Here is a 57,671-nt window from a genome sequence, read left to right on the forward strand (position 1 = left end):
CACCTCACAGATTTTTATTAAGGAAAGGCTTGCCAAGCTTGTTCTACCAAATTACTAAGCCAACGACGTTGAACTCGATCTAAAATAGGATCATCTTCAAGAACTTCGGCCGTTAAATCATCAAGAGACTGTCCCTGAGAACGAGCAAGTTTGACCACTCCTGCAATGGCCACAGCAATCATTTCTTCGTCTACAGGGCGACTACGCAAAGCAAAAATTTCTTCGGGACTAACTGGTATAGGATAATGCATAAACGACCTAAGAATCTGGCGAAATCATCTGAACGAAAAAAATGTAATGTTTTGTAAACTGCCTTTTAAAATACAGTAACGGAAAGTCTAACGTACTTTCAAGCAAAAGGATTCTGTATTTATGCTTAAATTTCTTTTTGTTAACTAATGGAAATGAAAGAACTTCTGTATTTAGAAATACCAACTCCTGAAACAACCGCCGTTTGTAAGTGGTTACAACAAAAGTGGAATCCGACTCTTGGAAACAAGATTATGACACCCGATGGGATTCGTGTGCAAGGGATTGATGAAACCTCATCATCAGTCCCTTGTATTCCCGAAAATGACTTATCTATTTTTCTGTGGTCAGTACAACGTACTACCTATTTAAAAGTCTTTCGTTGGGGAAAAAGTCCCTTTCCCTCAGAAAAAAGAGTCATTGAACAGTTAATTCAAGAGATTAGAACAGAGTTTCCCCCTCAATATCCTCAACTCCCGGAACTTGATTTATCCAATCAGTCAATTTTTGCTGCCTTAGCTCCTTATTACCCTCAAACTGTTCATTTTTTCCAAAAAATGCCCCAAGGTGAGACAGATTTACGACGGGTGTACTGGTGGGAAAAACGATGGCGTGAGAGTGTAAAAAATCCGCAACAACCCAAACAAGTTATTTGTAGCGTACAAGGGTCAAATAGTCAAGTGACTGATTATGACCTAATTTACATTGGGGGTGCTTTAGGGGCGGTTCACGCGGCAGTCATGGCACAATTAGGCTATCGAGTCTTATTAGTGGAACGTTTAGCTTTTGGACGAATGAACCGAGAATGGAATATTTCTCGTGGAGAATTTCAAAGTTTAATTGACTTAGGATTATTTACCCAAACTGAATTTGAATCAATTATTGCGAGAGAATATGTTGATGGATTTAGTAAATTTTTTGATGGGAATAATAGTCCTCATTTAAAAGCTGATGTCTTACATACACCAACTGTATTAAATATTGCCATTGATTCTACTAAATTTCTCGGTTTATGTGGAGAAAAATTGTTAAAAGCAGGGGGAGAAATTTGGGATAAAACAGAATTTATCAAAGCAGAAATTGATCCCAATGGAGTCACCCTAGACTTAGTAAATTTGGATACAGGAGAACCTAAACAAGTAAGAGGAAGGTTACTCATGGACGCTATGGGAACAACTTCTCCTATTGCTTGGCAATTAAATGGTAAGCAAACTTTTAATAGTGTGTGTCCTACCGTTGGTGCAATTATAGAAGGATTATCCTCTGAAGTTTGGGATGCTAAATATGGAGATGTTTTAAATTCTCATGGAGATATTTCTCGCGGTAGACAATTAATTTGGGAGTTATTTCCAGGAGAAGGTAATGAGTTAACGTTTTATCTGTTTCATTATCATGAAGTCCATCCTGATAACCCTGGTTCTTTATTAGAAATGTATGAAGATTTCTTTACTATTTTACCAGAATATCGTCGTTGTGACGTAGAAAATTTAGTCTGGAAAAAGCCTACATTTGGTTATATTCCTGGTCATTTTACTATGGGAAAACGGGATCGCTTAGTTGCTTTTGATCGATTATTAGCGATTGGGGATGCTGCGTCTCTGCAATCTCCTTTAATTTTTACAGGATTTGGGTCTTTAGTGCGTAATTTAGGAAAGTTAACTCGTTTATTAGATAAAGCTTTAAAAAATGATAATTTAACGGCCGAAAATCTCAATAAAATTCGTGCTTATCAAAGTAATGTAGCGGTTACTTGGTTATTTTCTAAAGGAATGATGGTTCCCACCGGAAAAGTTTTACCACCGCAAAGAATTAATGAAATGTTAAACACATTTTTTGGGTTATTAGCTGATTCTCCTCCAGAAGTATCAGACACATTCATCAAAGATAAAACTACGTGGTTAATGTTTACCAGACTTGCTTTAAAAGCAGCGCGAAAAAATCCAATTTTACTGCTTTGGATTTGGGAAATGGCAGGAAGCAAAGATATTTTACGGTGGTTAAGATCTTATTTTAACTTTAGTTTAGATGCCTTGAAAAATGCGTTATTTTTCCCAAAAGAATGATCAAGATATAAATAACAGTAAATGAGGTAAATATGGAACAGGCAAGATGCCTGTTCCACTGTAAATTAGATAAACCCGCTCGTACAATAAACCCGCCCCTAACGTTGTCACTCAGGCCTGAGAGTCATATCAAAACCTGCCCTGCTATGTGTAATTAATTTTGTTTAAGCACTTATTTCCCCTGAAAACATTATAGGAGTTTTACTGATGCTTTCTCCATTTCCAGGGATGAATCCCTATCTAGAACATCCTTCTCTGTGGGCAGGAATCCATCATCGGTTAATTACCGCGATCGCCGATGATCTCGCGCCTAAACTTCGTCCAAGGTACATTGTAGCCATCGAAGAACGGGTATATGAAGTGAATGGGGACACCAATCTTCTAGTAGGTGTACCCGATGTTTTGGTGCAAAGTTCCCTCTCTTTAGGGCGATCAAATCAATCTGATGTTGGGGTTGCCTTAATCCCTCAACCGATGGAGATATTGTTACCAATACCGGAGATTATGACAGAAGCTTATTTAGAAATTCGTGGGGTGAAAACTGAGGAAGTTGTGACCATTATTGAGATACTTTCTCCCAAAAATAAACAGGTAGGAATCGGACGATTGCAATACGAAACAAAGCGACTAAAAATTTTGGGGAGTGGGACTCATTTGGTTGAGATTGATTTGTTACGTCAAGGAAATTCTATGGCAATGGTGGGAAATTTTGGGCAAAATCATTATAGGATTATGGTTAGTCATAGTGAAACTCGGCCAAAGGCTCAACTTTATGGTTTTAATGTGCGCGATAAGATTCCTGAGTTTCCAGTGCCATTAATAGCTAGTGAACCAGAACTGATGATCGATCTTAATATATTGCTCGATGAAATTTATGATCACGGAAGCTATGACTTAAGAATAGATTACAGTCGTCCCCCGATTCCTCCTTTGTCAGAACCGGATATGATTTGGGTGAAGGAAATTTTAAATAATAGTGAGAAAAATTGATAATTTCCCCAAAAACTAAAAGGAAGAGGGTTTAACTTCTCTTCCTTATCTCTGATTTGTTTTTTGTAATCCGAATCTGGTTTCAACTTTTTGCGTAACATTTGTTGTTGCTTTCTAAGTTGTCGTTGTCTTGCGCTTCCCCCTCGTCCTTTGTCGTTACGTCCTTGACGACGGGGGGACTCCTATCGTTTTAATCTTTCCGCCATAAATTAACCTATTGTTGACAATATATTTGATTGTAGCATCTTTTTGATGTAGGTAGGGATAATAGTCAGTTTTGCCTGACCCATAGCGGCCTTGTATGATATAATTTCTAATTAAAATGAGAATGCTGTCCCCAAAAAAGCCATTATGCCCCAAGCTGTCGGTGTTATTCAAACAATAGGATTTCCTGCCGTCTTAGCGGCGGCAGATGAAATGGTCAAAGGTGGCAGAGTCACCCTAGTCTATTTTGATTTAGCAGAAAGAGGCGAATTTTTAGTTGCCATACGCGGCCCCGTTTCAGAAGTGGAAAGATCAATGGAAGCGGGAATAAAAGCTGCCGAAAACTCTTTTGGAGGTGTCGTAGTCAGTCATTATATTGTCCCTAATCCCCCAGAAAATGTACTCGCTGTTTTACCTTTAGATTATACGGATAGTGTAGAACGATTCCGAGTTTAAGAATCTATTTATGAAGTATATAATATAGAAGTAGGGGCAAAACACATTGTTAAGCCTGAGACTTATTTATGAATCCATTGCTTAATAGAAGACAAAATAAACGGGAAAATAACTAATAAAATAAACACAATTTCCCCAATTCCAGGAACCCCATTAAATTCAGGATTTTTTGCTGATTCTATCTTAATAATAACCGGAGATGATGTTGTAGAATTATCTTGAGTTTTCTCTATTTTTGGGGTTAATTCATGTTTGGGAGAATGGTTATCATGAACATGACCCTCATGAGCTAATAGAGGTTCAGAAACAAACAATATAGAAGAAGAAATCAGGTTAAAATAGATCAGATTTCGAGAAGTCATAATCAATTACTTTTCAATAATTCCGCCTCCTAATAATACCTCCCCATCATATAAAACGGCCGCTTGTCCTGGAGTAATTCCAAATTGAGGGTCATCAAATAATAATTGTAGACGATTATCTCCCAAAGGAATCACATTAACCGCAACAGCAGAAGAACGATAACGAACTTGTACTTGTACACGAATAGGAGTAACAGGTTCTAATATAGATACCCAATTCATGCGCCCTACGGTACAATCAGATCGTCCCCCACTGTCACGCTTTCCCACAATAACCTGATTCATAATAGGGTCAAGTTTCACCACATATAAAGGTTCAGCCGCAGCTACTCCTAAACCTTTTCTTTGTCCAATTGTATAATGATGAATTCCTTGATGTTTCCCTAATATTTTACCCTCCATATCAACAATATCACCCTCTTTTTGTTGGATATATTGGTCAAGAAAAGTCTTCATAGAACCATGAGCTTCAATTAAACATAAATCTTGACTTTCTGGCTTTTCTGCAGTTTTCAGTCCAAATTCTGTGGCAATACGTCGGGTTTCTTCTTTGGTATATTCCCCTAACGGAAACAGGGTTCCCCCTAAGACATCTTGACTCAGATCATATAAAAAGTAAGATTGATCTTTATTACGATCAATAGCGCGTAATAATTGATAACGTTGAGTATTTTCATCATAACGAATACGAGCATAATGACCCGTGGCAATGCCATCGCAGCCTAATTTTTGTTTAGAATAATCTAACATAGGGCCAAATTTGACCGCCTTATTACATTGAGAACAAGGCAGAGGAGTTATACCCGACTCATAACCAGAAACTAAGTAATCAATAATATAAGCTTGAAATACGTCTCGACTGTCAACAATATGGTGAGAAATGCCTAATTGTTCGCAAATAAACGCCGCATCTACCATCCCTTCTGAGCAACATTGGCCCTTCCCTTTCATTAACCAAAGAGTTAAACCAATGACTTCATAGCCTTGATGATGTAAAGTAGCAGCCGCGACGGAACTATCAACCCCACCGGACAAGCCAACGACGACCTTTTTCATAATTGTTAAACGTTCGTTAAAAAGGGAAAAACTAATTATTTACCCTTCCAGGCTAACATTATTGATATTATAATGGACGGTATTATTTAATTGACCGAACCACCTTAGTGGCAATACTAGGGATTGACGGTGTGAGGATGTTTTTTTAGGTCAAACAATCATGAATAGTTCTTTTATTTCCCCTCTGAATTCTCAGACGCAGAATTTTGTTGCGTTGTTCCGGCCTCTCTCTCAAAAATCTTCGGGTTGGCGGTGTCTGTTATACAGCCTAGTCTTGCTGCTTAGCTGTGCTAGTGTGAGTATGGCTCAAAGTGTTTCTCAGACTAAGTTACCAGCACCCCCTACTTTAGCGGTTCCGAAAACCTCTGTTTCTGCTCCTGTCAAAGCGAGTCCAGTTATTCCTAAAGTTTCTCACCCTACATCAGATAATAAGCTCTCTCAAGGGTCTACCTCTGTCCGAGAATATACGTTTCAAGCTCCTCAAACTATTTCTCCTGAGCTTCCTACCCCTGAAGTTGAAAATACTCCTCCTGTAGTTGTTTCTGAAACTCCTTCCGTATCACAAAAACCTTTGTCAACAACAGATAAACCAGGTCTTTATCGGGTTGAAGTGAGAGGTAAACAAGAGTCTGTGTTAGCTAAAGTTAAAGCGGTTGAACCTCTGGCCTTTATTCGTCAACAAGAGGGGGTTATTCATGCAGGAATGTTTCAAAATGCCCAACAAGCTCAGCAACGAGTAGAGCAACTAGGTCAAAAAGGCATATCCGCTAAGGTGGTTTCTGTTAGTCAAGATCATACTAATGACCTGACGATGCAAATGGGGCATACTCATTAACCAAATAATTTGGGCATTGAGATTTAAACTGGGTAAGTAGGTGGTCATAATTAAAGTCACAATAGAAAAGTTCGTAGTAATGGCTTTAGCCATTATTCTACAAAGCTTTTAAGCCCTAAAGGGAACCTACTATAAACATTCGTTTATTTATGACCCCCTACTTATGGGTCAAATCAGTCACCTGTTCAGTCTATGACCTACAATTAAGGAGTTATTTGATAGTACCATAGTGCATTATGGAAAGAATTTCAGTTAACCCTCAAATCCACTTTGGTAAGCCTTGTATAAAAGGTACACGAATTACAGTACAGAGCATTCTTGAACTTCTTAAGGAAGGAATCTCCTTTGATACCATTATTCAAGATTACTATCCTGACTTGCAGGTTGAAGATATTCGGGCTTGTCTTCGTTATGCAATTGCATTGATAGCGGCTGAAGACATTTCTATCGTTTCAGTCTAACCATGAAATTTCTACTTGATCAAGATGTTTACTTTATCACAGCAAAATGCTTGAGTGATGCTGGACATGATGTAGTTCTGGTGGCTCAACTTGGACTGTCACAAGGGAGTGATGAAGAAATACTTAGGCAAGCACAAGAACAGAAGCGAATTCTTGTTACCCGCGATAGGGACTATGGAAATCTCGTTTTTGTTAGAGGAATGGGAATTGGTGTCATTTATCTCCGAATTTTGCCGACAACTATAAATTCCTTACACAGCGAACTAGAGCGAATTTTACAGACTTATTCTGAAGAAGAATTACTAAAAGCCTTTGTGGTTGTACAACCCGATGGTCATAGATTTAGAACCCTATCGTAATAACCGTCATAAGCTTGAGGAAAACCCTATTCTGCTCATCTTGATTCTTTTGGCAAGTTTTTGTTACATTTATTTACATAGAAAGAAACAAAACTTAAGAAAGGAGATCCATTATGTTAACCCTAGTTATTGCTTTATTAGTTGTTGGTTGGGTGGCGGCTGCAGTCATCGGTACTCAAGCTTATTTTCGAGGCGAACAAACCAAGCCTATTCATGAAAGAAACTGGCGTTCTGAGTCTTTTGAGGTCTTAGCTAAGTCCGTCACCGGAGAAACGACGGACTATAGTAAACGAGTTTTAGGTTTTCAAATGGATGCTTATGGCAGCGAAAACCTACCTACTCGCTAGAAACTCCTGTAGGGGTCAAAGTGGCATAGACATCTTGCGGCGTGGTCATTGGTGTCAACTGAGTCCAAAACGCCGACAGGCTAAAGCCTGTGGCTATACCAACAAAGTCCGCCTTCGCGGACTTTCTGTAACATTAGCCTGGGTAAATAGACAAAATTAATTACACAAAATTCGTACGGGCGGGTTTTTTGCCTAAATCAATGATTATCACGAAAAAACTAGATAAACCCGCCCTGGCTGTATAATTAATTTTCGCGGGATACTTATGAGGATTTCAGCACTATTTTGAGGCTTTTCCGTCAATTTTAGCCAAAATATCTAAAGACTGTTGACAAAGAAGTTCGTGACAATGACCATTACTAGCTAACAACCCTCCCCATTGTCTGACATCTCCTCGGTTATAGGTTAGAGGATCGCCGTTAAAATGGGTGAATTTTCCGCCTGCTTCCGTTAAAATTAACTCTGGTGCCGCAAAATCCCAATCTTTAGCCGCAGACTTACCAGATAGAGATATATAGACATCGGAGGTTTTTTCGAGGATAGTGGCAATTTTACCCCCAACACTGCCCATATACAGACGATCTTTGAGGGGTAAGGCCTCGATCAACGCCTGAAAACGGTCATCTCGGTGAGTACGACTGACGACTAAGCATAAATTCTCAACTTGGTTACGATCTGAGACACTGATCTGGTTAACCGTTCCGTCCGGGGTTTCGACAAAGGTTCCGTGACCTTTGCTGGCGAAATATAGCTTTTCTGCTTCAGGAATAGCCACTACAGCGACTACGGGACGGCCTTGATAAGCTAGGGCAATATGTAGGGCATATTCTCCCGTTTTATCGATAAAATCCCTAGTTCCGTCCAAAGGATCGATGATCCAAACCCAGTCTTTAGCAATGGGGTCAGTTCCTTGGTGGGTTTCCTCACTGAGATAACCAAAGGTATCGGTGTCGAAAACAGCTTGTAATTTAGTTAAAATATAGTGATTTGCGGCAATATCAGCCGCCGTCACCGGCCCATCTTTTTTATCTTCATTAATAGCTAAATTACCTTGATTTACTTCTCCACGATAATATGAACGGAGAATGTTAGCGGCCCCCCAACCTACAGAACGGGTGATCGCTTCAATTTCTGCTAATTTTTTCGTCTGTGTTAGATCCAAAATATTCCTTAGCCTCAATGGTTTATCTTTTTTAATTTTAAGGGAAAGGGAACCTTCTTAATCAATGATCAATTTAGACTATTCAGCAGTTTTTGCGTTTCTTGATAATCATAATTATTTCCTTGTTTTTTAAATAGTTGGGCGGCGGTTTTAAAATCAGCGATCGCTTGAGTTTTATTTCCTAATATGATACTAATTTTTGCTCTTTCTAGATAAACTTCTGCCAATTCTTTATCAAGAGATAAAGCTTTTTCAAAGTCAGCGATCGCTGCTTGATAATTATTGATTTTACCATAGGCCAGACCCCTATTATAATAGGCTTCAACTTCGTAACGATTAATAGTAATAACTTGAGTAAAATTAGCGATTGCCCCTTGATAATCTCCTTTAATTCCTTTTTCCATACCTTCAATTAATAAGTCATTTAAGTTAGGATCTGAACTGTAATTTTGAGAGATAAAATTAGGTTTTATCTCTAAAGATAGATGATTAACGGTTTTACCCCACAGAGGACTTTCTAAAAAAAAGGTAGTTAATATCGCTATTTTCAAGTATAACAGATAAGTGATCGGAGAAAAATTATAAGTTCTTAATAATATTAAGCCCCTATATTGACTTTTTTTTGGTAAGTTATGATTCATTTTTACAACACAGATTATACTTTGATTTTGAGATTATTTAACCATTGAGATAACAAAAATTATTAGTTATTGGCAAGTTAAAATTTTACCGTTACGATAAGCTTTAGTTAACTCAGTTTTACGGGTAGGATTAAAACGTCCATAGGTAGAAATTGTGTTAAATTCTTTGGGAGTAGGTAAGGTTTGTAAGGTCTCTTCTCCTAAGTCACTAAATAAGATAACTTTTTCAATTGTGACTTGTTTTTGCTGATGTTTTTCATACAAATCTGTATAAGTTTGTAGGAGAGTTTGCCATTGTTGGGGAGGACAATAACTACGATCAATTAATAAGACATAATTCGGAGAAGCAAACACTTGACTAATTAAGATGGCTGTGATAATAAAACACAGCCATCCTGAGGCAATAATAGTTAATAATTTCCGATTAAGTTTATTCATTTTACTTACAGATTTGTTTGGAATAATTCTTTGAGTAAGTCTTTAACATTTTCGGGGTTTCCTTTTTTAACAGTAGACTCTCTTAAGGCAGCAATTGATTGTAATTCTTGTTCATTTACTTCTCCATAAGCAATAGGATAAACTCGCACACCACTATATTCTATAATAGAACTAATATCTTTAAAAGTAAAGCCTTGATTAACTGCTCCATCCGTTAATAATAACAAATAAAATCGTCCATCAGGATTTGCTTTTTTCTGTTCCATTAGTTTAGATAAAGCTACCATAACACCATCATACATGGCGGTTGCACCATCAGCCCGTAAACTATCAATACCTGCAAGCAACCGTTTATGTTGGAGTTCATCAAAAGGGACCAAAGGAACTAATTCATTAGGGGTATCTCCATAGGTTATTAACCCAATATAATTACCTGTATTAATTTCTTTACTCGCAATGTTTAAGCCTTCTTTAACAGCGTTTAAAGGTTCTCCATCCATTGAACCACTGGTATCAATAACTGCCATTAAATAAACTGTTTTACCAGAATCTTTTTGTTGTTTCCAAAATGCTTGACCCCTGGTTAAAACATTTCCACTTGGTAGAGGAGGAAATTCATTTTTTTGTAAATATTCGGTGACTTCTTTCCCTTTTTGTGGTGCTAATTTTTGCATCTGTTCAGAAGTTGCAAATTGAGCCAATTTTTTTAATCCTTCTTGTTGATCAGGGGTATTCCAGGAGAAACCAACTAAGGGACTATTATGAGGAACCCCAAAGGGAATATAACTGGTTTTGGCAAATTCTGGTAATTGTTTCAATGTGGCATAACTGAGATAATCAATAGAAAAAGCTGGTAATTTTTTAGGATCTCTGAGAAATATTTCTTTTAGATCTGTTGTGGTTAATGCTGTTAGTAATACTTGCTTTTGAAACCCTGTAAAAATAGAATTAACTTGAGGTGATTGTAAGTCAGCAATGGTTAACGGTTTGCCATCTTTATCATGACCTGCTGCTCGCCAAAAGATAGTATAAAGTAAATTAAGTCCGGTAGAACTAGCATAAGGATTTGTATAACCAATAGTAATTTTTCTAGCTAAAATAGCATCTAATACATCATCAAATGTTACTTCTTTATTGCCAAAAATTTCTTGTTTAACTTGCTCATTAAGTACAATTCCTGCATTACTAGGAAGTAAAGCTTTATTAATATTAATTGGCTCAATTCCGGCACTTTTTAACATCTGTATCCACAAGTCATGAGAGGGTGTATAACCGGCCGGTTTAACTACTTTAGCGGCAATCATTTGTTGACCAATTCCAGAGGGAATATTTCGCACACCAACTTGAATAATTTTTCCTGAACTGGTTTTATTTTTTTGTTGATTAAACTTTTCTATGACATCAACAAACCATCGTTCATCTTCCTTAGTTGCGTTTGCTTTTTCAGGAGAACCGAAGATTTCTAGATAGACAATATTAGTATCTTGAGTAGGTTGGGCCCCATAAATTGGATATTTATTAATAGGAGGTAAAGGTTCCGCAGTATTATCAATAGCATAACGTAAGGCTACTTCATCAGGAATAATATTATTTTGGACATTAATTTTAGGAATTATATTATTTTGTAAGATTTTATAAGCACTATCAAAAGAGTCTGCTTGGGGAACTCCTGCTAAACATCCCCATAATAAGGTTAAACACATTCCTACTAAAAACCAAGCCTTAAATGTTTGACAAAAGGTATTTTTAATCCGTTGATAAGTTAATTTAATTCTCTCAAATAACGGGTCCTTACTTTTCATACTGATTCTCCTTTTGCTGCATCTTGGATAATAGTTTCAATGACGGTTTGATTATCAGCAATAATTCCCCGTAGATGATAGGGTAAACCTGCTTTAATCGTAAATGTATCTAAGGAAGATACAACAACTTGATCATGTAAATGTTGTAATTGATGATGAGTTTCTTGGAGTCTATTACAACTGGTTTGTAAATGTTTTTTGGTTAGGGTTCGATAGGTTTCAGTTTGAATTTGTTCTAGGGCTAAAATAGCTTGAACTACTTGAGATAATAAACCCAAAATACTGTATAATGTTTCCAGTAAATCGGGAGTTAATATACTTTCTTTCGTGGAAATACGATGAGCAAAAATTTGACTCTCTTTAGCCCATTTTAATACTTGTTGCCATTCAGGTAAAGATGATTTATGTCCTAAATTTTGCTCAATTTTGTTAAGCTCATTCACAAAACTATCAATTTCGAGTAAATTAGCCCTAATATTACTTTGAAACTGCCATAATTGTTGAAACCAAATGCCAATCATTCCCAAGACAATAAGTCCACCGATAATGATAGGAAAAGGACGAATTCCTAAAACAACGATAAAGCTGATATATCCTAATATAGCCCCAATAATCAGCAAATAGGTTTGGGGTAAATGGAAAGCCCTACGCCAAAATAAAATCATGGGATTAGAGTCTCACTTGTTCCTAATCTTGTTATAACAACTAATTCTCTGAAAATCAATTCATATTATTCATTTTTTACACTTAATATTTTTAATGTAGATTCAATTTTCTGTCAATGGTCAACAAAACAATCTATAATAGAGTGAAACACCTTATCTTAAACCATGACCACTTCTCAACGCCATTACCATATAACAACTTTTGGTTGTCAGATGAATAAAGCAGATTCAGAACGCATGGCAGGTATTCTAGAAAATATGGGGTTTGTCTGGTCAGAAGATCCCAATGGGGCCGATTTAATCCTTTATAATACTTGTACCATTCGAGATAATGCCGAACAAAAAGTTTATTCTTATTTAGGAAGACAAGCAAAAAGAAAACAAGAAAATCCTAATTTAACTTTAATTGTAGCTGGTTGTGTTGCTCAACAAGAAGGAGAAAAAATATTAAGACGAGTTCCCGAATTAGACTTAGTAATGGGGCCCCAACACGCTAACCGTTTAGAAGATTTATTACAACAAGTTTTTGACGGAAATCAAGTGGTTGCCACTGACCCTATTCATATTATAGAAGATATCACAAAACCTCGTCGAGATAGTACCGTAACCGCTTGGGTTAATATTATTTACGGCTGTAATGAACGGTGTAGTTATTGTGTTGTTCCTAATGTTAGAGGAATCGAACAATCTCGCACACCAGAAGCTATTTATGCGGAAATGGAACTATTAGGAAAACAAGGATATAAAGAGATTACTTTATTAGGTCAAAATATTGATGCTTATGGACGAGATTTACCCGGAGTTACTGAAACAGGAAGACATCAACATACCTTAACAGATTTATTATATAAAGTCCATGATATTCGAGGCATTGAAAGACTAAGATTTGCCACCAGTCACCCTCGTTATTTCACAGAAAGATTGATTCGTGCTTGTCAAGAATTACCAAAAGTTTGTGAGCATTTTCATATTCCTTTTCAGTCAGGAGATAATGACATTTTAAAAGCCATGAAACGAGGTTATACTCATGAAAAATATCGGCAAATTATTACTAAAATCAGAGAATATATGCCCGATGCTTCTATTAGTGCTGATGCCATAGTTGGCTTTCCTGGCGAAACAGAAAAACAGTTTGAAAATACTTTAAAATTAGTCGAAGAAATCGGCTTTGATCAACTCAATACTGCCGCTTATTCTCCTCGTCCTGCTACTCCTGCTGCTTTGTGGGATAATCAATTAAGTGAACAAGAAAAAAGCGATCGCTTACAAAGATTAAATCATTTAGTTGCCCAAAAAGCAGCCGAACGTTCTCAACGTTATTTAGGGAGGATAGAAGAAGTATTAGTCGAAGATCAAAACCCTAAACAGACGAGTCAAGTAATGGGGAGAACTGGAGGCAACCGATTGACATTTTTTAATGGTAATATTGAGGAATTAAAAGGTAAAATAGTCAAAGTAGAAATTACAGAAGTTCGGGCGTTTAGTTTAACCGGAAAATTAGTTAAGTAGGAGGTTATCAATAAACAAATATTTGTAGTAGGTTCCCTTTAGGGGTTGAAAGTTTTGTATAATACGATGGTCAAGCCCCCAATACGAACTTTTCTATTGTGACTTTAATTTATGACCACCTACCTGATAAGTAGGTACACAAAATTAATTACACAAAATTTTTTGGTACAGACGTTAAAACCCCCTCTCCCTGCTGCGAAGCTCCCTGCTCTCATGCAGTCACAACAGGTCAATTAAATGCGTGACAGCTTATAGCTTAGGTGATTTTAAATCAATAAAATTTGAAAATAATAATTTACTTAATGGCTAATAATAACCTCAACAAACCATTTTTAATTGCTCAAGACTTTGCTCTTTTCTTAACAGCAAGTGTTGATGTCAAAGGAATGCCAAAAGCTTATCCAACTGTCGCAGAACAACGAGAGCAAGATTATTACAATAGTTTGACTTATTATATTCAAAATCACCCAAAAGTTCGCAAAATTATCTTTGTGGAAAATTCAGGATGGCCTTTAGATAAACTTAAACAAGTAGCCCAAAATAATCCTCATAATAAAGAAATTGAATTTATTTCTTTAAATTGTAATGATTTCCCTCGTAAATTTGGTAAAGGTTATGGGGAGTGTTTATTAATAGAAAAAGGACTAGAACAATCCAATTTAATTAAAACTGTTACCCATTTTGCTAAAATTACGGGTCGAATTTATTTACAAAATATTACTCAAGTTTTAGAAAGTATTTCAGAACCCTATGATTGTTTGTGTGACTATAAAGATCAGGGTTGGAGACTTAAAAAGTTATTAGGAGAAGAATCGGCTGGACCTAATTGTGATACTCGTTTTTTAGTTTTTAGTCAAAAGTTTTATCATGAAATTATTAAACCACTTCATCAAAAACATAAAGAAGGAACCGTATCTTATTGTTTTTATATTGAGAGTCAATTTTATCAAGCTATCAACAATTTAGCAGATAAATATAAAGTTATTACCCGTTTTTTGATAGAACCGGATTTCAAAGGTATTGCCGGTCATTTTGGCGGAAAAAATTATAGTAGTCCCCAAGAAAGAGCTAAATTTTTTATCCGTTCTATCGGTCGAAAAATAACTCCTTGGATACATTTTTAAAGCCCTTTTATCGTAGAATTTAAGGTAGTTTGACCCCTACAGAAATCCGATAACTTACCATTCTGGATTTTTTACTAATAAGTCCTCAGCATCTTCACGAGAAAGGGGTTTAGAGAAAAAATATCCCTGGCCATATTCACAATTCAGGTCTTCTAATATCTTAACTTGGGATTCAGTTTCGAGGCCTTCTGCAATCACATCTAAATCTAAATTGTGACCCAAAGACACAATTGTCCGCACAATTTGGATATATTTTTCATTATCTTTTCCTTCTTCCATACGACCGACAAAAGAACGATCAACCTTAAGAGTATCAATAGGAAAACGATGGAGATAACTCAAAGAAGAATATCCTGTGCCAAAATCATCAATACTAATCCTTAAACCTAATCCTTTGAGTCGTTTAAGTAATTCTATCGCCGATTCAACATCATTCATCATCATGCTTTCAGTAATCTCTAATTTTATGCGATCGCCATCAATTTTAGCCCCATCTAAAACATCTTGAATTTGCTTAACTAAATCTGGTTGAGCAAACTGACGACCCGATAAATTAACACTCATAATTAAGGGAGAAATATGGGGAAATTTTTCATGCCAATCACTAACTTGACGACAAGCTTCCTCCAAAATCCATTTACCTAAAGGTACAATTAATCCAGTTTCTTCGGCAACAGGAATAAAATCTCCTGGAGAAACAAATCCTCGTTTAGAAGATTGCCAACGAACTAAGGCTTCAAAGCCTGCAATTTTTTTAGTTTTTAAGGAGATAATTGGTTGATAATAAAGACGAAATTCTTGATGTTTTAAACCCAAACGTAAATCTGTTTCTAATTGCCAACGCTGCACCGCTTGAGTATCCATTCCTGAGACAAATATCTCATTACGAGCGGTTCCCAATTCTTTAGCCCGATACATAGCAATATCCGCATAACGCAATAATTCATTAGCATTAAACTTTTGATCTGTTTGACTAAAAGCAATGCCAATGCTAATAGTCGTATAAATTTCTTCTCCTTGCAAAAAAAACGGTTGGATTAAATCTTGTTGTAATTGTTCGGCCAAAATCGTCACATCCTGAGCATTAACAATAGATTTTAAGCAGATAGCAAACTCATCTCCCCCGACTCGACTCAAATTATCAGAAGAATTAAGACGTTTTTTTATACGTTGAGAGGTTTCGTAGAGTAGATAATCTCCAGCTTCATGGCCTAACCCATCATTGATAGTTTTAAACCTATCTAAATCAATCAATAAAACCGCCACTAAATTCCCTTTTATCAAGGCTTTTCTGTGATTAAGTTGATTAAGTTGTCGAATAAATAAACGTCGGTTAGGTAGTCCGGTTAACAGATCATGATAGGTTCGATAAATGACTTTATAAGCCAAAACTCCAGTACTACAAAGCATTAATCCCAATAAAGGGGAAATAAACGGAATCCAGACCGATTGAGTCAAGGCAATGAAACAAATACCCCATAAACTTAAAATGGCGATCGCTACGGCAATAGTTAAGCTCCACAGACGATTGTATTGCCAAACTAAGATCCCTGCCAAAAAAGACCAAACCCATATCCAGAGCCATTCTAACCATTGGGGCCAGAACCAAAACTGACCATCTCCTTGCAAAACCCCATCGAGAATTTGACTCACCATTTGGCCATGAAGCGTAACCCCGGCCATCTCAAACTCTCTGGTTGAGGTGGCACTGTAGGGAGTGGGGAAAGTATCTTTATTACTAGGTGCTGTCACTCCTATCAAAACGATTTTATCTTTGACCCAATTGGGATCAATCTGCCCCTCTAATACCTCTTGTAAGGTCACTTGTCGAGCCACCTGGGGGCCTCGATACTTTAATAAAGTTTGCCAACCTGTGGCCTCTCCTGGAGGCAGTTGATAGCCTCCAGAATCAGCTTTAAGACGATTAAATTTAGCCTGACCAATTTGCAGTGCATCGGGTGTGACTACTAAGGTTTTATCTTGGTTTTCTAGATATTTTAGACTGATTTGCAGGGCGAATGAGTATTCTTTGACCTTTCCTGAAGGAGATTGAACATACATCAAATTGCGACGTACCACATTATCAGGATCAATCATTACATCACTAAATCCTACTTGATTGGGAGATGTATTAGGTGGGGGGGGAATCTCTTGACTCTCTCCGTCGGGGAGTTGCTTAACTACTACAATATTATTGGCTTGTAATTGTTGATAAAGTGCTTGTGTCCCTGGTTCGTGGGGAATGTCTCGATAAATATCTAGACCAATAACACTAGGACTATGGGTTTGTAGAGACTTTAATAATTGAGCTAAAACTTGATCAGAAAGAGGCCATTGTTTTTGTTGTTTAATATCTTCTTCCGTAACCGTTACCAATAACAAACGAGGATCATGGGAGAGATCTGGCAATAATCTGACCATCTGGTCGTAATTTACCAGTTCTAGGAATTGTAAACGACCTGATTGTTTTAAACCAATTAAGAGTAACGTCACCACAACACTAGACACCATCAGGGAAGGTCCGTAACATAACCAAAAAGGAGTCTTCAACGCTTTGAGGGATCTATCACTCGACACACTCTTACTTACTGGGGAAAATTGGCCAGTTCTTTGAATAGCCGCGACGAGGAAACGAATTGCCTGATGGATCTTAACTATCACAGGAATTTACAATAATGGGTCAATAAAATTTTGATCATACCTTCTGTTACAGAACAATTGCCCATATTTGGACAATTGATTAAAGTAGGGTTAGATCAGGTTAATAATAATTGAGTCCAAAAAATATTGGACGAAGAACAACAATGGAGGTTACAATATTACATGTAACTGTATCATAAAAATTTGCGAAAGTGGGAGATCGTTAAGCCGTCTGATAATGAGCCAGTAATCCATATACCCAAGTTTGAGAAAATCCACTCAATAAAGAGCAGTGAAGTACATCAAGCTAAGTGAAAACTCATATAATTTCAACGAATCTTAATTTAAACCATCAAGTCAGGGGTATAAATTATGTTAAATAGAACATACAGACAAATCGGCTATATCACAATGGGTGTAGCTTCTATCTTAACCCTGTCTTTAGGGGATATTACGGCAGTAGTTCACGCTCAAACTAATTCCAGTAGTAGCAGTGATTCTTTGTCGGATGTTGTGCCTGATCGCCGTAAAGGGGGGGCTAGTCGAAGCTCTCCATCTCCAACAACGGCTCCTGCTGATATGCTTGAAGCCCCGGAAAGACGTAAACCAGCCGCGAGTCGTCCCCTTACTAACCGATGCGATTTTAATCCCCAAGAAGTAATCGCCTTAATTCCTCGTAATTTACAGGGAATGACTGCTAGTAATTCTCCTAGCTTATTTTTCTCTGTTCCTTCTATTTCTTCATTAACTCCCATTGAGATTATTGTCAGGGGGCCAAAGGACGAATTAATCTATAAGAAAGAGTTTAAAGGTAAAGGGCAAGCCGGAATTATGAGTCTACAACTTCCCCCCTTAACTAAAGTTGAGGGTCAATATCATTGGTATTTATCGGTGATTTGTAATCAAACAGATCGAGCCTATGATGTGGTAGTAGAAGGGTTATTACAACCAATTCAAATTAATTCTACCATCGCTCAACAACTTGAAGCCGCAACCCCTGCCGAAAAAGTTAAACTCTATCAAAGTCAAAATCTTTGGCATGAAACCTTGACAACTTTAGCTACTCTCAAGATATCTCAGCCACAAGACGCGACTACCTTAAGCTTATGGAGTGATGTTCTCAAATCAGTCGATTTAGATCCGGCGATCGCTCAACAACCGTTACTTCCACATTGACTTAACTTAAATTAACTCAACAAAGCTTTAATCAAAAATTGAGGTAAGGCTAACATTCGTCGCCAACGCCAAGGCTCTTGATACAATCGATATAGCCATTCTAAGTTGTTTTCTCGTAATAATTTTGGCGCACGGGTTTTTGTACCTGACCAAATGTCAAAACTGCCTCCAACCCCTATCCAAATGGACTGGGGACACAAATAACGGTGTTGACGTATCCAATATTCCTGACGGGGAACTCCTAACCCCACCAAAATGAGTCTGGGTTGTTTATCTTTTAGGGTTTGTTGCCAAGTTATTTCCTCTTCGGGGGACAAATAACCATGAGAGGTTATAATAGAAATATTAGGGATTTTTTGTTGCCATTGAGTCGCTGCTGCTTTCGTAACTCCTGGTTTTCCCCCATAGAAAGCGATAGAAAATTCTTGTGGGTTTGTCCCTAATTGTTTAATCAAAGATTCTGCTAATTCAATTCCTGGACAGCGTTTTTGTTGTTTCCTTCGGAACTTTAAATAAATCACAACTCCTGCACCATCAGGAATGACTAAATCTGCTTCTTGAATAGCTTGTGCTACTTGGGGTTCTTGTTCCGCTAACATGGCCATCTCTGCATTTAAAGTTACCACATGAACCCCTTGATTATGTTTAATACATTCGAGTAACCAATGAGTATAATCATCAGACAGATGTATAGGGAGTTTTAGCACAGAAAAGGTTTTAAGAGGGGTTAACATAATCAATACAAATAATTAGTTTTTAAGCAATATTAAGATTAACACAAACAGCCTTTAAAAAGCATTGAGATATGGATGTGGAACGCACAAGATGTTCGTCACAGGCAAGATGCCCGTTCCACAAGTGTTTATCTTTCAACTGGAAACACTATATAATAAAGTTATAACTAGAGATAATATTATCCTATGCCAGCTAAGGATATCTTTCTTGATACCGTTAAAAATGCTCTAATTAAAGAAGGTTGGACTATTACTGATGACCCTCTCTATCTTGATTATGGAGGGGTTGATATGTATGTTGATTTAGGAGCAGAAAAATTAATTGCTGCCGAAAAAGATCAAGAAAAAATTGCTGTAGAAATTAAAAGTTTTAACCGTCCTTCTTTAATTTCTGAATTTCATGGAGCTTTAGGACAGTTTCTGAATTATCGCCTTGTATTAGAAGATATTGAACCAGAAAGGAAAGTTTATTTAGCGATTAGTGAAGATGTTTATGAAGCTTTTTTTACGCTAGTTTTTACTCAAAAAGCGGTAGAAAAATATCAAATAAAGCTCATTATTTATGATATTAATCAAGAGGTAATTAAACAATGGAAAAACTAGAAAATTATAGAGATTTGGTCAAAAAACTAATCAATAAATATGGACAATATAAACCTAAATATGGAGATATTGAAGTCCAAAAAATCTTTGATATCCAAGGAGATCACTATCAACTGATGAATGTGGGATGGCATGGAAATCGACGTTTAAGAGGTTGTGTTTTGCAAATTGACCTGAAAAACGACAAAATTTGGATACAACATGATGGTACAGAAATTGGCGTTGCTAACGAATTAGTAGAATGGGGTGTTCCCAAAGAAGATATTGTATTAGCATATCATGCCCCTTATAAACGTCAATATACTGGATTTGCCGTTGATTGACTATGGGTTATTCATCTTAATTCTTTAATAATAAATAATAAAGTTGACCCGTATTACTAATTAAACCCGCGCGATCGCCTGCTATTTTACCAGTTCCTATAAAAATATCAACCCTTCCTGGCCCTTTTATAGCACTTCCTGTATCTTGATCTAACACATAACGACTGACTAATTTAGTTTCTATTTCTCCTGTATTTGTTGTATAAGGAATGGGGGTTTTTATTAATGCTAATGCACCCGGTGGCATAATTGATTTATCGGTGGCAATAGAACGTTCTGCTGTTACCGGAACCCCAATACTGCCTTGTGGGGGTGCGCCATTTGTTTCTCGGAAGAAAATAAAACGATTATTACGGGGTAAATAATTACTTAATTGTTCAGGATTTTTAGTTAAATATTCAATTAAAATCGGCAAAGTTAATTTATCCAAGGGAAAAATTCCATCATTAACTAACTCTTTGCCAATACTAACATAGGGATACTCTGTACTGCCATCATAACCGACACTAATTGTTTTGCCATCAGTTAATTGAAGTTTGGCTGAACCTTGAATTTGAACTAAATAAGCTTCTAAGCGATCACTCATCCAAATTAATTCATTTCCTTTAAGAAGTTTAGTATTTCCTAAGCCATCTTTTCCTTCTAATTCTAACCGAGTGGGATGAGGTTTTGACCAATTATTAAAATTTTGGGGTTGACGATATAAGGGATAACGATATTCTGATGTCGGTTGACGACTAGCGGTATAAACAGGTTCAAAATATCCTGTAAAATGTACAGTTCCTTGATTATCATTTCCTTGAGATTGATATAAAATAAATTCTTTTTCTACATTTTTTTGAAATTCTTCTGGTGTTTTTGCTGTTTTTAATAGTTCTTTAAACCGGATTAGGGAACTTTTAACCCGATCAAGAGTAATACCAGGAATGGGATAATTTTGGTAATCTTGAGCCGCTTTTTGGGTATTAAGATAACGTAAACTGTAACTAATTGAGCGAATTAATGCCCATTTATCTCCTCCTGTTTTCCATATTTGTTCATCTTTTCCCCAAGCTGAATTAATTGCTGTGGGTTTAACCTGAGTTAAGGGTAATTCTTCTGCCATAATTATTTGTGGAGGGCAAAAGATTAATCCGAGTCCAAGAGAAAATGCTGCGATCGCTTTATTCATGACTAATTTATCATCTATTTATCTAAATATAGAGATTTTCCAGCTTTATTTTTAGTCCCTAATAAGTAGGATAATTTAATTATTATTTGTTGTTTTTAATTTTCCGAAAACTTCTGATAAAAAGGATAATTAGCAATAGCCAGAAGTTCCCTGTCTCCTTTACTATCTCCATAGGCATAGATAGAGTATTGATTTAAGTCTCCTAATAAGTCTTTTAATCGCTTAGTCTTTTCTGAACCGTAGCAATTTTTTCCTAAAATTTTTCCCGTAATATAACCTTGTTTTATCACTAAATTAGTACCCATAGCATAATTGAAACCCATAGATTTTGACCAAGGAATAATATAGTCTTCTAACGAGGCACTAATTAAGATAGTTTGATGTCCTTGTGTTTGATGCCAATGGAGACGTTTGACGGCTTCAGAACGCAATAATTGAGGAATATGTACAGTAGCAAAACGTTCTCCTAGTTTCTGTAAATGTTCCTTGCTCAAACCTTGTAAAAAATGTTTAAGCACCATTTCTTTTGCACGCCAATTAGGTATTAATTTTAGACTATATCCTAGCAAAATAGGACTGATACAAATCATTCCCCAGACAAATCGCCATTTCCCAACAACTAGATGGAGAAAAGGAAATAAAGAATCTTTATAGGTTAAGGTTCCATCAAAATCAAAAACAGCAACAATGGAATTGTTATCCATAACATAGTCATGTTCCATAATGACATATCCAATTAATATATGAATAGTGCTTATTTTTACATTATTGTATAATTCCCTGACTTTTCAACCAGAGAATCACAAAAACAGTAATTATCCAAAAAATAACTGTTAATAAAATCGGTCTATCTTTTAAAAGAATCTCATCAGGTCTTTCAGTTCGTTCTCGATGATGAACATCTAGAACTTCACCAGAAATTTTTGTTTTAGGTTCACTGAGTAATTGATAACGAAATATGCCGTACAAAACAAAGGGTAAAGTAATCATCATCCAAGAAGTTGATGCTCCGTTAACACTTGGTCCAGCACTCCAAAGAGCATAACTCATTATAGCCCCAGTTGTAACAACATTTTCCATGCGAGTCAACAAAGGTAAAGAATAACGCCTAAGAACTTTCCGCGTTTTACCTCCTTTAATTATCAATAACCGTAATTCAGCTTTTCTTTTTTCCACTGCCAGAAATAAGGCTAACATAGCTGTACATAACAGAAACCAAACAGACAAATGAATTGAAGTTGCTGCACCTCCAGCACAAGCCCTTAAAACAAATCCAGTAGCGATGGCAATAATATCTACAATTGGCTTATGTTTGAGCTTTAAATTATAGGCAACTTGTAAAATACAATAGGCAATTATAATACTACATAAAAAAGGAGAACGCCACCAACTTAACAGTATTGCTCCTACTAATAAAACAATTGCCATAGCAATCGCCGTGGGAATTTTAACCGCACCTGATGCAATCGGTCGCTGACATTTTATTGGATGCTGACGGTCAGATTCTACATCAGCAATATCGTTAAATAGATAAAAACAACTAGAAACACTACAAAAGGCAATAAAAGCAATGGTACTTCCTAGTAGAGATTGTTCATTAATACTGAACCCAAATAGTGGAGCGGCAAAAACAATTAAATTTTTTGTCCACTGATGTGGCCTTATAGCTAGAAAATAGGGAGACTTTAACATAGTCATTAGGGACAATATTTAATTAACTATTTGCTTTGTAAATCTGCAATTAGTCCTAACATAACTATAACAATAATGCCTAATTTATTCATATTTATTTACTTTTTTAGTCCCGTTCTACACTGCCAAAAAAGATCGGTTCGACCCGAATGGCCATAATACTCGAAGGACGAACTACCATATATTCACCCTGAATATTTTTGATTGGTACATTTATAAATTCATCAGAATCAAACTTAGGAACCAGTTCGCCACTGTACCACTTCTGAAAATCTTGAATTTGACCAAAACGGACTTCTTCACGATGTCCACTAGACAGAAAAAGATGAACTGCGTATTCGTCCGGTTTTCTGGGCATAACAAACCTGCTACATAAAACTGATACAACGTGGTATATTATGTCACATTGAGGTTTACTTCCTCTCATTATCAGGCATTAGGTGGTTAAATTAAACCTGTGTAACAAAGTTTCCAACACAGGGGGTAAAATTTGCCTTAACTGTTCCTCATTTTTGAATCCTAGTTGCTGATGTTGGGGTAAGTCAAAGGGCCAAGTTCCTGATACATCTGACCGTTCTAAATTGATCAGTAAAATTTGCCCAATTTGTTTATACGGAAGTGCATATCCGAGTTCCGTACACACCGACGAACTCAAAATTAAGCGAGATTTTTGATTTTGTTCAATACTCGTAATTGGAGTTCCATCCGCAATAAATAATAAGCTTTTACGAACTTTCCTCAGTTGACTATCACTGAGTCTTAAAGGACTATCTTGGGGACGAGGAGCTATTTCTAATGATAAAGGAAAACGCGATCGCTGATTATACTTTTCTAGTGCCTCAGTTAAAACAGTTTTGATAGTTTCCGTCGCACTAGGATACTCAGTTTGACCACTAAAAAAGATGATCGGTTCCAATATAGCATTGATCTCTTGTTTACTAAAATAAACCTCCTGAGACATCAGATCAATATTAGAAATAACATAACCTCCACTTCCTTCGACGTAAAATTCTACCCTATCTCCCTCTAAATAGCGTTTAAACCAGACAGATTCTTGAATGGTTTGTTTATCGTCTAAAATATCAGCCCGTAAGGCAGATTTAAGTAAACTATTGCGATTTAATCGCAAATCATAGGGACGCTTGATAACTTCACGAATTGGTTCATAATGCGCCAGATACCAAGCTTTGAGCGGGATAATGGCCATAAATGTTAGGGATTTCAACTAATCAGGTACTCACCCATTATAGCTCATTTTGCTAACAATTAAATACACAACTACTACTCAGTTCCTAGCTCTAACCTAAAAATTAACAATATTGACTTATATCCTCCTCTTTTTCCGCTAAATAGCAAAGAGCGCGAAAACGTAGAGACATCAGTTCATCGTAAAGAGGATTAATTTTACATAGAGGGGGAATACTGACTAAAACGCGCCCAAAAACTTTGATATCTCTTGCAAAAGGACATTGAGCAGGGATAAAACGACAGACACGATGGGCTAAATTGCGATCGCTGATTTCTTGAGCATTTAGCCAACGACGTAGAGGTTGTAATCCATCAAAAAAAGTCCATCGGGACGCTGTTATTATCTTATCAGATGGATCTGTATGTTCAACATTAATCCAAGTTCCTAAGATCAAGTTTTTGATTGTATAGTCGATGACACTCATGATATTATCTCGCCTTATAAAGACGGTTGTTATGGAAGTTACTACAATGGTCTGTCTATTAATTCCCTCAAAAAAGTCAATAATTGAGTAATTACTAGAAAAATCCAAAATAGAATAGTCTTGAATCTATGTTTTTGCCCTTAAAGTTAGAGAGCTTCGTTGAAATTGTATTAGATATTACATCTCCTTTTTTAAATGAACATTGACATCATAACTAATATTTTGATTAGCTGCTTAGTAGAAAAGTTAAAGGAATATAACATCTACCTATTTCTATGATCGCGCTTATGCGTGGAAAGTAGTGTGAGAAAAATTACCGAATTTAGACGATATTAATTATTCGTTTCCGTAGAATTACTGATCTCCTGAGTTTAATATAAAGCAGTAGGGTTTATTTTTGTCTAGGTACTTAGTTTTATTGATGCCACCATAATCCCCATTTGTTCCAATTGTTAGCCTAATTGAAACAAGGTTTTTGAAGATGATATCCAGTTAATTATTCATTTAGTTCAATATTAAATATTTTTATATGGTTTTATGGGACTTAATATGCTAAACTAATAATTAATAAAAAACTAAAGCCTTATACTATAAAAATAAAGTCCCCTTTCGCAGACTTTATTATAGGTTGTCTAGGCAACCTTCGTTAGTATAGACTTTAACTCGCTCAGAGTTAAAGTCTATACTAAATATTTTTATATTAACATTTTTCTTTTTCTAAAATCAAATGATTATAGTCAGTTAATCTGGCTTTCCAGTTAGGTTCAATAATAATTGTACTAATTTTTTCAATAATAATTGCTGGACCTTTAATTATATCTTGTGATTGTAAATTTTCCCGTTGATAAATTGGGGTATTTTGCCATTTATTTTCAGTAAATATTTGTACCGTTTCTATCGGTTTAGGTAACTCATTTAAAGCACGAATACGAGTCATTAAAGGTTCTTCTGGAGTTTCCATCATTTGAATGATTTCTACGGAAACGGATTCAACTATAAGGATTTTTTGCGGTTGAATGAAACCATACCGTAATTGATGTTCTTCTTCAAAACTTTGCTGCATCACTGAAAGATTATCAACAAAATTAACTAATAAAGTTGAATCAGTACCTTGATATTTTAAACTGACTTTTGGCACGACTTTTTCCCCTTTGATAGATTCGTCTAAATCAAGTTCATTTCTAGCTTTATTTTCTAGATTACTAATAACTTGTTTTAACTCAGTAATTAAGTCTTGATTTAATGGTTTTTCTATGGCATTTTCTTTAATTATTCTAATATCAGCCAAACCCATTCCATAAGCACTTAATGCCCCTGCATAGGGATGGAGAAACACTGTCTTAATGCCCAACGTATCGGCAATTAAACAAGCTACTTGACCTCCTGCACCCCCGAAAGTACATAAGGCATAATGAGTCACATCATAGCCCCTCTGTAGACTAATTTTCTTAATCGCATTAGCCATATTTTCAACAGCAATTTTAATAAATCCTGCTGCTATTATTTCAGGACTATTTTGATCATTTGTTGCTCTTTCGATCTCTTGAGAAAGTTCTATAAATTTCTGAGTAACTATCTCATTATCTAAGGGGAAATTGCCTTCTTTTCCGAAAATATGGGGGAAATATTGAGGACGAATTTTACCTAACATGACGTTAGCATCTGTCACAGTTAATGGGCCACCGCGACGGTAACAAGCGGGGCCAGGATTAGCACCTGCCGAGTTTGGCCCTACTTTGAAACTGGCTCCATCAAAGTATAAAATTGAACCACCACCAGCAGCAACCGTGTGAATACTTAATACTGGAACCCTCATTCTTGCGCCAGCAATTTCATTATCTAATTGTCGCTCATATTCCCCTTTAAAATGAGCAACATCAGTGCTAGTTCCTCCCATATCAAAGGTAATAATTTGTGAAAAACCTGCTCTTAAACTGGTTTGAACTGCCCCTACTATTCCTCCTGCTGGCCCAGATAAAATACTGTCTTTTCCTTGGAATTTGTGAGCATCAACTAACCCTCCATCTGATTTCATAAACATCAATCTTGTGTTGGGTAACTGTGCAGAAACTTGGTCAACATATCTTCTCAAAATTGGAGATAAATAAGCATCAATAACAGTAGTATCTCCTCTCGAAACCAGTTTCATTAAGGGACTGACTTGATGAGAGATTGAAATTTGAGTAAATCCAATTTCTTGAGCAATAGTAGCGACTTTATTTTCGTGTTTTGGATAGCGATAACTGTGCATCAAAACAATTGCACAACTTCTTACACCTTGATTATAAATTTTTTGTACATCTTTTCTAACTTGGCTTAAATTAACCGGAATTAACTCATTGCCATTAGTATCATATCTTTCTTCAATTTCAATGACTGATTCATACAACATTGACGGTAAAATTATCTGACGAGCGAAAATATTAGGACGGTTTTGATAACCAATTCTCAAAGCATCTTTAAAACCTTTAGTTATTAATAAAACTGTGCGATCTCCTTTTCTTTCTAATAGGGCATTTGTGGCTACTGTTGTCCCCATTTTTACTACTTCTATCTTCTGGGTGGCAATAGCTTTATTATTAGCAATACCTAAGATATCTCTGATTCCTTGAATAACAGCATCTTGATAGCGTTCAGGATTTTCTGAGAGTAATTTATAGACGATTATCCATTCTTTTTTAGGCAAAGGAACCATTAAAAATCGTTCTGGTTGTTGGGATAAGTTATTAATAATTTCTGAGTCATTGACAACCGCAACGATATCGGTAAAAGTGCCACCTCGATCAACAAAAAATTTTAGCATTGGTTTTATTTTTTTAGTTAATAACAATACTATATCAGACTTTTATGTTTAATTTTTATCAATAATTAATTGTATTTTTGCTTTGATCATTAAGTTTTTTCGTCATAATTAACTGGGCAGCTTCATAATCTTTATTAATTAAATAAGAAAAATGATAGTAACTAGCTAAATAAAAATCATAACCAAATTTTTGATAACGATCTGCGATCGCTAAAAATCCATACCTTGCACTGAATTGATCATTAAACCAATCTTCATAAAATGAATCATGAATTAGTAAAGTTAATGTCTGTTGATCTATACTAGGTATAAGACGAATTAAACGAATGGCATTATGATGAGTACGAGGTACAGGTAATAAAATCGAAAAGTTATCAAAGGTTAAAAAATCGGCTAAATCATCTTCAGTTCTTTCATAATAAGTAGAGGGTTCTTTAGGTAAAGAGACAAAATGCCGCCAACACATCCAAAATTCATGTTTACTGTCAAACCCTGGATCAATATCTAAACGCCAATTATCATCATTACACAAATCGTTAATTACTTCTAAAGATAAGTCAGCTAGTTTCATGATAATTTTTACTCTTTCTAATTTTCTAAGATTTGCTTATCATTAAGTAGGTACACAAAATTAATTACACAAAATTTGTAGGGGCGGGTTTTTGTAGGGGCGGGTTTTTTACATAAATCAATTATTCTCACCAAAAAATTAAATAAACCCGCCCTTACCTTTGTCACTCAACCATTACGACTATATCAAAACCCGCCCCGACTGTGCAATTAATTTTGCGCACGGTACTTAAAACAAAAAAAGTGGACAGTGCATCGGCCTATATTGATAATTTTGATTTTTATGGCATAATACAAAAGTCAATGCTTGTAATATTAGCTTCCCCATAATTGGGTATTCAAGCAACCCATTCTAAATCTGAATTTTGGCATAATAATAATGCCTCCTCATAACAAAAAGCTGTCAAAGGTTCTAATAAATGTACCCACATATTAGCTTCTAGTTTAGGTACTTTGTGTGCATTATTTAACAGGGGTTATGATAAGGGTCAACGGCCGTTGACCCTTATATATAATTTATTGAAATCTGGTTAATTGAATCCGATACCGTTCTTTTTTGGTAATAACAACCTCTCCCACCTCTAAGCGTCCTTTTCCTCGCACTGTGATTAAATCTCCCGATGCCACATTGTAACTCGCTTGGGTGATATCTTTCCAGTTGACCCGCACATCTCCTGATGTAATCGCTTCAGCCATCTTACTACGAGACATCCCAAACCCCGCAGAAGCGATTGCATCTAAGCGCATAGATGCTTCAACCGTCGTCATTTCCTTGGTTTTGGGGGCGCGTATTTTCAACTCATCCAAGGCGATCGCACGAGTTTTGACGGGAACAGATCGCACCTGAGTTAAACTCGTTTCCAAGAATTCTACCATCTCTGGCACCACAATCACCTGGGCCCCCCTTTCCCCCAAAACAATAATATCCCCGATTTTCTCTCTCACAAGACCTGTGCCTAAAATAGCCCCTAAGAAGTCCCGATGAGTTGCTGGGTCAAAAAGGAAGTTTCCCGCAATATCCAGGGCTGCTAGAGGAATTTGAGAGGGATCTAGAGGTATTTCAGTACGGGATATACCTACCCGTTGACGTTCTGCTTGAGGATAACCTCCCCAGGTCAAAATGTCTACCTCTGTAAATTTCTTCAGTAGGGTTTGCGCTTCTGCCACAATAGGAGGAGAGAAAAAATCACTGACCATTACTTCCCAGGTTTTAACGGCAATTTCAGCTAGATCGAGCAATCTAGCCATTTCTTCTCGATTTTCCAGACATTTTAGCAGTTTATCTTTAGTTAACATCCGTTAAACAAGAGGTTGAGTGTAACCTTGGAGGGTTTCGGGTTGGAACTGATTTAAGATAGCAGTAGCTTGATTTTTAATGGGGGTTGAACCTTGAACCACCACTAAATATTTACCCTCATTAAGACGATTTCGATAGGGCAAGGCATCTCCACTGCCAACAGATAATCCCACTCCACCTCCGACAAAAACACTGCCCATAGCCCCACCAATTGCTCCGGCAACGCCTCCTAAAATATGATTAAAGGGTTGTCCTGCCCAGTCAAAACTATTGACTCCTGTGATGAGATCAAAGCAGTATCCTCCAGCAAATCCGAAAGGAACTAACCAAAAAGCCATCAAAATAGCTCTTTTTTTCGCTTGTTCGGTGGGATCGATAAAGCCAAATTCATCGGCGGTCTTATATCCTTTCCCCAGTATAACAAGTTGATTGATAGGAATGCCAGCTTTTTCTAAAGCGGTATAAGCTTCCTCTGCTTTGATGCGATCACTAACAACAGCTATAAGATAATTCATCGATAGAGTCTAGATAATTTATGTCCATAGTTTATTGTGACATTTTTCTTGTGCAAGTTGGTAGGCAATCTCCAAGAAAGGATTTGTCATGAACTCAAAGATAAAGATTTAGGAAGTTCTAAGACATTACTCATTCATTAGAAATCAAACATCTTAGCTAATCTTAACTCGGTTTTTATCGCTTTAACTGTATGAGTTTACCTTGTTGAGTTGATGAAGTTGAATACCATAATACGCTTGAGTTGGGAGGAATATTATTCAGATTACACTTGAGCTGAAGGCATAGAATATAGTCGAATTCTAAGGCACTAGATTTTAAAGAGGATAAGCTAACTGAAGTAAATTTGACATCAGGATTAAGCAATAAGTAATGGTAAATCCAAGTGTTTTCTCCAGTGACTAGGGCAATTTTGGAATCTACAGGGATAAGCTTAGTAAATAATGATACTCGCTGATCTCCATAGTGACGTTCTGCATAATAAAGTCGATTGCTTCCCAAATTTGTTTTGGCCCAGATGCTGTCATTTACTACAGTATAAGGCCACTTAAAAGGGATAAGATCTGAACCGGTTAATATCTTATTAGGACTTAGAAGTAATGGTTTATTACTATTAATAGCACAAGAAAAAAACAGAATGAATATGGAAGTATACTTAATAATTTTTATTAGCAAATTTTGCCTGATTTTTACAGATTTGATTAAATAGGCAATACAAACACCAGAAGATGCGAAGAAAAGCGAGAAAAACCTGTTATTCCAAGGCATCCAAACTATTTGATAAACTACAATAAATACATATCCTAGTAAGGTTAAACTTAATGCTTTTAAAGACTTGGGACCGGTTAGAATTGAGTAAATAATCCCAGGAATGATCAGTAAGAAACCAAACGGACCAAACCAAGAACCGTCCTCATGTAGTTGCCATAATATATTAAATGAATAATCCTTGTGCAGACCAGCATCACCCAAAACAGGAGCTAGAAAATATTCGTAAATTTTTTGCAGAGTTCCACTTATTGTAAACCCGAAAATCCTGTTAAAGATAATATCACTTGGGTTTAAAAAATCACAAGTCTGAAAAATGTATCGAACTAAATTGGCGATACCTCCTTTAAGTCCGCTTGATTGTTGATATTTTAATACCTCGCTATTTGGGCCAGACCAACCACCCCAGAAATTGTAGTTGTGTATGAAAAGCCATATTTGTGACAAAATAAATGCTGGAACAATTAATAAGATAAGAGACCAGCGATTTTGTGAAATTAATTTTATCCATATTCCTAATCGATATTTTCTCAAGAGTAAAAGTCCAAACAACAAAGTAAAAGGGATGATAAAAGCCATGAAAGTCGTCTTAGAAGAAAAGCCAAATAAGAGACATAAAATTAGAAGAATAAGGTCATTTATATTTAACTTTTCTAAGAGACGATGAACAGTTAAAAAACAAAAAATTGCTGCTGCTACTGTTATGATATCATTCTTAGTCGAAGTGGCTTGGTAGACGAATTCAGGTAAGCTAACAATTACTAGAGTTGCCATTAAAGAAATTTCGCAGGATGTATATCTTCGAGATAAAGCGTAGGTTCCGAATCCTACGGAAATATAAGCGAGGAAACTGAATATCCCAATTCCGTAGTCAGTATAATATCGTAGAAAAATATGGTGTAATATATCAGAGCTAACTGGAAATACTGCTTGTCTAAATGTCGTTATGTTGCTGAGGTATAATGATTTCTCTTGCTGAAATAGAAGGACTCTTGCCAAATTGTATGTCATACTATCCCAATTAGCAGGAGGAAGGAGAATTGCTTGTAAACCTAAGTAAATCCAGCTAATTAATAAAAGGATAGAAATTAATTTATTTTGACGATAAAAGCTTTTGCATTTATGATAGTATAGTATCAGGTATTTTTTCTGCTTTTTTAGAATTAATAAACATCCAATAATGGTGAATCCTTCTAGGATAAATGCTAAACTTGGCTGTCCTATTAAAAAAGCAGTTTGAAAGATACATGAAAGAATGATGAAAGCGAGGACTATCCCTGATGATACTGCTTCAGAAAATTTAACTCCAGGAGTAGCAATAAATAGAGTAGCCCCAACACAAAGCAAAATAATCTCGAATAATGAAATGATAGCTGCCATTTATTGTATCTCCCACAAGAAATCTATTGTTGTTTTATTTTTCGATAAATTATAGCCTTTACTGGTGTAGAAAACTTTTTTAGGGATATCAGGAACCAATTATGGGGCGATCGCATAGTGCTATATTTATTTTTGAGGCATCGGAAACAAAGTATCAAAGTCAGGTTTATGATATAATAACTGGTAATTTTATGATTCCTCAACTAATAACGTAAATTTTTACTCAATAAATTATTGTAATGACAAGAAATCAAGAGCCATTTTTAGAGCCATTTTTGCGTTGGATGCGACTCCGTAGAGTCATGTTTCATGTTCCTAAGAATTCTATTCTTCTCGATATAGGCTGTGGCACTTCCGCCACTTTTCTTAAAACAATGTCTCCCTATATTAAGCAAGGATTTGGAGTAGATTTCAAGGTCGAAAATGCTAGATTTAGCAATATTGAAACAACTCAGCTAGAATTTAATGAAAAGTTACCATTTCAAGATTCATCTTTTGATGTAGTAACCATGTTAGCCGTTTTAGAGCATATTGAAAATGAAGATAAAATCTTGAAAGAAATTAAGCGTATTTTGATTCCTGGAGGCAAATTAATCATCACAGTTCCTTCAGTTTGGTCACAACCAGTCCTAGAGTTTCTTTCTTATAAACTGAAAATAGTAAGTGAAGATGAAATCCGAGATCATAAAAGATATTACAATCGAACAATACTGAGCAAAAAATTGATTGAAGTGGTAGGATTTCAAGACTTAAATCACCAATATTTTCAGTTTTATATGAATAATTTTTGTACAGTAATTAAGGGAGATAAATGATGAGATTATCTGTGATCATACCCTGTTTTAATGAAATTGGAACTATTACTCAAGTTGTGGAAGCTGTTAAAGCCTCTCCTGTGAAAAATTGCGAAATTATTATAGTCGATGATTGTTCAATAGATGGAACAAAAGATTTGCTACAATCAAATATAGAATCTCAAGTGAGTCGAGTTATCTATCATCGCAAAAATCAAGGAAAGGGGGCAGCATTAAGGACAGGATTTGCTGCCGCAACTGGAGAGATTATTATTGTCCAAGATGCTGATTTAGAATACGACCCTCAAGAATATCCTTTGATGATAGAACCTATTCTGGATGGAAAAGCTGATGTGGTTTTTGGTTCTCGTTTTCAAGGCAGTAGACCTCACCGAGTTGTTTATTATTGGCATATGGTGGGAAATAAATTTTTAACCACATTGTCTAATATGTTCAGTAATATTAACCTTACTGATATGGAGACTTGTTATAAAGCCTTCCGACGAGAAATTATTCAATCAATCAGAATTAAAGAAAATCGATTTGGTTTTGAACCTGAAATTACGGCGAAAGTAGCTAAAATGGAGTGTCGTATTTACGAAGTTGGCATTTCTTACTATGGTCGGACTTACAAGGAGGGAAAAAAGATCGGTTGGCGAGATGGAGTGAGGGCTATTTTTTGCATTTTAAAATACAATTTATTTAGCTAAAGATTTTCAAAAATTATTCTTAGTTTCAGCTTCTTTAGTTTCACTAATCTTTACCCGAAATCCTCCTCTTATTCCCTGTTCTGGAATGCGAAGTTGGATATTTTGTGGAATATCTGGAGTACAAGGAATTTCTGCGGCCCAACATTGGTCACTCTTACCCGGTTTAACAATATTTATGTTATTGACTGTTTGGAAGACTAATTTAGTTGGTAACTGAATCTTTGCAGCATGACTCACTAGCTTTATTTATAACCATCTATTTAATTTAAGATAAACTAAAATATAAAGATTTAGAAAAGAAAATTATCCTATGTCATCTTTAAGCAAAACCTATCTTACCTTAGATGAGTTTCTCTCCTCTCCTTTAGCTAACGAAAATTACGAATTTTTTGACGGAGAATTAATTCAAAAAATGTCACCAAAAAGAGATCATTCCCGTGTTACTTTAGCTTTATCAAGACTGTTGGATGATTGGCATCAAAATCAAGGAGAAGTAGGTATAGAATGGGCCATTCGTTTAAAAAGGAATGGTAAAGATTGGTGTCCCATCCCTGACTTACTTTATGTGTCTTTTGACAAGTTAGGAGAGATTATTTTAGAAGATGATGCTTGTCCTATTCCCCCTGAGTTAGTGATTGAAATTATTTCTCCTGATCAATCATTTAGTGATCTTAGTGAGAAAGCAGAAGCTTATTTAAAAGCAGGAGTTGATAGAGTTTGGTTAATTGATACGCGAGTAAAAAAAATTACTGTTTTTTATCCTGATTCTACCCCACAAACAAAAGGAGGTAATGAGAGTTTAGAAGATAATATATTAGCTAATTTTAGCTTAACTCCTCAGCAAATATTTGAAAAAGCAGGATTAGATTAATGAATAATTTTATTAGAAGCTAATTAATTATTTACGAGAAAATGATCTGAGAACCAGGGGCATTAATTTTAACCGAAAGTACCTGATGATTAGCAAAAGTTTGTTTGAGATTTTCATGTAATTCTGGGGGTGCAAAAAATAACATAAAACCACCGGCCCCGGCCCCTAATAATTTGCCTCCCCAGGCCCCTGCTTCTTGTCCCATTTGATAGAGTTTATCAATTTCTGGGTTAGAAATTACCGTATCTAAACTACGTTTTGCTACCCAAGCTTCATGTAATAATTCACCAAAGGCCGATAACGGTTGATTACTGGTAAGAATATCCCATCCTTGATCTACCATTTGACGCATTTTTTTGAGAGTATCAGTATTATCTCCCACCCGTTTTAATTGTTGTTCTACGACTTGAGATGCTTTACGTTTTATCCCAGTAAAAACAATAAAAATATGGGCTTCAAATTCAGCTAAACGTTCAGGAGAAATTGGAACCATATTGACTATTATATCATCTTCTGTTCTAAATTCAACTAAGTTAAACCCTCCCATTGCTGACATTAATTGATCTTGACAACCCACTCGATCTTTAACTAAATGACGTTCTACATAAATTGCCTCATAAGCTAAGTCTAAAGGTTTGACAAATTCCCCTTTAAAACTATGTAAAGCTTGTAATAATGATACAGTAAAAGCAGAAGAAGAACCCAACCCTGTAAACGCAGGTAAATCTGCTACATTATGTAACTCAATATCTTTATCTAAACCGCAAAAGTTAAGACATTCTCTATAGACACTATGCTCAATTTCGTCCACAGTTTTAACTAATTCAACCTTACGATAAGAGAGTCGAATTAAATAGTCGAATAAATGACTAGGAAAGGGACTAGCTGTTACATAAGAAAACTTATTAATAGCAGTGGCTAAAACTGCCCCTCCCTGCTTTAAAAAATATTCAGGGTAGTCCGTTCCTCCCCCAAAAAAACTAATTCTAACTGGTGCGCGTGAAATTAACATTGATTGTTTAAATAGTGAAAGTTTTCTAAGATAAAAGCTTCTGCTTGGGGCAAAGATTCTGGGGTTCCAATATCTAAAAAAGCGGCCTCAACCGGATGCACTTTTAGATGAACATTTTGACTAAGTAACGCCGGAAAAATATCATATTCAAAACTCAAAGGTAACTGATTCGGAAACTTATAGATAAGTTTATCACGAAATAGGTAAACACCTCCGTTAATTATTCCTTGACCTTCTCTTTTTTCGGCAAAATTAATCAGTTTTCCCGATGCATCAGTCCCTAATGAACCATAACGAGATCCATCACCTACCCTTACTCCTAAAATCACTCCATCAACCTGATTATCTGCTAAATAATTGGCTAATTCAACAAATTGAGCTACCATTAAAGAGTCACCATTCATTACTAACCAAGCCTTGGGAGATAAGTTAATCTGACGAACCGCATTAATAAAGCCTCCACCTGTTCCTAATGGTTCAGTTTCACGACAACAGTATATCTTAATTTCTGGGACTGGATTTGTTTTAAAATGTTCCTCAATAGTATCTCCTAAATAACCCGTTGCTATAATAATTTTAGTGATTCCTTGGTATTTTAAATACCTAATAACCCATTCTAAAAAAGGTTTTCCTGCGACGGGGGCCATAGGTTTAGGTAGGTTAGGAAGTAGGTGTTTAACTCTCGTTCCATAACCCCCTGCTAAAATAACGGCTACAATATCATTCATGAATTTTGATGGATAACAGTTGAATTTTCCTCATCAATGATTATATGCTTGATAGGTCACAACAATAGAATATTTTTGTAACTCCTAATTAAGTTTATGATTTTAAAGAGGTAGATAAAATTAATTACATAAAATTTGTCGTAGGGGCGGGTTTTTTACATAAATCAATGATTCTAACAAAAAAATTAAATAAACCCGTCCCCTATTACTTAACCATTACGACTATATCAAAACCCGCCTTGGCTGTGCAATTAATTTTGCTTAAATACTTATACTAATCAACTACATTTATGTCTATGCTAACTCAATTAAACTACGCCTTAAAAGAATGGAATGTTACCATTAATGCCTTAGCAAAAGGTCAAACAATTTTATTATTACGAAAAGGAGGTATTCGAGAAATTGGTGGACGCTTTAATGTCAAATATGATCAGGTTTTATTATACCCTACATATGAACATCAAAACCCCAATTTATTAAAATCGAAATATTCCTCAGACGTGATTAAAGTTAATTCTGGTTGGCATCCTGAGACTATTTCTATTACCAGTTGGACGAAAATCACTGATATTTTTGTAATCCCAGAAAAATCAACTCTTGATCTTTTATTTAATTATCATATTTGGAATCAAGAATTTATTTCAGATAGATTTAATTGGAAACCAAATCAACCTCTTTATTTATTATTATTAAAAGTTTATTTATTGCCGAATGCTGGAGAAATCAACTATCAGTCAGAGTATGGAGGCTGTCGATCTTGGCTAGAATTAAATCAAACAATTGATATTAGCAAAAGTGTTCCCGTGTTAGATGATCATGAATATGATTTTAAGGTAGAAGACATAAAAAAAGTTATAACTAGAATTAAAGAATGAGACAAAGATAAAATAAAAATAACCCTTAAAGTTTTCTAATCTATACTTCTACTGTTATACTAGAATAATCAAAAAAATTAGTCAGAGTTTAATAGAATAAATTATGGGCATTGATCTGAGTGAATACCGCCAACGTCGAGAACAGTTGATGAAAAAAATTGGGCAAGGAACAGCGATCTTTCGCAGTGCGCCCACAGTAGTTATGCACAATGATGTAGAGTATAATTTTCGCCAAGATAGTGATTTTTTCTATTTAACAGGATTTAATGAACCCGAAGCAGTTGCCTTATTAGTTCCCCATCACGAAGAACATCATTTTATCTTATTTGTACAAGCAAAAGATCCTGAAAAAGAAACCTGGACAGGATATCGTTATGGAGTAGAAGGGGCAAAAGAACTTTACGGGGCCGATGAAGCTTATCCTATTACTGACCTCGATGAAAAGTTACCAGAGTATCTGAAAAAAGCCGACCGTATCTATTATCATTTAGGACGAGATAAACACTTTAATGACGTAATTATTTCTCATTGGCAACGATTAATTGCTACTTATCCGAAACGGGGAACAGGACCGATCGCTATTGAAGATACTAATCAAATTCTTCACCCAATGCGTCAGATAAAAAGCCCCACAGAATTGATGCTGTTACGTCAAGCAATGGAGATTTCAGCCGCAGCACATAATCGGGCTAGAGAGTTTGTTAAAGTTGGTCATTATGAATACCAAATTCAGGCAGAAATTGAACATACATTTAGGTTACATGGGGCAATAGGGCCAGCTTATCCTTCTATTGTGGCATCAGGCAATAACTCTTGTATTCTCCATTATGTCGAGAATAAACGTCAGATTCAAGATCAAGATTTGTTACTAATTGATGCTGGATGTTCTTACGATTATTATAATGGAGATATAACCAGAACTTTTCCCATCAATGGTAAATTTACAGGAGAACAAAAAGCAATTTATGAAATTGTTTTACAAGCACAATTAAAAGCCATTGAATTGGTTCAACCTGGTCAACCTTATAACGAGTTTCATGATATGGCTGTTTGTGTTTTAGTTCAAGGATTAATAGAATTAGGACTACTAAAAGGAGATTTAGAGGAAATAATTAAAGAAGAAAAATATAAGCCATTTTATATGCACAAAACAGGTCATTGGTTAGGGTTAGATGTACATGATGCGGGAGTGTATAAACAAGGAGAAGAAACCTGGGAAATATTAAAAGCAGGTAATGTTTTAACTGTTGAACCAGGAATTTATATTGGCCCTGATATTAAACCAGCAGAAGGGCAACCAGAAATACCTGAAAGATGGCGAGGTATTGGTATTCGTATTGAAGATGATATATTAGTAACAGAAACCGGCCATGAAGTATTAACATCTGCCGTTCCTAAAGCCATTGATGATATTAGTTAATTATTGATAACTGTTCACTGTTTACTGATTTAAGCTGTCATTGCGAGGGGGTAATCGAAGCATTAATTAAATTAATGTATGTAAGTACACAAAATTAATTACCCAAAATTTGTAGGGGCGGGTTTTTGACAAAATCCATGATTCTTACTAAAAAACTAGATAAACCCGCCCTAGGTTTTTGACAAAATCCATGATTCTTACTAAAAAACTAAATAAACCCGCCCTAGGTTTTTGACAAAATCCATGATTCTTACTAAAAAACTAGATAAACCCGCCCTAGGTTTTTGACAAAATCCATGATTCTGGTTCTACCGGACAAGTTATGCTAAATTATTACAAATTATAGACCTTAACTCGCTCAGAGTTAAGCTATACAAACAAAGGTTGCCTACGCAACCTAGAATGGCTGTCCGCGCAGGCGGACTTAGTCTTTATAGGATCAGACATAAGCTCTGTCATTAATTATTAATTTAGCATAGTTTGTCCGATAGAACCGACTTTCTTAGAAAAATGCTACTATGGACTAATATTAATGGTAAAAAGAAATCCATTATCCTGCAAAGAATTACCATTCTGAAGCAGTTCTTTTCCTAAACGGTTAGCCCAGTCCAAACGCGCACTAAAAACATTACCATATTGTACTTGTAAACCTAACCCGATTGACGCTAAAGTATCAATAGAAGGATTAGGAGCATTGCCACTATTCCAACCAGTACCAATATTAGCAAAAGGAACAATTTGAACGACAAAATTGTCTTTAGACATACGATAAATTGGGATGCGAAATTCAAGGGAACCAAAAACTCCATTATCCGTTAATAAAGAATTCTGTCGATACCCTTCCACATTGTTCAAACCTCCCAAAGAAAATTGCTCTAAAGAAACAATAGGACGATCCGCCAATTGTAAATCTATCCGTGCTATAAATAGAGTATCAGGGGCAAAAAGTTTAACCCATTGACCTTGTCCCCGCCATAAAAAATAGTTACCATCAGGAGTAATAGGATTAACATCAATATCAAAAGGAACCGTTGTCCCAAAAGCATCAATTCCCCAGTCAAACTCAGACCGAAAGGCCATCACTTCTGCTTCACTTCTAGTCACCCATTCCTGAAAAAATCGTAAGGTAGAAATATAATTTCTACCATTATTATCCGATCCTCGTCCGGGAAATGGCAAGCCCTCTAAATAACGAGTTCTACTTTTTTGATGATCAATATTAACCCCCACTGCTAACTCTTGACTAGGAGCTTCCCAAATAGGTTGACGAAACTTTATAGAATACTTTTGATAGTCAGAATTAATCTCTAAAATATCTAAAGGTTCCTCAATAATTTCCCCTCGCAAATTCCTAAACCCGACTTTAAGCGTTCCATTGTAAACATTAACCGGAACTGTATAATTAACTTCAATATCATCACTGCCATCCGTGTTATAATAAGTTGTCTGAACAGTATCACCCATCCCAGAAATATTAATATCAGACAACTCAGCACCCCGTCGAATTTCTCCAACTTGCGGGTTACGTCCATTGTCAAAAAGAATTTTGGCGTAAAAAGAACGGGCCGTCAACACCTTAACAGTTAAAATATTACTAGCCGGACGAGGACTGGCCGACAATTCCGCCGAAATCTGAGATATTAGAGGATTCAATTGTAGTAATTGTAAGGCTTTTAGTAAACGAGGTACATTGAGAGGAGTGCCACCGGCCAAAGCTAAGCGATCGCGCACATAGTTAGGACTGAGTTTACCCTCAACAGTTATATTAATAGCTTCTAAAGTACCTTCAACAATCTTAATAGTAATCAGACCCTGATCCATCGTTTGAGGGGGAATATAAGCCCCAGAAGTCACATATCCCTGATTAACGTATAATTGAGTTACGGCTGAACGAGCCTCTAATAATTCCCCAAAAGTAAGGGGACGACCAGTAAACAAGACCGTGACTCTCTCTAAATCTGCCTCACTAAAGACAGTATTTCCCTCAAAACGAAACTTTTGAACCGTAATAGTTTGTGAACTGTTGGAGGGCAATATTTGGGGAGTTGGGGGGTTTATTGGGATAGTTTCTAGGGGACTCTCAGGTAAGGGAGTCGGTGGAATGGGGTCTAAGTTTCGAGGGGATGGAGGCAGAACAGGGGTTATCTCAACGGTTTGAGCTAACAATCTTTCCATGTCCAAGTTAGTGAACCAGAGAACCCCTATTAGGGGCATGATTAGGTAAAGTATCAAGAGAGAGGGAGCTTGTTGACCAGTCATAACAAGTCGGTGCCATAAACCCATGACTGTGAGGAGTCACAGAGGGTAATTGAGCCGTCAACACTACTTTACCATTTGCGTCCACGATCCATCCTTGGGCTTCCACAATAGCATCTGCTTGTGTTGCCGAGGGCTGACGAGACTGAGGCATAGAATGGGGGGCTAATGGTTGTCCCTCCTTCGGCTCAACTTGGGGAATACTCCTGTTAGGATAACCTAATTCTGTTAATCCGGGGGAGTTTGGGATAAATTCATTGGGGTTAGGAGGAAGTCCACCCCGTCCCGTAATGGTAAACTCTCCTTTAGTAAAAGTTCCGCCAGGACTACAGGTCTGAGTGACTAAATTTTTCGGATCGACTAAAGTAGTAGGTAGTTTAGCCAGACTTCTTTGGGGATCAACATCAGGCCGGTTAATACCAATAGTTCCCACTTGTCCAAATTGGGAACTAGCCGTAATATCGCTTAAAGGAGTCAATTGTCGTCGTTCAGCAATACCAAACACTCCAGCGGCCGTGATACGAATATTGCCCCCATTTCCAGCAAAAGCATTAGCCACAATATCACTATTTTCATTAGGAACCGCCACAATAAACTGGGCCATAATATCAATGTTACCGCCATTTCCGCCCCCTCCTTGAGTTCCGGCAGTAGTAGAAATCTGACTATGGTGTCGTAAGATCAAAAATTGTTTGGCCATGATGGCAATGTTACCTCCTTCCCCTGATGCGGTTTCGGCAGTCAGTTCACTATTATTGTCTAACAGGATATTATCAGCCCAAATATTGATGTTTCCGCCATTACCTAAGCCAAAACTACTGACTGTTACCTGAGAGTTATTATTGAGACTTAATTGCTTAGTTTCCAGACTTAAACTACCTGCATTGCCTGACCATTGATTAGTGCTGACCAAATTGGGGTTAATCTTTAAATCAGCTAGTCTGGTGTTAGTTATGGGCTGACTGGTAGCAGTAAGTTGACTATTATTATCTAAGGAAATTAAAGGAGCTTTAATCAATAAATTACCCCCTTGACCAAATCCTGTACTGGTAACAGAAACTTCTGAGAGGTCATTTAGAGTTAATTGTTCGGCTTCTATATTTAAATTTCCGGCATTTCCTGTCCCTTCACTTGATGCGGTAATTATCCCTTTATTATTAAGAAAAATAGAACCAGCTTGAATGTCTACGTTTCCCGCATTCCCTTGACCTAAACTACTGGCCGAAATAATACCCCCATTAATGACGGTTAGTTGACCCGTCTTAATGCTCAAACTACCTCCAGGAGCAACCCCTGTCAGTTGTCGGTCTTGAAATCCCGATTCAGCAGTAATGCGACTGGGAACTCTCAGTTGTCTGTTCTGGACAATACCACTACCACTAACTGCTATTGATTCAGCCGCATTAATTCTAACCGTTCCTCCACGACCAGTACCAAGGGAAAAAGCTTCGATTTGTCCCCCATCTTGCAGACTTAACCTTTGAGTATTGACAAGAACCTCTCCACCATTACCAGAACTTACTGTATTCGTTGCCAATAAACTCGGAGTAGAAAACCCTGTACCAATTAACTCAATAGAGTCTGAGGCATTGATTTCCACTGTTCCTCCTGCTCCTTCTCCTCCACTTCCTGCTGATATTACTGCTCCATCTCGAAGGATTAACTTTGGAGTATTGACAATAATATTGCCCCCCTCCCCCGTTGCATCCGAATCTACTTCTGCTGATAAACTACTCACAAAGCTTGATGTTCGACTGCCAATAATTTCCACAGATTCTAACCCATTTACAATTAAATCCCCTGCCGCTCTTTCTCCTTCAGTTGTACTAATAATGTCGGCTTGATTCAAGGTTATCTTATTACCCTGTAACTGAATGACTGAGTTATTGCCCGCAATGCGTGTTTCTCCCGATAAAGAAATATCCCTGAAATTATTGACTCCCGAATACGCTAACACAAATCCAGGATTGATAAAAGTTACTTGAACCTGACTGTTAGGCCCCACACTGCCGAGTTCTACCCTTCCTTCTTTTACCTGTAGAGTTGCACCTGAAAAGGAAATATTACCACCCACTAAGGCAAAAGTACTGTTAATATTTAGTTGAAGATTTGTGGCATTATTAACAATAGATCCGGGATTCCCTCCAAATTGTAACCCCACTGGCACACTCATGGTTAATAGGGGTGTGTTTTGGGTATTAGTTACACTAAATTGGGAACCATCAGCAAACTTTAAACTATCTGCCGTACTAGCTAGAAATGATCCGCCAATATTAATTTGGGCATTGGGGCCGAAGATAATCCCATTAGGATTAATTAAAATCAGATTCGCTAAGCCATTTGCTCGGATAAGTCCCTGAATATTAGATACAGAGTTACCCGTAACACGACTTATAATATTTTGAGCAGTTAGAGAGTTATTAAAGAAAGCTTCCTGATTAGCAGGGACAGAAAACTCACTAAAACTGTGGAATAAATTATTTCCTGCTTGCACTCCACCAATAATAACCAACTGATTATTATTGGGGATTATCTGAGTTGGTAGGGTTCCATCACTAGTAACTTGAGCTAAAACTAAAGGAGTTGCTATGATGTCACCAACAATTAAGGTACTCAGCAATAGATATAAACATTTTAAGGTCTTGTCATCATGAGCTTTCATCAAGATTTAGCGAGCTATTGACTAAATTTAGTCTGAGTTAACAACTTATTTGACCTGATTATACTCCGAATTTCCAGCTATGCTAACATCGTTAGGATTTTTATATGTTACTTAACACCAACCCTTCGGACATATTTTATTTCCTTGGGAGGGAGCATCTTGACTGGGTCTAATATTTTTCGGTGCTTTATTGACAGTATTTTTTTCAGATTTTTCAACTCTATTTTCTTGAGTAGTTTTGCTAGGAGCAACACCAGCGAAGGCAGAAACATTAAGACCAAGAGTTAAAGTAACAGTGATGGCAGCAGCGACAATTTTAGTGGATTTCATGGTTTTGTCTCCTTGTTGGGTGCTTAAAATTGAAAGTCATTGTGATGAATGTAAGAGGAAATTGTGATTTAAATCATTGCTTTTTATGCTTGATTTATTTCGTCTTTTTGTTCCTCTCTACATTTACATAATAAGCTGCTATACAAGGAGAAGACTATGGGATAAATGCGTGACTTAGAAGAAAAAAAGTTTTTTTATTCTCTGTAGAAAATACGGGAATTAGGTAATTTTATCTTGCGATTAGATAAGCTAGACATATCATCTATTATTGATCTCAGATGTTTAGTGAGATGACGGACTAAAAAAATGATCAGAAAAAATTTGCTGATTATAGAGGAAATACGGATATTTACAATGAGTTAATCAATAACCTATTGATTAACTCATAAAGGGATTATTAATGACTGATTAACTGCCTCAAATGCTGATAGATTGAAAGGTGCAGCGACAAAAGCAAAGCCCGCCTGCGCGGGCTGAATTATTTATATAATAACTAGATAATTTGGCGTATTAGCTTGCCCTGCGAGAAGCCCCGCACCGTACCGCTTCGGTCGGTGTCGGGATGAGGGCAGGGGCCGAGATTGACAACAAAGCTTGTGATTATTGTACATGATTTCTTTCTAGGGATTGACAATTATCCCCTAAGTATTTTATAATATGGAAAATGTGTTCAGTTGATAAAAGTGTTAAACCTTAACTACGCTTATCGAATTTATCCTGATGCCAGTCAAGAGAAAGAATTGCTTGAATGGCTAGAAATTTGTCGAGGTGTTTATAATTACGCCTTGGCAGAAAGAAAAGAATGGATAAATTCTCGTAAATGTCAGGTTAACGCTTGTAGTCTTCATTCTGAATATATCATACCTGCTCACCAGCCCTTTCCCGACTATTATAAACAGAAAAAAGCCTTAACAATAGCTAAAAAACAATATCCAGAACTTAAACGAGTTCAATCTCAGGTATTGCAAGAGGTTATGGGTCGTTTGGATAAAGCGTTTAACTTTTTCTGGAAACGAAGTTTTGGTTTTCCTCGTTTTAAGAAATATGGTCAGTTTCGCTCAATTAATTTTCCTCAATTCACGGAAAATCCGATAACAGGGTATCAATTAAAACTCCCAAAAATAGGGGATGTTCTAATTAATCTACACCGCCCTATTCCTGATGGATTTATCGTTAAACAAGTTCAGATAGTTAAAAAAGCTTCTGGTTGGTATGCTGTCATTTGTATTCAATCAGATGTCAAAATACCTTCTGCAAAGCCTCAAGGAAAATCTTTGGGTATTGATTTGGGGCTGGAGAAATTTATTGCCACATCTCTTGGGGAACTGATTGCTAGACCCAAGTTTTTTGTCGAACTTCAAAGTAAGCTTAAATGGCTACAACGAAAACTAGCCAAAAAACAAAAAGGGTCTAAAAATCGACTTAAAGCTATTCAAAAAGTAGCTAGACTTCATGAACATATTTACAACACTCGTAAAAACTTTCATTATCAAGTAGCTCATCATCTTTGTGACCAATCGAACATAATCTTTGCTGAGGATTTAAACTTAAAAGCCATGTCTAGAGGGATGCTATGCAAGCATACTCTTGATGCGGGTTTTGGTGTTTTTTTGGAATCATTGAAGCACGTTGCTTGGAAACGAGATGTTTATTTTGAGAAAGTTGACGCTAATTTTACCAGTCAAATATGTCCCAATTGTAGCGTAGTAACTGGTAAAAAAGAACTGTCTCAACGAGTACATGATTGTTCTCATTGTGGTTTTTTAACCGATAGGGATGTTGCTTCAGCTATGGTTGTTGAGCAACGTGGACTTGCAGCCCTCGGACTGGGGGTCAAGCTGCCTGTGGAGGAAGATGTCATCGGGGATATCCCTAAAAAGGTATCTAGAGCGTCCCGTAAAAGCCCCGAAAGCCTCATAGTGATATGGGGAAGCCCGCGCTATACTGCTCTTAGCAGTTAGCGTCGGGAGGATGTCACGATTTAGGTTTGTTGGGTTTCGTGCCTCAAACGCCACTTCCTCTACTTGGGGAAACCCCAAGACCGGAGTGGTTCCCCAACCTACGATTAAATAAGGTGGGCATTGCCCACCCTACTTAGGATTATTGAAGGGGAAGATTTGGCGGTATTTCTCCTTGAGAGATGCGGGTATTGACAATGGCAGATTGTAAAATCGGGGTACTTGTCACCGATTCATTGGCTAAGTTAAACAGAGGATTAGACAAAATTCCTGCTAGGGAAGTAGCAATCACTGATAATACTAGACCTACTTGTAGAGGACGCATTCCAGGTAAATTCCAGCGAATTTCTGGGTAGTTTTTCACGGATTCTGACATCTCCTGGGGTTCTTTAACTACCATCATTTTCACCACCCGAATGTAGTAATAAATAGATACTACACTAGTAACTAAAGCTAAGATCACCAGTCCATAGAGTTCAGCTTGCCAACCGGCCCAAAATAGATAAATTTTCCCGAAAAAGCCAGCTAGGGGAGGAATACCCCCTAAAGACAAGAGACACAGACTTAAACCGAGGGTTAACAGGGGATCTTTTTGATACAATCCCGCATATTCGCTAATTTGATCGGTTCCTGTGCGTAAAGCAAAGAGAATCACCCCGGTAAAGGCCCCTAAGTTCATAAACAGGTAAATCAACAGGTAAAAGACCATGCTAGAGTAGCCAGCATCGGTTCCTGCGGTTAAACCAATCATGACAAATCCTGCTTGGCCAATAGAAGAATAAGCTAACATCCGCTTCATACTGGTTTGGGCCAAAGCTACTACGTTTCCTAAGACCATACTAAGGATAGCCAAGGCCGTAAAAATAAGGTGCCATTCTTGGGTGACAGAAGCAAAGGCCGTTACTAATAAGCGAATGGCTAAAGCAAAACCGGCCGCTTTTGAACCTACAGATAAAAAAGCTACTACAGGGGTAGGAGAACCTTCATAAACATCAGGAGTCCATTGATGAAAGGGAACTGCAGAAATTTTAAAGGCAATTCCAGCAATGATGAAAACTAGGGCAACTGCTATACCTAAAGATTGTCCACCATTAAGATGAGTAATATTAACCGCAATCTTGTCTAGGGTTGTTTCTCCTCCAGATAAGCCATAAAGTAAGGACATCCCATACAAGAAAATCGCCGAACTTGAGGCCCCAATTAAGAGATATTTTAAGGCCGCTTCATTAGAACGAGGATCTCGTTTCATGTATCCTGTCATTAAATAAGAGGAGATACTTAACATCTCTAGGGAAATGAAAATCATTACCAGTTCATTAGCCCCACAGAGGAACATTCCCCCTAAAGTGGCTGTTAACATAATGGCAATGAATTCAGCTAAAGAGGTTCCGGTTTGTTCCACATATCGGACTGACATGAGGATGGTAACGACGGTAGAAAGGGCAATAATACCCCGAAAAACGATACTGAGATTATCGCTATTGAAGGCCCCTAAAAACCCTACAGGGTTAGGGAGATCCCAGGTCAGACAAAGGGCGACAATAGAACTTAGTAACCCCGCGATCGCCGCATAGGGTATCCAAGTTTTAGAACTGCGTCCAACGATTAGATCACCGATCAGAATGATCATCAGGGTAATAATGACAATTCCTTCGGGAACAATTGTTCCTGCATTGAGTTGACTTGCTATAGTAGCCGAAAAATCCATAGAGTTATCAAACAGCTTGTTGAGAAAAAAGCACTTAATCTTTAAGCGTAAGGCATAGCATCCGATTTTAAGCGGTATGCTTCCTTCTGAATGATAAATGACCACAGCAATATTAGGCTAATTTTTAAGGTGGCGATCGCCAATTAATTAATAAATATTTAACGGTAAAGTTTCTGCAAATATATTTACAGTTTCTTTCTGAATAATTATCAATATACATTTACTAATCTAAAATATATCTATAATGGGAGGAGTGAATTCCAAGAATCAATAACAATGGATGTTATCCCCGCGATCGACCTTCTTGACGGACGCTGTGTACGTCTCTATCAAGGAGATTACCAACAATCCCAAGTTTATAATGAGAACCCTGTCGAAGTGGCCCGACAATGGGCCGCCGAAGGCGCAACCCGCTTACATCTGGTGGATCTTGATGGAGCAAAACAAGGGAAACCAGTCAATTTAGGGACTATTGAAGCCATTGTTAAGGCAATTTCCATTCCAGTACAAGTGGGGGGAGGATTACGCGATCGCCCTAGTGTGGCTGAGTTATTTAATTTAGGGGTAGAACGGGCTATTTTAGGAACCGTAGCCGTCGAAAATCCTTCTTTAGTTGAAGAACTGTGTCGTGCCTTCCCTGGACAAATCGCTGTGGGAATTGATGCTCGTAACGGAAAAGTGGCCACTAGAGGTTGGTTAGAAACTTCTGAAGTCTTAGCAACAAGTTTAGCTCAAGAAATGGCTAAATTAGGTGTAGCGGCGATTATTTATACGGATATTCATCGAGATGGCACTTTAAGCGGGCCAAACCATGAAGCATTAAGGGAATTAGCCAATCATCTTAGTATCCCCATTATTGCCTCAGGTGGAGTTAGTTCCTTAACCGACTTATTAGGGTTACTCGCTTTAGAACCTTTGGGAGTAACTGGGGTCATTGTCGGAAAAGCTTTATATACGGGAGACGTTAATCTATCAGAAGCTTTACGCGCTATCGGGCCAGGCCGTTGGCAAGATATTCCTCCTGATTTGGGAACCTCAGCTTTAGCTTGAACTACACCTACTTTAACAATTGATCATGGATAATGAATAGTTAATTATCCATTGAATCGAATTTGTTCAATAGAAAAATGCAAACTCTCTCTAAACCCGATCCCATTTATCTCGAAATATTCAAAAATCTCTATCAGTTTATTGCGGAACAAATGGGGATTACTCTACAAAATACAGCATCTTCTGTTAATATCAAAGAACGGCTTGATTTTTCCTGTGCTATTTTCGATCAACAAGGATTATTAGTAGCTAATGCACCCCATATTCCTGTACATTTAGGGAGTATGAGTGAAAGTATTAAAAGTTTAATTCAAGATAAAGGTAATCTATTAAAATCTGGAGATGTTTATCTCTCAAATAACCCTTATAATGGCGGAACTCATTTACCTGATGTAACCGCTATTACTCCTGTATTTGATGATAGTAATCAGCAGATTTTATTCTATGTTGCCTCTAGAGGACATCAATCTGATATTGGGGGCATTACTCCAGGTTCGATGCCTCCTCATTCAACTTCTATTATAGAAGAAGGTATCTTATTTGATAACTTTATTTTAGTTAATAAAGGACAATTTCAAGAAGTAACGTTAAGGGAGATTTTAGCAGATAATCCCTATCCAGCTAGAAATCCAGAGCAAAATATTGCGGATTTTCAAGCTCAAATTGCTGCCAATGAAAAAGGACTCCAAGAACTTCATAAAATGGTTTCAAATTATGGATTAGAAACTGTTCAAGCTTATATGAAGTTTGTTCAAGATAATGCTGAAGAATCTGTCAAAAAAGCAATTGATGTGTTAAGCAATGGCTCATTTATTTATGAGTTAGATAATGGGGCAAAGATTCAAGTTAAAGTAACCATAGATGCTAATAATAGAAGTGCTATTATTGATTTTACAGGAACTTCTGAGCAACTTAATAATAATTTTAATGCACCTAAAGCGGTGACACAAGCAGCAGTTTTATATGTGTTTAGAACCTTAGTTGATGATAATATTCCTCTTAATGCTGGATGTCTTAAACCTCTCAATATTATTATTCCTGAAGGTTGTATGCTTAACCCTAAATATCCGGCCGCAGTTGTTGCTGGAAATGTAGAAACTTCTCAAGCAGTTGTTGATGCTTTATATGGCGCATTAGGCGTTTTAGCTGCATCTCAAGGAACTATGAATAATTTTACATTTGGTAATGAAAAATATCAATATTATGAGACAATTTGTGGGGGTTCTGGTGCAGGAATTAACTTTAATGGAACTGATGCAGTTCATACTCATATGACTAATTCTCGTTTGACTGACCCCGAAGTATTAGAATTTCGGTATCCCGTATTAATAGAAGATTTTTGCATTCGTTATAATAGTGGAGGAAAGGGTCAATATTCGGGAGGAAATGGAGTTATTAGAAAAATTAAATTCTTGGAAAATATGACCGCTAATATTCTTTCTAATCATCGTTTAATTTCGACTTTTGGGTTAGCAGGAGGTGAACCAGGGAAAGTTGGTAAAAATTGGGTAAAACGTCATGATGGAACTGAGGAAATTTTAAGCAGTACGGATACAGTTGAAATGAATCATGAAGATACTTTTATTATAGAAACTCCCGGTGGTGGTGGGTTTAACAAGTTTAACCCTGTAGGGGCATGGCATTAACAATCTGTGAAAATTACCACAATATTAATGTTGCCATGCCCCATATTTTTGTCAATCATTGTGATTTGGGTATGGCATTTTTTTAGAAGCATTTTATAGGCGCAATGCTTTTCCATTATCTATATAATATCATGTCAAGTCAAGGTTGTCAAGAACAAATTTGAGTTATTATAGAATTAGTAAAATTATTAATCCTTGCCCTATTCCTAACTGATAATCCGAAAAAATGTCTAAACAATCCAATTATACTTTTGTCTTCCTAGAAATCTTCTCCCAAGAAGGAGGAATACAAGCTTATGTTAAAGATGTCATACTTGCTTATATATCTTTAATTGAACAATCTCAAAACCCTCCAACTACGGATATTTTCTTATTAAGAGATAGTCCAGACTGTGATAACCCTTTCAAAACAGACTTAATTAACTTTCATTATCTGAAAACTATTCCCCCTTGGAAAGGACGGTTAAATTTAGCATTTTCTCTCCTAAATCATTTAATTAAAACCCGTCCTAAAAAAGTATTTTGTGGCCATATAAATCTAGCTACATTAATTCAATTTTTCTGTCAACCGTTGGGAATTCCTTACACAATTTTAACCTACGGAAAAGAAGTTTGGAAACCTTTACCAAAAAGCCAACAAAAAGCCCTACAAAATGCCGACTCAATTTGGACAATTAGTCGTTATAGTAGAGATCGCCTTTGTGAAGCCAATAAAATTGATCCCAAAACCGTAGAAATTTTACCTTGTATTGTCAAGGGAAATCAATTTACTCCCGGAGAAAAACCTCCAGAATTATTGTTAAAATATGGTTTAAAAGATGCTAAAATAATAATGACGGTAGCCCGATTATGGTCAGGAGACATCTATAAGGGGGTCGATGTTACGATTAGAGCCTTACCGAAAATTTTACAATCCCGTCCTAATGTAAAGTATCTTGTCATAGGACGAGGAGACGATCTCCCTCGGTTAGAGGAATTAGCCAAAGATCTAGGAGTTAGCGATCGCGTCGTCTTTGCGGGATTTGTTCCCACAGAAGATCTAGTCAAGCATTATCGGGTGGCCGATGCTTATATTATGCCCTCTCAAGAAGGTTTTGGCATAGTTTATTTAGAGGCCATGGCTTGCGGAATTCCTGTATTGTCAGGGGATGCTGATGGTTCAGCCGATCCCCTACAAGATGGGCGAGTCGGTTGGCGAGTTTCCCACAGAGATGCCGAGGCGGTAGCCCAAGGATGTCTAGAAATTCTCCAAGGAAATGACCAACGTTGTCAAGGAACTTGGTTAAGAGAGTCAACATTAGAACAGTTTAGTCCAGAAACTTTGTCTAAAAAACTAGCATCTTTGATCTAAATTTGAAGATTTTTATGGGACTAAATGTGGATTGGTGTGGGTAATTTTGGTAAAAATATGAGAAAAAGCTGAAAAAAAACTAAAAAATAAGTAGTTAAATCAGTTTAAACGTTGTAACTCTTGATTTTTATCGATATCATGGAAAAAGTAGTTTATTAATTGCTTCTCACACGGCATAGCCGTTACTCACTATGGAAAGCATTCAATTGATCAATATCGGCTTTGGAAATATCGTTTCTGCGAATCGGGTGGTTGCTATTGTCAGCCCCGAATCAGCCCCCATTAAACGTATTATTACAGATGCCCGCGAACGCGGTCAACTGGTGGATGCTACCTATGGACGGCGAACTCGTGCTGTAATTATTACAGATTCGAGTCATGTGGTCTTATCTGCCATTCAACCTGAAACCGTAGCGCATCGGTTTGTCAGCAGTAAAGAAGCCACTGTCAATAGTAACTAAAGTATAATATTTACTCATGGCATCAGGAAAACTCATTGTACTGACTGGCCCGAGTGGCGTAGGTAAAGGAACCTTGGTTCGTGCTTTATTAGCACGCCATGACCACCTTTACTTATCGATATCTACTACCACCCGTTCTCCCCGTTTTGGGGAAATTGATGGTCAAGATTACTATTTTGTCACTCGCGCCGAATTTGAGAAAATGATTCAACAAGAACAGTTACTCGAATGGGCCGAATATGCAGGGAATTATTATGGAACTCCTCGCGCTAAAGTAGAGGAGAAAATTAACCAAGGAAGCACCGTTATTTTAGAAATTGAAGTGGTTGGTGCCAACTCCATTAAACAGACATTTCCTGATGCCTTGAGAATTTTTATTCTTCCCCCTTCTGTAGAGGAATTAGAACGCCGTCTCAGAGGAAGGGGAAATGACGCAGAAGCGGCTATTATTCGTCGTCTTGAGAGGGCAAAAGAGGAATTAAACGCGAGTCAAGACTTTGATAAAACTGTCGTTAATGATAACCTAGAAAAAGCTTTACAAGAGTTAGAAATTGCTATTTTTTCTGACAATATTTTCCCTTAAAAGTGATTACTAATTTTTATTGTTTAATTAGCAAATAATCGACGAGATAACTTATTATGACCCATTTGAGCTAGATCGATTACAGGAGTACAAGACCACATTTGATCAAGATTTAAGCTAATAATAATCTGATAAGTTGCTTCAAGATCAGGCACTAATTGTTGTAAGATTTGTTGAGCTTGGCGATGTCCAATGACACTTAAACGAATTGCTGCCCCTAATAAACCTGTCACAAAGCCATGTAAAAAGGCTAATATGGTATCGGCATCATTTAATCCAGCAACACGCCCCACAACCCCAAAAATAACGGGATGTAAGCCATAAATATGACCTTGGGCTACTTCTTGAGTAAGGATAGTTAGCTGAAGGTCGGGCCAAGTTTGAGTTGCAATCATTAATAAAGCACGTCCACTTTTTCGCCCTGTTTCACGGGTTTTCTCAATCAAAGTTTGGGCTAATAAATAAGTATCTGCTTGACGTATTTTATCGAGATCATTATTAACACTTCCTCGATAAGCATGAAGCAATGCTACCCCATCTGTTGGCCCAATCTTATTGCGTAATAAGAGTTGCAAAAAGATTAATAAATCTTGAGTATTTTGTATTTGTTCAGTTTGAACTAAGGTTTCTAAACCATGAGATAAAGTAAAACTACCAGAAGGAAAGAAAGAATCTGATAGCTGCATTAAAGTAAGTTTTTGGGAGATATTTACTGACATTTTATCAAAATAATTGGGTCTAAAACCTCGCTTTTTGAGGCGAAACGTTTTTGTAAAGTGGTTTAAATCCCCGTTACAAAAACAACTTCCGATGCACTCGCGCCGAAGGAACTTGGCGACTTGGCGACTTCATTAACCATCTTGGTCATGATGGTTAACTTCTGTAAAATTTAATATTTGATCAGATAATCTCCATTCATAATCAATGATTAAACCAGGAATTTTAAAATGAGAAATAGTATGTTCTATGACGCTTTCATCTAAACTTAATTGAACATAAATTTTGTTATCTTGTACAATAATTGGCCAATGATGATTACCAAGAGTATGACCTAAATGAATTAAACTCAGAGGGGAATCACACATTAATTGAGTAAAACTAAGTACCATTACCTTTTGTGGTTGTAAATGAATCAGTATTAACTGTCCCTGGATCGTTTTTAGTACATCTCCTTCTTGAAGTGACCAATCTCGACTTTTTATAATACCAATTTCAAGACCACAATGAGTTTGGGTATGTATCCGTCCTTTCCCTTTATCAGTTGGACTTAAAGATACTTCTAAATAAGGTTCTGAGATGATTCGCTTACCTAGTTTCTCATTACTCAAAATATTGCCTAAATAGATGTGTGCTAGTTCAGTCATAATCAGTTAATTAGAAGTTAGAATGTAATCTTGAATACTACCTGTAGGGTTAGTTCATAAATTGACCCTAGCAAAATACTGAGTTTCTACAAGACTTGCGTAAGTCTTATTTAAGAAAAAATACTGAAAATACTGCAACCCAAAAAAGAAGGACAATTTCATAGTAAATTAGGAAAAGAACTTGAAGTTCTATCATAATATAGGGTCAATGTTATAAATCAATGACAAATATAGTAGATCAGTTAAAGCAAAATTGGCACACCCGTTTATTAGAAAATGAGATAACCCAAAACCAAGATGTCCGAGACAGTATTATTAATTGGTTATTAGGGGAAGATACAACCGAGTGGGAGACATTCACACCCGAAAAACTGATGCTACTTCAACAAGGAATGGAGTACCGTTATCGCGTTTTACAACAACGTTATATAGGGAAAAGTCCCACCCAAGCTTATCGTAACCTCATGAACCGTTTAGGGTCGGTCACTGTCTTACGCAATAAAATTCGTACTTGGATATCTCTTAGCCGCGATCGCCAAAGAGCCGTAACGGATGTATTACAAGATATTATACAAGAAATGTTGCATAGTGATCACTATATTCAGTCCCAAATTACCTGGATCTCCCAATGTACATCAGATGAGCGTTTAAGGAACAGTTTATTATTAACTATTATTGAAGAATATTGTTTGCGTCCAGTTCGCAATCAACCTTTATTAGTGTATCGTTTTGTTAATTATTTACGTCGTTCTCAAAAGGGAGGAATGACCCAAGTTCCTCAAAAACAAAATGTCCATCTAATTTCTGAAGAAATTATCACTAATGAATCTGATAATTCCTTTAGTTTACTTGATTCTCAAGCTGTTGCTGATTATGAAGAAGCACAGCAATGGGAAGAAAAAAAAGTTTTACGTCAAAATGTTAAAGAGGAATTTGAAACTTATTTAGCTAAAAAATTAGGACAAGAAGCGGTTGAATGGCTTAAACTTTATCTACAAGGACAAACTCAAGAAGCGATCGCTGAAGCATTAAAAATGCCAATTAAAACTATTTATCGACTTAGGGAAAAGGTCGGATATCATGCGATTCAAGTATTTGCTCTTAAAGAAAATCCTGAATTAGTAGCTAATTGGTTAGAAATCTCTCTTAAAGAACATAATTTAGGATTAACTTTGCAACAATGGCAAATATTTCGACAAGAATTAAGCACTGAGCAAAAACAAATTCTTGATTATCTTAAAGAGAATCAATCATTAGAAGAAATTGCCAAATCTATGAACTGGAAAAAAACTCAGATCATGAATGAATGGCGGCAAATTTATTTAAAAGCTCAGTCACTGCGTAGTAATGTCTAATTTTGTCCAAGTTTATTCTTGAAATTGGGCAAGTTTTAGACTCCTCAAACTGAATTTTCAGTATAAAGTATTAATTTTTGTGACAAATTGTCTTCCCTGAGAAAATTATCATGTACTATGAAACTTATTCAGAAAACCTAATAATTAAGTACATTTAATGTCGCCAGGAATTTTTATGGGTAAAAATTGGGGTGTAGGGTTAGTATTGGCATCTTTACCGACTGTTTTGATGGGACAAATTGCTCAAGCAGTTTCTTTGCAATTAATTCCATCTTCGACCAATATTACGGTTGGCCAAAATGTGACTGTTGCTGTCGTCATTTCAGATTTAGGAAATAAAGTACCACCATCTTTATCTTTTTATGATTTAGATATCAATTTTAATCCAAGTATTTTATCGTTTAATAATGCCATTTTTGGAAATCAATTAAACTTAAATAACTTGGGAACTTCACCAATTACAATTCCTGGAAACGGAGTAGTTAGTATTTGGGAAGCTTCAGGAGATTCAGATACTGATTTAGACACTTTACAACTGGGAAGTTTTACTTTAGCAACTCTCTCATTTAAGGGGATAGGGGTAGGGAATAGTGCCTTAAATATCAGTATAACAGAGATTTTAGATAGTCAACTAGCTCCGTTAACAATTAACTCTGTTACAGACAGTTCTGTTAGGGTTAATTCTGCGGTAACGAAAATCCCTGAACCTTCCCTTAATTTAGGATTTTTGGGGTTGATGTTTTTAAGCAGAATTGTATTTAAAAAAGCCCAATTGTTTAAGTAAATAAACAGAGTAAAAACTAGATTAATAGAAATATATACCATTTTGGGGTTGTAAAATAAAATGGAAATTTTAAATACTAATTTGCCTTTAGATAATTCTCATCCATTGGGAATAAACAATAATAATATCTTGGAAATATTACCTAATTCTGCGGGAGGTTTAGGAAATTCTATCCCAGAATTGATTCCTTTAGATTCAGAAATTCCGGTACTAACTCCTTTTGTTTTTCAAGGAGATGTGGATAGAGATGAAGATGTTGATCAAGCAGATGCTAATTTATTAAATCAAACCCGTCGAGATCCCTTAATGGGGCCCAATGATCCTAGAGATTTTAATTTGGATGGTAGAATTAGTGGGGCTGACATTGTTCTGTTACAACGGAAAATTAATAGCAATACAGATCACTTAGCACCAGTTCTTAATGTTGGTTTATTGAATGATACTGGATTAAATACAGATAAAATTACGGCTGATGCTACCATTACAGGAACGGTAACAGATAGCAGTCAAATTACCAGTTTACGGGCGGGATTTGATAATACAGAGATTAATGATTTTATCAATATTAGAGGATTATTAAATGCTGATGGCACTTTTTCTATTACCCCTGGTCAATTAGAAAGAATTAATAATAATAATCCCTTAAGTGAGGGAGAACATACATTACAGTTAACCGCCAAAGATCAATGGGGAAATAATAGTTTTTTTGATATTACTTTTACTCTAGATAAAACGGCTCCTAATTTACCAAATTTGGCTTTAGCTGCTGCCTCTGATTCTGAACCATTGGGAGATGGAGAAACAACTCTAGAAGTAGTAACACTGATAGGTTCAACATCCGCTAATACGACAGTTTCTTTGGTAGGAACGGACAAGAAAACTATTAGCAATGACTTAGGAGAATTCGAGTTTAGTGGAATTGAATTAGAACTGGGAGATAATAATTTTACGATTCAAGCAATAGATAATGCGGGTAATACTATTGAAGCGAATCGAAGTTTCAGACGCATTGAAGCAAGGGATACAACGCCACCAGAAGCACCGATTCTAGATTTAGTGACGAGTAGTGATACGGGGGTTAGTAATACAGATAATTTAACCAAGGATACAACACCGACTCTACAAATAACAGCCGAAGCAGGAAGTACGGTTAAATTATTCCAAAATGGCACAGAAATAGGAGAAATCATAGCAAATGAGCTAGGATTAGCTGAATTTACTGTAGAGACTTTAGTTGATGCTAGTTATAATTTCACAGCAACAGCGACTGATGTGGCAGGAAATACCAGTAGTTTATCTTCCGTTCTAACGGTAGGAATTAATACCACCACAGAAGCTTTAAACTTTGGTGCTACAGTTAATGGTAATTTGGGTGAACCTGGAGAACAAGACATTTACACCTTTACGGGAACCCCTGGACAACGACTATTCTTTGATGGACTCGATACTAACTCAAGTATTTTGGCTCGCCTAATCAGTCCTTTTGGTACAAACGTTTCTCTGTTTAATATTTCTACCAGTTCTGATAGCAGTCCTTTCAGTTTGCTCGAAGCAGGAACTTATCAACTGATTGTAGAAGGATTTGGCAATACAGGAGATTATAATTTCCGACTGCTAGATTTAGCAGATGCGACCAATCTTACTCTGAATACTACGGTTAAAACAACGCTTGATTCAGCACGAGAAA

The 57,671-nt window shown here is 36.6% G+C and carries 56 protein-coding genes and 1 pseudogene (1 of these 57 running past the window's edge); 26 read left to right on the top strand and 31 right to left on the bottom strand.

Annotated elements, in window-relative coordinates; all coding sequences use genetic code 11:
* Positions 1–17: 17 nt before the first annotated feature.
* Positions 18–251: a hypothetical protein gene (locus AsFPU1_RS15895; protein ID WP_124974485.1), complete on the bottom strand. Its 234-nt coding sequence runs from the start codon at positions 249–251 to the stop codon at positions 18–20.
* 153 nt (positions 252–404) lie between these two features.
* On the opposite strand from AsFPU1_RS15895, the gene AsFPU1_RS15900 reads away from it, so the two are divergent.
* Both AsFPU1_RS15900 and AsFPU1_RS15905 read left to right on the top strand, forming a co-directional pair.
* Complete coding sequence (locus tag AsFPU1_RS15900) at positions 405–2,312, top strand: NAD(P)/FAD-dependent oxidoreductase (RefSeq protein ID WP_124974487.1); 1,908 nt, start codon at positions 405–407, stop codon at positions 2,310–2,312.
* Positions 2,313–2,519: 207 nt separating this feature from the next.
* Positions 2,520–3,302, top strand: coding sequence for a DUF4058 family protein (locus tag AsFPU1_RS15905; protein ID WP_124974489.1), 783 nt, complete (start codon positions 2,520–2,522; stop codon positions 3,300–3,302).
* On the opposite strand, the pseudogene AsFPU1_RS23165 reads toward AsFPU1_RS15905, so the two are convergent.
* A pseudogene (locus tag AsFPU1_RS23165) lies at positions 3,218–3,508 on the bottom strand (hypothetical protein). The gene AsFPU1_RS15905 and the pseudogene AsFPU1_RS23165 sit on opposite strands and share 85 nt — an antisense overlap.
* A 145-nt stretch (positions 3,509–3,653) precedes the next feature.
* Between AsFPU1_RS23165 and AsFPU1_RS15915 the strand changes: the two are divergent.
* Positions 3,654–3,962: a carbon dioxide-concentrating mechanism protein CcmK gene (locus AsFPU1_RS15915; RefSeq protein WP_124974491.1), complete on the top strand. Its 309-nt coding sequence runs from the start codon at positions 3,654–3,656 to the stop codon at positions 3,960–3,962.
* Positions 3,963–4,024: 62 nt separating this feature from the next.
* On the opposite strand, the gene AsFPU1_RS15920 is transcribed toward AsFPU1_RS15915, so the two are convergent.
* Together AsFPU1_RS15920 and mnmA are read right to left on the bottom strand one after the other, a co-directional pair.
* Complete coding sequence (locus AsFPU1_RS15920; RefSeq protein ID WP_124974493.1) at positions 4,025–4,324, bottom strand: hypothetical protein; 300 nt, start codon at positions 4,322–4,324, stop codon at positions 4,025–4,027.
* Between the two features lie 6 nt (positions 4,325–4,330).
* A complete protein-coding gene (gene mnmA / locus AsFPU1_RS15925; RefSeq protein WP_124974495.1) occupies positions 4,331–5,380 on the bottom strand; it encodes a tRNA 2-thiouridine(34) synthase MnmA in 1,050 nt (349 codons plus the stop codon).
* A 160-nt stretch (positions 5,381–5,540) separates the two neighbouring features.
* Between mnmA and AsFPU1_RS15930 the strand changes: the two genes are divergently transcribed.
* The 4 genes from AsFPU1_RS15930 to AsFPU1_RS15945 all read left to right on the top strand — a co-directional run bounded on the left by AsFPU1_RS15930 (position 5,541) and on the right by AsFPU1_RS15945 (position 7,382).
* Positions 5,541–6,215, top strand: a complete 675-nt coding sequence (locus AsFPU1_RS15930; protein ID WP_124974497.1) for a hypothetical protein — start codon at positions 5,541–5,543, stop codon at positions 6,213–6,215.
* Between the two features lie 236 nt (positions 6,216–6,451).
* A complete protein-coding gene (locus AsFPU1_RS15935; protein WP_124974499.1) occupies positions 6,452–6,676 on the top strand; it encodes a DUF433 domain-containing protein in 225 nt (74 codons plus the stop codon).
* 2 nt (positions 6,677–6,678) lie between these two features.
* Positions 6,679–7,035, top strand: a complete 357-nt coding sequence (locus tag AsFPU1_RS15940; protein WP_124974501.1) for a DUF5615 family PIN-like protein — start codon at positions 6,679–6,681, stop codon at positions 7,033–7,035.
* Positions 7,036–7,148: 113 nt separating this feature from the next.
* Positions 7,149–7,382: a photosystem II protein, Psb35-related gene (locus tag AsFPU1_RS15945; protein WP_124974503.1), complete on the top strand. Its 234-nt coding sequence runs from the start codon at positions 7,149–7,151 to the stop codon at positions 7,380–7,382.
* A gap of 280 nt (positions 7,383–7,662) precedes the next feature.
* Here AsFPU1_RS15945 and AsFPU1_RS15950 read toward each other — a convergent pair whose 3' ends face one another.
* From AsFPU1_RS15950 to AsFPU1_RS15970, 5 genes are all read right to left on the bottom strand, one after another.
* Positions 7,663–8,547 (bottom strand): 3'(2'),5'-bisphosphate nucleotidase CysQ family protein, encoded by an 885-nt coding sequence (locus tag AsFPU1_RS15950; protein ID WP_124974587.1) that lies wholly within the window; start codon positions 8,545–8,547, stop codon positions 7,663–7,665.
* Between the two features lie 65 nt (positions 8,548–8,612).
* Positions 8,613–9,185 (bottom strand): tetratricopeptide repeat protein, encoded by a 573-nt coding sequence (locus AsFPU1_RS15955; protein ID WP_124974505.1) that lies wholly within the window; start codon positions 9,183–9,185, stop codon positions 8,613–8,615.
* A 66-nt stretch (positions 9,186–9,251) separates the two neighbouring features.
* The gene (locus AsFPU1_RS15960; protein ID WP_124974507.1) at positions 9,252–9,623 is read right to left on the bottom strand and encodes a hypothetical protein; all 372 of its coding nucleotides are present in this window, start codon (positions 9,621–9,623) and stop codon (positions 9,252–9,254) included.
* Positions 9,624–9,628: 5 nt separating this feature from the next.
* Positions 9,629–11,425 (bottom strand): vWA domain-containing protein, encoded by a 1,797-nt coding sequence (locus AsFPU1_RS15965; RefSeq protein ID WP_124974509.1) that lies wholly within the window; start codon positions 11,423–11,425, stop codon positions 9,629–9,631.
* On the bottom strand, positions 11,422–12,090 hold the full coding sequence (locus tag AsFPU1_RS15970) for a hypothetical protein (RefSeq protein WP_124974511.1): 669 nt from the start codon (positions 12,088–12,090) through the stop codon (positions 11,422–11,424). The genes AsFPU1_RS15965 and AsFPU1_RS15970 overlap by 4 nt, the downstream gene beginning before the upstream one ends.
* Before the next feature lie 165 nt (positions 12,091–12,255).
* Between AsFPU1_RS15970 and miaB the strand changes: the two genes are divergently transcribed.
* Positions 12,256–13,599, top strand: a complete 1,344-nt coding sequence (miaB, locus tag AsFPU1_RS15975) for a tRNA (N6-isopentenyl adenosine(37)-C2)-methylthiotransferase MiaB (RefSeq protein WP_124974513.1) — start codon at positions 12,256–12,258, stop codon at positions 13,597–13,599.
* Positions 13,600–13,901: 302 nt separating this feature from the next.
* Complete coding sequence (locus AsFPU1_RS15980) at positions 13,902–14,723, top strand: hypothetical protein (RefSeq protein WP_124974515.1); 822 nt, start codon at positions 13,902–13,904, stop codon at positions 14,721–14,723.
* Positions 14,724–14,777: 54 nt separating this feature from the next.
* Here AsFPU1_RS15980 and AsFPU1_RS15985 read toward each other — a convergent pair whose 3' ends face one another.
* Positions 14,778–17,384: an EAL domain-containing protein gene (locus AsFPU1_RS15985; protein ID WP_124974517.1), complete on the bottom strand. Its 2,607-nt coding sequence runs from the start codon at positions 17,382–17,384 to the stop codon at positions 14,778–14,780.
* A 351-nt stretch (positions 17,385–17,735) separates the two neighbouring features.
* Here AsFPU1_RS15985 and AsFPU1_RS15990 point away from each other — a divergent pair, with 351 nt between their 5' ends.
* Positions 17,736–18,539: a DUF928 domain-containing protein gene (locus tag AsFPU1_RS15990; protein WP_124974519.1), complete on the top strand. Its 804-nt coding sequence runs from the start codon at positions 17,736–17,738 to the stop codon at positions 18,537–18,539.
* Between the two features lie 11 nt (positions 18,540–18,550).
* On the opposite strand, the gene AsFPU1_RS15995 is transcribed toward AsFPU1_RS15990, so the two are convergent.
* Entirely contained in the window at positions 18,551–19,273 is a 723-nt protein-coding gene (locus AsFPU1_RS15995) for a WecB/TagA/CpsF family glycosyltransferase (protein ID WP_124974521.1), read from the bottom strand.
* Between the two features lie 186 nt (positions 19,274–19,459).
* Between AsFPU1_RS15995 and AsFPU1_RS16000 the strand changes: the two genes are divergently transcribed.
* Positions 19,460–19,876 (top strand): XisH family protein, encoded by a 417-nt coding sequence (locus AsFPU1_RS16000; protein WP_124974523.1) that lies wholly within the window; start codon positions 19,460–19,462, stop codon positions 19,874–19,876.
* Entirely contained in the window at positions 19,864–20,199 is a 336-nt protein-coding gene (locus AsFPU1_RS16005; RefSeq protein ID WP_124974525.1) for a XisI protein, read from the top strand. The genes AsFPU1_RS16000 and AsFPU1_RS16005 overlap by 13 nt, the downstream gene beginning before the upstream one ends.
* Before the next feature lie 16 nt (positions 20,200–20,215).
* Here the strand turns inward: AsFPU1_RS16005 and mltA are convergent, their stop codons facing one another.
* From mltA to AsFPU1_RS16060, 11 genes are all read right to left on the bottom strand, one after another.
* Complete coding sequence (mltA, locus tag AsFPU1_RS16010) at positions 20,216–21,370, bottom strand: murein transglycosylase A (RefSeq protein ID WP_124974527.1); 1,155 nt, start codon at positions 21,368–21,370, stop codon at positions 20,216–20,218.
* A 95-nt stretch (positions 21,371–21,465) separates the two neighbouring features.
* A complete protein-coding gene (locus AsFPU1_RS16015) occupies positions 21,466–22,074 on the bottom strand; it encodes an HAD-IB family hydrolase (protein ID WP_124974589.1) in 609 nt (202 codons plus the stop codon).
* Between the two features lie 61 nt (positions 22,075–22,135).
* Complete coding sequence (locus AsFPU1_RS16020) at positions 22,136–23,062, bottom strand: decaprenyl-phosphate phosphoribosyltransferase (RefSeq protein ID WP_227875724.1); 927 nt, start codon at positions 23,060–23,062, stop codon at positions 22,136–22,138.
* A 106-nt stretch (positions 23,063–23,168) separates the two neighbouring features.
* Positions 23,169–23,420: a hypothetical protein gene (locus tag AsFPU1_RS16025; RefSeq protein ID WP_124974531.1), complete on the bottom strand. Its 252-nt coding sequence runs from the start codon at positions 23,418–23,420 to the stop codon at positions 23,169–23,171.
* Between the two features lie 78 nt (positions 23,421–23,498).
* Positions 23,499–24,269, bottom strand: a complete 771-nt coding sequence (locus AsFPU1_RS16030; protein WP_124974533.1) for a hypothetical protein — start codon at positions 24,267–24,269, stop codon at positions 23,499–23,501.
* Between the two features lie 103 nt (positions 24,270–24,372).
* Entirely contained in the window at positions 24,373–24,735 is a 363-nt protein-coding gene (locus AsFPU1_RS16035) for a Mo-dependent nitrogenase C-terminal domain-containing protein (protein ID WP_124974535.1), read from the bottom strand.
* 700 nt (positions 24,736–25,435) lie between these two features.
* On the bottom strand, positions 25,436–27,538 hold the full coding sequence (locus tag AsFPU1_RS16040; protein WP_124974537.1) for a hydantoinase/oxoprolinase family protein: 2,103 nt from the start codon (positions 27,536–27,538) through the stop codon (positions 25,436–25,438).
* Between the two features lie 58 nt (positions 27,539–27,596).
* Positions 27,597–28,109 carry a hypothetical protein gene (locus AsFPU1_RS16045; protein WP_124974539.1) on the bottom strand — a complete coding sequence of 171 codons (513 nt, stop codon included), beginning with the start codon at positions 28,107–28,109 and terminating at the stop codon, positions 27,597–27,599.
* Between the two features lie 515 nt (positions 28,110–28,624).
* Positions 28,625–29,404: a photosystem II electron transport protein, Sll1252 family gene (locus AsFPU1_RS16050; RefSeq protein ID WP_124974541.1), complete on the bottom strand. Its 780-nt coding sequence runs from the start codon at positions 29,402–29,404 to the stop codon at positions 28,625–28,627.
* 3 nt (positions 29,405–29,407) lie between these two features.
* A complete protein-coding gene (locus AsFPU1_RS16055) occupies positions 29,408–29,920 on the bottom strand; it encodes a hypothetical protein (protein WP_124974543.1) in 513 nt (170 codons plus the stop codon).
* A 175-nt stretch (positions 29,921–30,095) separates the two neighbouring features.
* Positions 30,096–32,066, bottom strand: a complete 1,971-nt coding sequence (locus AsFPU1_RS16060; protein WP_124974545.1) for a glycosyltransferase family 39 protein — start codon at positions 32,064–32,066, stop codon at positions 30,096–30,098.
* Between the two features lie 239 nt (positions 32,067–32,305).
* Between AsFPU1_RS16060 and AsFPU1_RS16065 the strand changes: the two genes are divergently transcribed.
* Both AsFPU1_RS16065 and AsFPU1_RS16070 read left to right on the top strand, forming a co-directional pair.
* The gene (locus tag AsFPU1_RS16065) at positions 32,306–32,881 is read left to right on the top strand and encodes a class I SAM-dependent methyltransferase (RefSeq protein WP_124974547.1); all 576 of its coding nucleotides are present in this window, start codon (positions 32,306–32,308) and stop codon (positions 32,879–32,881) included.
* The gene (locus AsFPU1_RS16070) at positions 32,878–33,570 is read left to right on the top strand and encodes a glycosyltransferase family 2 protein (RefSeq protein WP_227873501.1); all 693 of its coding nucleotides are present in this window, start codon (positions 32,878–32,880) and stop codon (positions 33,568–33,570) included. Before AsFPU1_RS16065 ends, AsFPU1_RS16070 begins: the two co-directional genes overlap by 4 nt.
* 6 nt (positions 33,571–33,576) lie before the next feature.
* Here AsFPU1_RS16070 and AsFPU1_RS16075 read toward each other — a convergent pair whose 3' ends face one another.
* On the bottom strand, positions 33,577–33,807 hold the full coding sequence (locus AsFPU1_RS16075; protein ID WP_124974549.1) for a hypothetical protein: 231 nt from the start codon (positions 33,805–33,807) through the stop codon (positions 33,577–33,579).
* Positions 33,808–33,880: 73 nt separating this feature from the next.
* On the opposite strand from AsFPU1_RS16075, the gene AsFPU1_RS16080 reads away from it, so the two are divergent.
* The gene (locus tag AsFPU1_RS16080; protein WP_124974551.1) at positions 33,881–34,441 is read left to right on the top strand and encodes a Uma2 family endonuclease; all 561 of its coding nucleotides are present in this window, start codon (positions 33,881–33,883) and stop codon (positions 34,439–34,441) included.
* 31 nt (positions 34,442–34,472) lie between these two features.
* Here AsFPU1_RS16080 and AsFPU1_RS16085 read toward each other — a convergent pair whose 3' ends face one another.
* Positions 34,473–35,453 carry a GHMP family kinase ATP-binding protein gene (locus AsFPU1_RS16085; RefSeq protein ID WP_124974553.1) on the bottom strand — a complete coding sequence of 327 codons (981 nt, stop codon included), beginning with the start codon at positions 35,451–35,453 and terminating at the stop codon, positions 34,473–34,475.
* The gene (locus tag AsFPU1_RS16090) at positions 35,447–36,181 is read right to left on the bottom strand and encodes a nucleotidyltransferase family protein (RefSeq protein ID WP_124974555.1); all 735 of its coding nucleotides are present in this window, start codon (positions 36,179–36,181) and stop codon (positions 35,447–35,449) included. Before AsFPU1_RS16090 ends, AsFPU1_RS16085 begins: the two co-directional genes overlap by 7 nt.
* A 296-nt stretch (positions 36,182–36,477) precedes the next feature.
* Between AsFPU1_RS16090 and AsFPU1_RS16095 the strand changes: the two genes are divergently transcribed.
* Together AsFPU1_RS16095 and AsFPU1_RS16100 are read left to right on the top strand one after the other, a co-directional pair.
* Positions 36,478–37,056, top strand: coding sequence for a DUF1802 family protein (locus AsFPU1_RS16095; protein ID WP_124974557.1), 579 nt, complete (start codon positions 36,478–36,480; stop codon positions 37,054–37,056).
* A gap of 103 nt (positions 37,057–37,159) precedes the next feature.
* The gene (locus tag AsFPU1_RS16100; protein WP_124974559.1) at positions 37,160–38,476 is read left to right on the top strand and encodes an aminopeptidase P N-terminal domain-containing protein; all 1,317 of its coding nucleotides are present in this window, start codon (positions 37,160–37,162) and stop codon (positions 38,474–38,476) included.
* A 516-nt stretch (positions 38,477–38,992) separates the two neighbouring features.
* Here the strand turns inward: AsFPU1_RS16100 and AsFPU1_RS16105 are convergent.
* From AsFPU1_RS16105 to AsFPU1_RS16115, 3 genes are all read right to left on the bottom strand, one after another.
* A complete protein-coding gene (locus AsFPU1_RS16105; protein WP_227873502.1) occupies positions 38,993–40,651 on the bottom strand; it encodes a ShlB/FhaC/HecB family hemolysin secretion/activation protein in 1,659 nt (552 codons plus the stop codon).
* A gap of 7 nt (positions 40,652–40,658) precedes the next feature.
* Positions 40,659–43,394 carry a two-partner secretion domain-containing protein gene (locus AsFPU1_RS16110; RefSeq protein WP_124974593.1) on the bottom strand — a complete coding sequence of 912 codons (2,736 nt, stop codon included), beginning with the start codon at positions 43,392–43,394 and terminating at the stop codon, positions 40,659–40,661.
* A 111-nt stretch (positions 43,395–43,505) separates the two neighbouring features.
* Complete coding sequence (locus tag AsFPU1_RS16115) at positions 43,506–43,724, bottom strand: hypothetical protein (protein ID WP_124974563.1); 219 nt, start codon at positions 43,722–43,724, stop codon at positions 43,506–43,508.
* Between the two features lie 683 nt (positions 43,725–44,407).
* Here AsFPU1_RS16115 and AsFPU1_RS16120 point away from each other — a divergent pair.
* On the top strand, positions 44,408–45,685 hold the full coding sequence (locus AsFPU1_RS16120) for an RNA-guided endonuclease InsQ/TnpB family protein (RefSeq protein WP_124974565.1): 1,278 nt from the start codon (positions 44,408–44,410) through the stop codon (positions 45,683–45,685).
* A gap of 139 nt (positions 45,686–45,824) precedes the next feature.
* Here AsFPU1_RS16120 and AsFPU1_RS16125 read toward each other — a convergent pair whose 3' ends face one another.
* On the bottom strand, positions 45,825–47,390 hold the full coding sequence (locus AsFPU1_RS16125) for an NAD(P)H-quinone oxidoreductase subunit N (RefSeq protein WP_124974567.1): 1,566 nt from the start codon (positions 47,388–47,390) through the stop codon (positions 45,825–45,827).
* A gap of 276 nt (positions 47,391–47,666) precedes the next feature.
* Between AsFPU1_RS16125 and hisA the strand changes: the two genes are divergently transcribed.
* The 5 genes from hisA to gmk all read left to right on the top strand — a co-directional run bounded on the left by hisA (position 47,667) and on the right by gmk (position 52,481).
* Entirely contained in the window at positions 47,667–48,440 is a 774-nt protein-coding gene (gene hisA / locus AsFPU1_RS16130) for a 1-(5-phosphoribosyl)-5-[(5-phosphoribosylamino)methylideneamino]imidazole-4-carboxamide isomerase (protein ID WP_124974569.1), read from the top strand.
* Positions 48,441–48,517: 77 nt separating this feature from the next.
* Positions 48,518–50,086: a hydantoinase B/oxoprolinase family protein gene (locus tag AsFPU1_RS16135; protein WP_124974571.1), complete on the top strand. Its 1,569-nt coding sequence runs from the start codon at positions 48,518–48,520 to the stop codon at positions 50,084–50,086.
* A gap of 226 nt (positions 50,087–50,312) precedes the next feature.
* Positions 50,313–51,437 (top strand): glycosyltransferase, encoded by a 1,125-nt coding sequence (locus AsFPU1_RS16140; protein WP_124974573.1) that lies wholly within the window; start codon positions 50,313–50,315, stop codon positions 51,435–51,437.
* A 191-nt stretch (positions 51,438–51,628) separates the two neighbouring features.
* Positions 51,629–51,898, top strand: a complete 270-nt coding sequence (remA, locus tag AsFPU1_RS16145; protein WP_124974575.1) for an extracellular matrix/biofilm regulator RemA — start codon at positions 51,629–51,631, stop codon at positions 51,896–51,898.
* Positions 51,899–51,914: 16 nt separating this feature from the next.
* Entirely contained in the window at positions 51,915–52,481 is a 567-nt protein-coding gene (gene gmk / locus AsFPU1_RS16150; protein ID WP_124974577.1) for a guanylate kinase, read from the top strand.
* A 23-nt stretch (positions 52,482–52,504) separates the two neighbouring features.
* On the opposite strand, the gene AsFPU1_RS16155 is transcribed toward gmk, so the two are convergent.
* Entirely contained in the window at positions 52,505–53,200 is a 696-nt protein-coding gene (locus AsFPU1_RS16155) for an urease accessory protein UreF (protein WP_124974579.1), read from the bottom strand.
* Positions 53,201–53,332: 132 nt separating this feature from the next.
* Positions 53,333–53,845, bottom strand: coding sequence for an urease accessory protein UreE (locus AsFPU1_RS16160; protein ID WP_124974581.1), 513 nt, complete (start codon positions 53,843–53,845; stop codon positions 53,333–53,335).
* A 221-nt stretch (positions 53,846–54,066) separates the two neighbouring features.
* Between AsFPU1_RS16160 and AsFPU1_RS16165 the strand changes: the two genes are divergently transcribed.
* The 3 genes from AsFPU1_RS16165 to AsFPU1_RS16175 form a co-directional block, all read left to right on the top strand.
* Positions 54,067–55,200, top strand: a complete 1,134-nt coding sequence (locus AsFPU1_RS16165; RefSeq protein ID WP_124974583.1) for a HetZ-related protein 2 — start codon at positions 54,067–54,069, stop codon at positions 55,198–55,200.
* Positions 55,201–55,375: 175 nt separating this feature from the next.
* Positions 55,376–55,984, top strand: a complete 609-nt coding sequence (locus AsFPU1_RS16170; RefSeq protein WP_124974585.1) for a cohesin domain-containing protein — start codon at positions 55,376–55,378, stop codon at positions 55,982–55,984.
* 60 nt (positions 55,985–56,044) lie between these two features.
* Positions 56,045–57,671, top strand: partial view of an Ig-like domain-containing protein gene (locus AsFPU1_RS16175; RefSeq protein WP_125061137.1) — the start only. The gene runs 6,221 nt beyond the window's last position; 1,627 of the gene's 7,848 nt are visible here — the first part of the coding sequence; it begins with the start codon at positions 56,045–56,047; its stop codon lies off the right edge, out of view.

This window comes from Aphanothece sacrum FPU1 (assembly GCF_003864295.1).
GTDB lineage: Bacteria > Cyanobacteriota > Cyanobacteriia > Cyanobacteriales > Microcystaceae > Aphanothece_B > Aphanothece_B sacrum.

Coding starts and splice junctions, on each gene's coding strand:
- remA (WP_124974575.1), top strand. CDS start 51,629: ATGGAAAGCATTCAATTGATCAATATCGGCTTTGGAAATATCGTTTCT.
- AsFPU1_RS15970 (WP_124974511.1), bottom strand. CDS start 12,090: ATGATTTTATTTTGGCGTAGGGCTTTCCATTTACCCCAAACCTATTTG.
- AsFPU1_RS15920 (WP_124974493.1), bottom strand. CDS start 4,324: ATGACTTCTCGAAATCTGATCTATTTTAACCTGATTTCTTCTTCTATA.
- AsFPU1_RS16030 (WP_124974533.1), bottom strand. CDS start 24,269: ATGGCCATTATCCCGCTCAAAGCTTGGTATCTGGCGCATTATGAACCA.
- AsFPU1_RS16090 (WP_124974555.1), bottom strand. CDS start 36,181: ATGAATGATATTGTAGCCGTTATTTTAGCAGGGGGTTATGGAACGAGA.
- AsFPU1_RS15940 (WP_124974501.1), top strand. CDS start 6,679: ATGAAATTTCTACTTGATCAAGATGTTTACTTTATCACAGCAAAATGC.
- AsFPU1_RS16125 (WP_124974567.1), bottom strand. CDS start 47,390: ATGGATTTTTCGGCTACTATAGCAAGTCAACTCAATGCAGGAACAATT.
- AsFPU1_RS16155 (WP_124974579.1), bottom strand. CDS start 53,200: ATGTCAGTAAATATCTCCCAAAAACTTACTTTAATGCAGCTATCAGAT.
- mltA (WP_124974527.1), bottom strand. CDS start 21,370: ATGAATAAAGCGATCGCAGCATTTTCTCTTGGACTCGGATTAATCTTT.
- AsFPU1_RS16060 (WP_124974545.1), bottom strand. CDS start 32,066: ATGGCAGCTATCATTTCATTATTCGAGATTATTTTGCTTTGTGTTGGG.
- AsFPU1_RS16160 (WP_124974581.1), bottom strand. CDS start 53,845: ATGACTGAACTAGCACACATCTATTTAGGCAATATTTTGAGTAATGAG.
- AsFPU1_RS16140 (WP_124974573.1), top strand. CDS start 50,313: ATGTCTAAACAATCCAATTATACTTTTGTCTTCCTAGAAATCTTCTCC.
- AsFPU1_RS16165 (WP_124974583.1), top strand. CDS start 54,067: ATGACAAATATAGTAGATCAGTTAAAGCAAAATTGGCACACCCGTTTA.
- gmk (WP_124974577.1), top strand. CDS start 51,915: ATGGCATCAGGAAAACTCATTGTACTGACTGGCCCGAGTGGCGTAGGT.
- AsFPU1_RS16050 (WP_124974541.1), bottom strand. CDS start 29,404: ATGTTAACTAAAGATAAACTGCTAAAATGTCTGGAAAATCGAGAAGAA.
- AsFPU1_RS16170 (WP_124974585.1), top strand. CDS start 55,376: ATGGGTAAAAATTGGGGTGTAGGGTTAGTATTGGCATCTTTACCGACT.
- AsFPU1_RS16065 (WP_124974547.1), top strand. CDS start 32,306: ATGACAAGAAATCAAGAGCCATTTTTAGAGCCATTTTTGCGTTGGATG.
- AsFPU1_RS15905 (WP_124974489.1), top strand. CDS start 2,520: ATGCTTTCTCCATTTCCAGGGATGAATCCCTATCTAGAACATCCTTCT.
- AsFPU1_RS15995 (WP_124974521.1), bottom strand. CDS start 19,273: ATGTTAACCCCTCTTAAAACCTTTTCTGTGCTAAAACTCCCTATACAT.
- AsFPU1_RS15965 (WP_124974509.1), bottom strand. CDS start 11,425: ATGAAAAGTAAGGACCCGTTATTTGAGAGAATTAAATTAACTTATCAA.
- AsFPU1_RS15960 (WP_124974507.1), bottom strand. CDS start 9,623: ATGAATAAACTTAATCGGAAATTATTAACTATTATTGCCTCAGGATGG.
- miaB (WP_124974513.1), top strand. CDS start 12,256: ATGACCACTTCTCAACGCCATTACCATATAACAACTTTTGGTTGTCAG.
- AsFPU1_RS15980 (WP_124974515.1), top strand. CDS start 13,902: ATGGCTAATAATAACCTCAACAAACCATTTTTAATTGCTCAAGACTTT.
- AsFPU1_RS16055 (WP_124974543.1), bottom strand. CDS start 29,920: ATGAATTATCTTATAGCTGTTGTTAGTGATCGCATCAAAGCAGAGGAA.
- AsFPU1_RS16105 (WP_227873502.1), bottom strand. CDS start 40,651: ATGGAAAGATTGTTAGCTCAAACCGTTGAGATAACCCCTGTTCTGCCT.
- AsFPU1_RS16080 (WP_124974551.1), top strand. CDS start 33,881: ATGTCATCTTTAAGCAAAACCTATCTTACCTTAGATGAGTTTCTCTCC.
- AsFPU1_RS16115 (WP_124974563.1), bottom strand. CDS start 43,724: ATGAAATCCACTAAAATTGTCGCTGCTGCCATCACTGTTACTTTAACT.
- AsFPU1_RS15990 (WP_124974519.1), top strand. CDS start 17,736: ATGTTAAATAGAACATACAGACAAATCGGCTATATCACAATGGGTGTA.
- AsFPU1_RS15955 (WP_124974505.1), bottom strand. CDS start 9,185: ATGAATCATAACTTACCAAAAAAAAGTCAATATAGGGGCTTAATATTA.
- hisA (WP_124974569.1), top strand. CDS start 47,667: ATGGATGTTATCCCCGCGATCGACCTTCTTGACGGACGCTGTGTACGT.
- AsFPU1_RS16045 (WP_124974539.1), bottom strand. CDS start 28,109: ATGAAACTAGCTGACTTATCTTTAGAAGTAATTAACGATTTGTGTAAT.
- AsFPU1_RS16020 (WP_227875724.1), bottom strand. CDS start 23,062: ATGTTAAAGTCTCCCTATTTTCTAGCTATAAGGCCACATCAGTGGACA.
- AsFPU1_RS15900 (WP_124974487.1), top strand. CDS start 405: ATGAAAGAACTTCTGTATTTAGAAATACCAACTCCTGAAACAACCGCC.
- AsFPU1_RS16110 (WP_124974593.1), bottom strand. CDS start 43,394: ATGAAAGCTCATGATGACAAGACCTTAAAATGTTTATATCTATTGCTG.
- AsFPU1_RS15915 (WP_124974491.1), top strand. CDS start 3,654: ATGCCCCAAGCTGTCGGTGTTATTCAAACAATAGGATTTCCTGCCGTC.
- AsFPU1_RS16135 (WP_124974571.1), top strand. CDS start 48,518: ATGCAAACTCTCTCTAAACCCGATCCCATTTATCTCGAAATATTCAAA.
- AsFPU1_RS16095 (WP_124974557.1), top strand. CDS start 36,478: ATGCTAACTCAATTAAACTACGCCTTAAAAGAATGGAATGTTACCATT.
- AsFPU1_RS16100 (WP_124974559.1), top strand. CDS start 37,160: ATGGGCATTGATCTGAGTGAATACCGCCAACGTCGAGAACAGTTGATG.
- AsFPU1_RS16005 (WP_124974525.1), top strand. CDS start 19,864: ATGGAAAAACTAGAAAATTATAGAGATTTGGTCAAAAAACTAATCAAT.
- AsFPU1_RS15935 (WP_124974499.1), top strand. CDS start 6,452: ATGGAAAGAATTTCAGTTAACCCTCAAATCCACTTTGGTAAGCCTTGT.
- AsFPU1_RS15945 (WP_124974503.1), top strand. CDS start 7,149: ATGTTAACCCTAGTTATTGCTTTATTAGTTGTTGGTTGGGTGGCGGCT.
- AsFPU1_RS16015 (WP_124974589.1), bottom strand. CDS start 22,074: ATGGATAACAATTCCATTGTTGCTGTTTTTGATTTTGATGGAACCTTA.
- AsFPU1_RS16035 (WP_124974535.1), bottom strand. CDS start 24,735: ATGAGTGTCATCGACTATACAATCAAAAACTTGATCTTAGGAACTTGG.
- AsFPU1_RS16085 (WP_124974553.1), bottom strand. CDS start 35,453: ATGTTAATTTCACGCGCACCAGTTAGAATTAGTTTTTTTGGGGGAGGA.
- AsFPU1_RS15930 (WP_124974497.1), top strand. CDS start 5,541: ATGAATAGTTCTTTTATTTCCCCTCTGAATTCTCAGACGCAGAATTTT.
- AsFPU1_RS16025 (WP_124974531.1), bottom strand. CDS start 23,420: ATGCCCAGAAAACCGGACGAATACGCAGTTCATCTTTTTCTGTCTAGT.
- AsFPU1_RS16070 (WP_227873501.1), top strand. CDS start 32,878: ATGATGAGATTATCTGTGATCATACCCTGTTTTAATGAAATTGGAACT.
- AsFPU1_RS16000 (WP_124974523.1), top strand. CDS start 19,460: ATGCCAGCTAAGGATATCTTTCTTGATACCGTTAAAAATGCTCTAATT.
- AsFPU1_RS15895 (WP_124974485.1), bottom strand. CDS start 251: ATGCATTATCCTATACCAGTTAGTCCCGAAGAAATTTTTGCTTTGCGT.
- mnmA (WP_124974495.1), bottom strand. CDS start 5,380: ATGAAAAAGGTCGTCGTTGGCTTGTCCGGTGGGGTTGATAGTTCCGTC.
- AsFPU1_RS16040 (WP_124974537.1), bottom strand. CDS start 27,538: ATGCTAAAATTTTTTGTTGATCGAGGTGGCACTTTTACCGATATCGTT.